Origin of the sequence: Lujinxingia vulgaris, assembly GCF_007997015.1 — a bacterium.
Classification (GTDB): Bacteria; Myxococcota_A; Bradymonadia; order Bradymonadales; family Bradymonadaceae; genus Lujinxingia; species Lujinxingia vulgaris.
In genome coordinates this window covers 1-57671 of sequence record NZ_VOSM01000015.1, presented here as the reverse complement: position 1 = coordinate 57671, position 57671 = coordinate 1, and the positions used below count along the sequence as shown (strand labels likewise).

Sequence of the window (57671 nt, the reverse complement as noted above, 5' to 3'; positions counted from 1 at the left end):
CGCCCCCTACTTTGAGTTCGCGATCTTCGACGAAAACACCTCCACCGAGCACATCCAGGCCGCCATGGAAGCCCTGGCCCGCGTCAAAGGCAAAGACGCCACCGAGACCTACCAGAAGATCATCACCGAGCGCCCCGGCCTGATGCGCTGGGTCGCCGCCAACTACATCATCGACACCCGGAAGCGCGAGAGCCTCCCGCTCATCGCCTCCGCCCTGCCCACCACCACCGAGGGCTGGGACATCCCCCGCGAAGACAGCTTTGAGGCCGCCACCTCCCAGGTCTGCAACCTCTACAAGGGCACCATGGAGCGCGAAAAAATCACCGACTTCCAGCCCGTCATCAAAGAGCTCCTCGCCATGGAAAGCTGGCCCGCTCAGACCCTGGGCGTCGTCTGCGCCGGCGTCACCAACGCCACCTCCCTCCAGGCCGATGTCGCCGCCCTGAGCCGTGAGCGCCAGCGCCTCCCCGGCTGGAGCAGCCGCACCACCCTCGGCCAGCTCGCCAGCCAGACGGCCTCCGCGCTTGAGGCCGAATAAGCCTCACCCGATAGCTCCGATCATCACGAAGGCCTGGCACCCACCGCGGTGCCAGGCCTTCGATCTTCTTGAACATTCAACCGCAGTGCCAGGCACCCGCACATCTTCATCTACCTGCACGACTGCCTGGCACCCGCACATCTTCATCTACTTCATCACCACGCACGACTGCCTGGCACCCGCACATCTTCATCCTCGTGCACGACTGCCTGGCACCCGCACATCTTCATCTACTTCATCACCACGCACGACTGCCTGGCACCCGCACATTTTCATCTCCACGCACGACTGCCTGGCACCCGCACATCTTCATCCTCGTGCACGACTGCCTGGCACCCGCACATCTTCATCACCACGCACGACTGCCTGGCCCCCGCACATCTCCATCCCCGTGCACGACTGCCTGGCACCACGGCGTCCCGTTGCCCCCTGACCCCCTCCTCCGATAAACTCGCCATCGCACCGCCCCTACCCCCCTCGCCACGCGAGCATCATGCTCTTCGCCGTCATCAAATCTTTGCTCGGTCGCCGCAACCGCGCCGACGCCGACGCTCCCGCTCTCGACGAGCTGAGTGACGAAGAGCTGATGATCCGCTACGCCGGCGGCAACCAGCAGGCTTTCGCCCTGCTCGTCACACGCCACCAGGGCCCCCTCTACAACTTCATCCTGCGCAGCTGCCGCCAGCCTCCCCTGGCCGACGAACTCCTCCAGGAGACCTTCCTGCGCATCGTCAAGAGCGCCGGCTCCTATTCACCCGACGCAAAATTCACCACCTGGGCCTACACCATCGCCCGCAACCTCTGCATCGACCACGCCAGAAAACACAGCCGCGCCCACACCCTCTCCTTACAAAACGCCCTGGGTGACGATGAGGGCGCCACCCACCAGGACGCCCTGATCGACGAAAACGCCCGCTCGGCCTCCGTCGACCACGACCGCCTCGTCTTCCGCGACCGCCTCGATCGGGCCCTGGCCAACCTCCCCGAAGATCAGCGCGAGGTCTTTATCCTGCGCGAGATCTCCGGACTGAAGTTTCGCGAGATCGCCGACATGCTCGACTGCCCCGAACCCACCATCAAAAGCCGCATGCGTTATGCCCTTCAAACCCTGCGCGGCGAACTTGCCGACTTCGCCTCCCGCAGCTTTGACGCCGACGAAGCCTCCGAGATGTTGCCCTGACCCCTGGGCAGACGCGGCGAAGAGGGAATTAGATCCTTTTCGCCCGCTTTGCGTTTACAGACATGCGACCCGATGCGACCTGCCTTCGAGCCGCATAAAACTAACCTTTCCCGCAAACGGAACCTTTAGCGATGAGCGCGCACGCCCCCCACGATAAACTCCTCGACCTCCTCTACGGCGAACTTCCGCCCGAGGAAGCGAGCGCGTTGCGCGCCGACATCGACGCCGACCCCGAGCTTCGTGCGGCCTTTGAGGAGCTGCGCGCAGCACGCGAACTCATCGCCCAACACACCTCCCCGCCAGCCCGCGTCTCCTCCACGCTGACCGATCTCATCCTGGAAGACGCCCGCACCCACGCGCCCTCCCCCACCCGATCCGCTCCCGACCCCCGGCAGTCCCTCTGGCGCCGCGCCTGGCAGAGCCCCGGCTTCCGCCACAGCCTCGTCGCCGCCGCCCTGCTCGTCGGCGTGGCCGGCATCCTGCGCACCCTGCAACTCGACTCCGCCCCTCGACACCACGCCCCCCTGGCCGAACACGGCATGGCCGCCCCCGTCTCATTTGAATCATCTTCCCCGACTACCGACCAGGAAGATGAGCGTTCACACACGCCCGCAGCCGACGAAGCACCTGTCGAAGAAGCCGCAACAGTCGAAAAGGCCGAACAAGCCGAAATAGCCGAAATAGCCGAAGACACCCTGGCCGAAAATGTCGGCACGATCGGCGACGCACCACCCGCCTCCACCCGCACACAAAACGCCCGGCCCTCGCGCGCCTCGGGGCGCTCCGCACCCGTCGTCACCACCGACCAGGCCCCGGCACGCGAAGCCGAACCTCAGCCTCGTCAGCGACGCACCACTCGAGCCGAAGCCGACCGCACCGCCGCATCTTCAGGCGCCGCCCTGGCCGATACCCCCACCGGCGGCGCGCGCAGCGCCCCCCAACCCGCGGTCTCCCCCCGGCCTCTCGACCGCAGCTACGGCAGCGGCGGACTGGGGGCCTCCGCCGCACCTCAAGAACGCGCAGATGCCTTCGCCGAAACCGAAGATCGCATCTTCAACGCCCCCACGCGCGACAGCGCACCCGCACCTCAAGCCGAGCCCGCCCCTCTGACCCAACCCGAAGGCGCCTCCCCCAAACGGCGCTCCGCCGCACCTTCCACCAGCAACGAGCTCGCCGACTCCGAAGCCGCAGCCGAGGCCGACATCTCCGCCTCCGACGAAATCGCCGAACCCGCTCCCTCCCCCCTTCAACGCGCCCGCCAGGCCCGCGCCGAAGACGACCCGGCCACCACCCTGGTCCACGCCACACAAGCCCTCTCGACCGCGAGCAGCCCCCGCGCCCGCGCCGAAGCCTACACCCTCATCGCCTGGGCCCACGAAGAGCTCGGCAACGACGACGCCGCACAACAGGCCCGCCAGCAAGCCGCCACGATCCTACGCGAGTTCGACGCCACTTCCCCTTGATCGATCGCCTGGCACCACGGCAATTCCATCCTGCACGACTGCCTGGCACCCGATCTTCTCGAACTTGCTCGAAGGCCTGGCACCACGGCGATTCCATCCTGCACGACTGCCTGGCACCACGGCGATTCCATCCTGCACGACTGCCTGGCACCACGGCGATTCCATCCTGCACGACTGCCTGGCACCACGGCGATTCCATCCTGCGCGACTGCCTGGCACCACGGCGATTCCATCCTGCACGACTGCCTGGCACCACGGCGATTCCATCCTGCACGACTGCCTGGCACCACGGCGATTCCATCCTGCGCGACTGCCTGGCACCACGGCGATTCCATCCTGCACGATGGCCTGGCACCACGGCGATTCCATCCTGCACGATGGCCTGGCACCCGATCTTCTCGAACCTGAACGACTGCCTGGCACCCGATCTTCTCGAACTTGCACGAAGGCCTGGCACCACGGCGATTCCATCCTGCACGACTGCCTGGCACCCGATCTTCTCGAACCTGCACGAAGGCCTGGCACCCGATCTTTTTGAACCTGCTCGACTGCCTGGCACCCGATCTTCTCGAACCTGCTCGACTGCCTGGCACCCGATCTTCTTAAACTAGCACGAGTGCCTGGCACCCGATCTTCTCGAACTTGCACGAGTGCCTGGCACCACGGCGATTCCATCTGCACGAAGGCCTGGCACCCTCGCCACCAAACAAAAAACCCCGACGCCTCTACAGGCATCGGGGTTATTTGCACTTCCATAACCGCGCTCCCTCACAGGAGCATGCGATTACTTGAGTTCGACGGTCGCGCCGACTTCTTCAAGGGCAGCCTTGAACTTCTCGGCTTCGTCCTTGTCCGCGCCTTCCTTGACGGTCGAGGGGGCACCTTCGACCAGATCCTTGGCGTCCTTAAGACCCAGACCGGTGAGCTCGCGGACGGCCTTGATGACCTTGATCTTCTGGTCGCCGAAGCTGGCCAGAACGACGTCGAATTCGGTCTTCTCGGCGGCGGCTTCGCCGGCACCCGGGCCAGCAGCCATCATCACCGGAGCAGCAGCGGCGGCGCTCACGCCCCACTTCTCTTCCAGCTCTTCGACAAGACCGGCAAGGTCCATCACGCTCATGTTGCTAAGAAACTCAACGACTTGCTCTTTGGTGACATCAGCCATGGTGTTCTCTCCTTAAGCGCTCGCCAGCACGCGAGCTTTTCTGGTGTTTTTCGTAATGAGTGAAGAGGTCGTCCCTCTCCGATCAGGCGCTCTGCTCGATATCCTGCTTGCGGGCCGTAAGAACCTGCAAAAAGGACGTCGGCGCGGCGTTGAGCGTGCGAACAAACTTGGTGGGAACCGCCGTGAACAGGCTGAGCACTTTCGCGCGCAGCTCGTCTTTGGTCGGCATATCGGCCAGACGCTTGACGCCGGCTACATCCAGCGCCGTCCCGTCCAGGTAGCCACCACGCACCTCATAGGCATCGTGATCCTTGGCGAAGTCTTTCATCACTCGGGCAGGGCTGACGGCATCTTCTTCGCTAAACGCGATTGCCACCGGACCCACAAACATGTCCGAGATCACTTCCATGTCGGTGCCCGAGATCGCCAGCTTCGCCAGCGTATTCTTGACCACCCGGTACTGAACGCCCTCGGCGCGGAACTTCGAGCGAAGTTCGTTGACCGTGTTCACGTCCATGCCCACATGACTCGCCAGGATGACGGATTTCGCCTGCTCGAGATCGGAGCGGATCGACGCGACTTCTTGTTCTTTTTCCGCGCGATTCATCGCATCTCCTTAAAGTCTCGCTTCGAGCTCTCCTGTCGCTTCCGCGACCTGAAAACTCGACGCCATCCAACAACAAAACCCTCGGCACCGAAGGTGCGGAGGGTCTCAGTCAACGTCATCCAGTCCGCCGGCAAACACACCGGCACTGCAATCGGTCGCATCTGATCATCTCCGCGGGACATTAAGAGCGCCTTATGCGCTCACCTGCTTCTTCGATGTCGAAAGCAACTCTATGTCTTCGCTCCGCACAGACTCGCCGCGCGGGGCGTTATCGCCGGGGTCACCCGACTGACGGCGCTCTTCGTAGTCGAGCCCGAAGGCCCCGTCAAGCACCGTGTCCTGCTTTTTGCGAAAAAGACGTCGGCCCCGTCGGGGCCGACGTCTTTCTCACACAATCTTAGAGCATGTCGCGGGCAAACGAGGTGTCCAGCTTGACCGACGGGCTCATCGTCGAGCTCAGCGCGATGCTCTTGAAGTACGGCGCCTTCGAGCTGGCCGGCTTCAGAGATGCAAGCATCTTGAGCAGCGCCACGACGTTCTCCTCGAGCTTCTGCGGCTCAAAGCTGGTGCGGCCCACACCGATGTGGATGATGCCGCCCTTGTCCACGCGGAACTCCACGCGACCGGCCTTAAGCTCTTTGACGATCTTGGCCACGTCGAAGGTCACCGTACCGGCCTTCGGGTTGGGCATAAGACCACGCGGTCCGAGCACACGACCGATGCGACCGACCTGGCCCATCATGTCCGGCGTCGCCACGGTGACGTCCCAGTCGGTCCAGCCGCCGTTAATCTTCTCGATGATCTCATCGCTACCCACAAAATCCGCGCCGGCCTCTTCGGCCTCTTTGGCCTTCTCGCCCTTGGCGAAGACCAGCACGCGGGTGTCTTTACCGATGCCGTGCGGCAGCGAGACAGCACCACGCACCATCTGATCGGCGTGACGGGGGTTAACGTTGAGGTTGATCGCCGCATCGACCGACTCGTCGAACTTCGCGAACGACATCTCTTTGACCAGCGCAACGGCTTCTTCAAGCTCGTAACGCTTCAGGTTGTCGACCTTCGCCGACGCCGCTGCGTACTTCTTTCCGCGCTTAGCCATTGTCCACCTCCATACCGATCACATCCACACCCATCGAACGACACGTCCCGGCCACCGTACGCGCAGCCGCGTCGATGTCATCGGTGGTGAGGTCGGGGAGCTTGATCTCCGCGATCTTCTTGACCTGCTCATAGGTGAGCTGACCGACTTTGTCGCGGTTGGGCACACCGGAGCCCGAGGGAATCCCCAGCTCCTTGAGCACCAGCACCGCCGCCGGCGGGGTCTTGGTGATGAAGTCGAACGAGCGGTCGCCGTACACCGTGATCACGACCGGGATGATCATCCCGGGCTGATCCTGAGTCCGCGCGTTAAACGCCTTGCAGAACTCCATGATGTTGACGCCGTGCTGGCCCAACGCCGGACCGACGGGCGGCGAGGGGTTCGCCTTGCCCGCAGGTACCTGCAGCTTGATCTGTCCTACGACTTTCTTAGCCATGATTCTCCTCTTCTCCGCCCGTCATATGCGGACGTGCAGTCAGCGTCTGCCTCCTGGCCCGGTGACCTCACCCGACCGGCAGACTCCTGCCATAAAAAATCCCCGGATGTTCGACCTGGCCACAACGGCCACAGGCGGTGCGGGGAGCGCTCAACTACAATAAAAAAAGCGCCGGATCAAGGACCCGACGCTTCTTTCTTCTATCTTTTCGCGACTCACTCGTCGGCGACCGATTCGACCTGGTTGAAGTCGAACTCCACCGCGGTCGGACGACCGAAGATCTCCACGAAGACCCGCAACTTCTCCTTCTCCTCCATCACCTCTTCGATGTTGCCGGTGAAGTCCTTGAAGTTGCCCTCGATCACGCGGATCTTATCGCCCTTCTGGAAGTTGTAGGACGGGCCGGTCGACATCTTGCCTTCTTCGATGCGCTCGGTGATCTTGCGGAACTCCGCCTCCGGCACCGGCGTGGGCTTGCGCTGGTTGCCGCCCACAAAGCCGACGATCTTCGGCGTGTTTTTGACCACGTGCCAGGCCCGGTCGCTGAGCACCATCTTCACGAAGATGTAGCCCGCGTAGAACTTCTTGGTACGCTCGCGACGCTTACCGTTTTTGACCTCCACGACCGTCTCGGTCGGAATGAAGATCTCACCGATATCGTCCTCGACCCCTTCCGAGCGAATGCGCTCTTCGAGGGCGAGCTTCGCCTTATTCTCGTACCCGGAGTAGGTCTGGACGATGTACCACTCTTTGGTGTCCGAAGATGCCATGCGTGTTCGTCCTTAAATGCCGATCGTGAGGATGTAGTCGGTAACGCGCTTCCAGATCTGGTCCGATCCCCAGAGGAAGAAGCTCAGGATGATGCTGAAGATAATCACCACCACCGTCGAACGCTGGGTGTCCTTCCAGCTCGGCCAGGTGACCTTCTTAAGCTCGATGATCACTTCGGTCAGGAAGGGATCGACCTTCGGGTGACGCTTCATCCACATGATCAGACCGATCACCGACGCGATCGCCAGCGTCGTGGTCAGCGTCAGAATCGGCGGAATCACCGTGAACTCGGACAGCGCGTCAAACGACGCCCAGATCCATTTGAAGGTCTTGTCGAAAATGACGAACGCCACCACCGCAGTGGAGATATACGTCAGCGTGACCAGGCGCGAAACGTCCATAATTGCTCTCGTTTGGCGCTCTCTCTTAGCCAGCTCATCGTGATCGCGAGCTGCCGGCGCCGGGAACAAAGACGGGGCTCTCGTAATGAGGCCCCGCGCGTAAAATCCCGATTCCTTCGGGAAGCAGGCCAGGAGGGACTCGAACCCCCGACCGTCGGATTTGGAATCCGATGCTCTACCAACTGAGCTACTGGCCTAAACCGCGCTACAGGGTAGAACAGGGCGCATGGGGCGCCCTGTCCTTCATCGTTAGTGGCAACGATGGCCCATTGCGGGTCTATATCGCGCCTCCTGAAGATTCTCCGGGAGGCGCGTTATCATCTTATTCGATGATCTTGGTGACGACGCCGGCGCCGACGGTACGGCTACCTTCGCGAACCGCGAAGCGCAGACCTTCTTCCATGGCGATCGGGGTGATCAGGTTGGCGGTAACCGTGATGCGGTCGCCAGGCATGACCATCTCAACGCCTTCTTCCAGGATGATCTCACCGGTGACGTCGGTGGTGCGGAAGTAGAACTGCGGGCGGTAACCGGCGAAGAAGGGAGTGTGACGTCCACCTTCTTCCTTGGTCAGCACGTAGATCTCGGCGGCGAACTTGGTGTGCGGGGTCACGCTGCCCGGCTTGGCCAGAACCTGGCCACGCTTGACATCTTCCTTCTTGATACCGCGAAGGAGGCAACCGACGTTGTCGCCAGCCTGACCGGCGTCGAGGAACTTGCGGAACATTTCGACGGCGGTAACAACCGTCTTCTCCGGCTTCTCCTGAAGACCGACGATTTCAGCTTCGTCGCCAGGCTTGACCACACCACGCTCGATGCGACCGGTGACGACCGTACCGCGACCCGAGATCGAGAACACGTCTTCGATCGGCATCAGGAAGGTCTTGTCGGTGTCGCGCTCGGGCAGCGGAATGTAACGGTCGACTTCTTCCATCAGCTTCAGGATGGCGTCGGCACCGTAGGGGCCCGACTCGCCTTCAAGCGCCTGAAGCGCCGAACCGATCACGATGGGGATGTCGTCGCCGGGGAAGTCGTACTTGCTCAGAAGCTCGCGAACTTCCATTTCGACCAGCTCAAGCAGGTCCTCATCGTCGACCATGTCGGCCTTGTTGAGGAACACCACCATCGCCGGCACACCGACCTGACCGGCCAGAAGGATGTGCTCGCGGGTCTGCGGCATGGGGCCGTCAGCGGCCGAAACCACCAGGATGGCGCCGTCCATCTGCGCCGCACCGGTGATCATGTTCTTGACGTAGTCAGCGTGACCCGGGCAGTCGACGTGAGCGTAGTGACGGTTGGCCGTCTCGTACTCAACGTGAGCGGTCGAGATCGTGATACCACGCTCGCGCTCTTCCGGGGCCTTATCGATTTCGTCGAACGCCATACCTTTACCGCCAGACGCCTCGGAGAGCACTCGGGTGATCGCCGCGGTCAAGGTGGTTTTCCCGTGATCGACGTGACCGATGGTCCCGACGTTCACGTGGGGTTTCGTGCGCTCGAATTTCTCCTTGGCCATGATTCTCAACTCCTCTGGCGGTTTGGACGCCAAATGTACGTTTGGACAAATGCTTGGGTTGGACGGGCAGCGCCTGGTCACTTTTGGACCGCACGACGTTGCCACCTGACAACATCGCTGAGCCCCTGTCTCCAGGGGCTCATGCGTCCAGTGGCTTTGCCGTAAGCCCTCGATCGGATTCGAACCGATGACCCCTTCCTTACCATGGAAGTGCTCTACCTGCTGAGCTACGAGGGCATGAACGCTCATCAACGTCGCTGCATCGTTGACTCGCTATGTTTGAGAGCGGGAGACGGGACTCGAACCCGCAACCCTCAGCTTGGAAGGCTGATGCTCTACCAATTGAGCTACTCCCGCGCTGACTGACCCGGTTTTTCGTTTCGGTCAGAACGTCTCTCATGGTGGGGGCAGGATTCGAACCTGCGAAGGCTGAGCCGCCAGATTTACAGTCTGGTCCCTTTGACCGCTCGGGAACCCCACCGGGCGCGATTCCTACTATGTGACTTCGAGAGCCGAGTCAACCTCATTTCTCGAAAAAAGCTGGCGACGGGACTCGAACCTGCAACCTACTGCTTACAAGGCAGTTGCTCTACCAATTGAGCTACGCCAGCAAACGCTGTCGGTTACTTCGATGACCGCGTCTTGCGTTGTGCGGCCCCGTCAGCAGGGGCAGATAGATATAGTCCCCTCGAAAGAGTGTCAAGCGAAAAGCGACCGCTTTTTTCACTCCACGTCATTTCCTTCATTTCGGCGTCATTCCTAGCGATCGTGCGCGATCGTAGAGCGCTACAGCCGCCGCTACCGACACATTTAAGCTCTCAACGCCCTCACGAAGGGGAATCGTCACCCTGAAATCGCACTCTTTGGCCACGTTCGGGCGGATCCCACGATGCTCTCCGCCCATCACCAGCGCCGCACGCATCGACCAGTCCTGCTCCCAGAGCGCGCTTCCTCCCTCGGCCAGGGTGCCAACCACCCAGAAGTTTGCCTCCTTAAGCTCACGCAACGCACGAGCGATGTTGGTGACCTGCACCACCGGCACATGAAACGCCATGCCCGCAGACGCACGCACCACCGCCGCACTGACGCCTGCGGCGCGATCTTTGGCCACGATCACCGCGTCCACGCCAAACGCGGCCGCGCTGCGCAGGATCGCGCCCAGGTTCCCTGCGTCCTGCACCTGCTCGAGCACCAGCACACACGCCGGGCTGCGATCGCCCACACGCTCGATCACCTCCCCCAGGCTCGCGTAGGGAAAGGAGCCCACCCTCGCGGCGATGCGTTGATGGTTTCCCTCACAGAGCTCATCCATCTCTTCTGCGCTCACAGAGCGCACGCTCAGACGTCGATCCTCAGCTACCTGTGCGATCTTCTCGAACTTCGGATCGCCCAGCTGGCCGACCACGTAGAGCTCTTCGACCGAACGAGGTGCCCTCGCGAGGACCTCCTCGACCGGGTGCACACCAAAAACGATCATCGGATCTCCTCCAACCAGCTCACCACCGAGTCGCACACCGCGTCGACCGCTGCGCCCGGATCGGGCGCCTGATAGATCGGGCGGCCGATCACAAGATACGTGCTCCCCGAGGCCATCGCGCGCCCGGGCGTCATCGTGCGTGCCTGATCGTCGCCGGCGATGTGCACATCTTCCAGACGGATGCCCGGGGTCACCAGCACAGGCTTCGCGCCAACGCGGGCGCGCAGCCCCTCGGCCTCATGCGCCGAACAGACCACACCATCAACCCCCGACTTCAGCGCCAGCGCGCCGAGCTTCTCCGCCCAGTCGGTCACCCCCATGCCCACCCCCACCGAGGGGAGCTCCCGAGACTTGAGGCTGGTCAGCGCGCTGACCGCCACCACAAGCGGCGGATCATCGGGGCGCCCCCGCTCCGCTCCCCGCACTGCCTGCCGCAGCATCGCCTCGCCGCCACTGGCGTGGACCGTCAGCATAAAGACGCTGGGATGCTCCGCAGCCGCCGCGCACGCGTCACTGACCACGCTGGGGATGTCGTGGAACTTCAAGTCCAGAAAGACCTTCGCTCCCCGCGCTTCCAGCGCTTGCAGGATCGACGGGCCATAGCGCGTAAACAGTCGCATCCCGACCTTATAACGCGCCACCCGCTCGCCAAGCGTGTCCACAAGCTGGAGTGCTTCCTCCAGGGTGTCGAAGTCCAGCGCCACGACAACCCGTTCGCGCACCAGCTCCGCGGCGCGAGCTCCCAGATCGCTCATCGTTCCCCTCGCGCGTCCTCAATCAACGCTTTGATGCGGTCCACAACCTCGCTCAAGGGCACCATCTCGTTTTCGGATTGATGCCGCATCTTCAGCTCCGCCTCCCCATTCTCCACGCCCCGTCCACCCAGGGTCAGACGCACCGGGATCCCGATGAGATCGGCGTCCTTGAACTTATTGCCCGCCCGAAGATCGCGATCATCGAGGATCACCTCCACGCCGGCGGCCTGCAGCTCGTTGTAGATGCGCTCGGCCTCGGAGACCACAAGCTCATTTTTGAGGTGCAGCGGGCAGATCACCACCTGATAGGGCGCCACAGCCATCGGGAAGATGATGCCGTCATCATCGTGGTTCTGCTCGATCACCGCCGCCAGAATTCGCGTCACGCCGATCCCGTAACACCCCATCTGCATCGGGCGATGCTCACCGTTCTCGTCGAGCACGTTGGCGTTCATCGCTTTGGAGTACTTGTCGCCCAGGAAGAAGACGTGGCCCACCTCGATGCCGCGATGCGCCTCCAGCGTGCCGCCGCAACGCCCGCAGATATCGCCGGCGCCGGCCTGGCGAAGATCCACAAACGCGCTGACCTCAAAGTCGCGCCCGTGATTGACGTTGACGTGGTGCTTGTCTTTGAGGTTCGCGCCGACGATGAAATCGACCATCGGCTCCACCGCAAGATCCGCGATGATCTCAACGCCTTCTACGCCCACCGGGCCGGCAAAACCCACCGGCGCTTTGGTCAACGCCTCGACCTCCGCGTCGCTGGCCATGCGAAGTTCCTGAACATCGCGCCCCAGCTCTCCGTTGAGGTACGCCTTGAGCTTGAGCTCATTGACCTGGTGATCGCCGCGCGTCAGGACGATCAGCGCCTTCTCGTCGGCCATATACACGAGCGTCTTCACGATCAGCTGCGCCGGGCGCTTCAGGTACGCCGAAACCTCCTCGATCGTACGCGCCTTCGGGGTGCGCAGCGTCGCAAGCTCCGAGCCGCTGGGCTCGCCGGCTTCGGCAACCTCCAGGCGAATCTCGGCCTTCTCCACGTTGGCCGCATAGCCGCACTCGGTGCAGCTGACGATCTCGTCTTCGCCCGTCTCCGCAAGCACCTGGAACTCATGGGAGCGGCTCCCGCCGATGTTACCGGTGTCGGCCTCCACCGCCCGATACTCCAGCCCCAGCCGCTTGAAGATGCGGTGGTAGGCCTCAAACATCACGTCATAGCTTTGCAGCGCGCCCTCCTCATCCACATCAAAGGAGTACGCGTCCTTCATGATGAACTCGCGCCCGCGCATCAGCCCGAAGCGGGGGCGCGTCTCGTCGCGAAACTTCGTCTGGATCTGATAGACGTTGAGCGGGAGCTGTTTGTAGCTCTTCACGTCACCGCGGATCATGTCGGTCACGACCTCTTCGTGGGTCGGACCGAAACAGAACTCCGCGCCCTTACGATCGCGAAAGCGCAGAAGCTCCGCGCCGTAATGCGTCCAACGTCCCGACTCCTGCCACAACTCGGCAGGTTGCACCGCCGGAAGATGCACCTCCTGGGCGCCGGCGCGGTCCATCTCCTCGCGCACGATCTGCTCGATCTTGCGTACGCTGCGCCAGCCCAGCGGCAGAAAATCATAGATCCCGCGCGCCAGCATGCGGATAAATCCGCCGCGAACCAGGAGCTGATGGCTGACGACCTCGGCCTCCGCCGGATCTTCTTTTCGAGTGGGGACAAACATCGTGGAGAGTCGCATAGGCTCCGTTCCATCTTCTGCAGTTATGTTGGGCCAGTTCGGGCGCACCGGTGGCGCGAGCAGGCGCATATAAACGCCTGCCGCCGCGTCGTGTCAATCACGCCCGCCCTGCTTCACTGCGATCGCACGCCTCCCACTTCAGGCGCGCCCTCTTAGAGAACTGCGATCCCCAGCGCCATCAACCCGAAGATGACGACCATCGCAAAAATCCCCAGCGCGACGAGCCCCAGCTGGATGTACCCCAGGATCATCCCCACCGTGGCCACGGTCAGCCCCGCCGAGGGAGACTCCCCTCGACGGATATGCCCCCGCTCGATATGCCCGCAGATCACCGCTGCGATCGCGGCCACCGCCGGCAACAGCGTCCACGCCCCTACCCCGCAGAAAAGCGCCGCCCAGGCCATCTGCGAGGGCTTATTCTCCGGCATGCTCTGCGACGGATGGTGCGGGCGGTGAGGGGGCGGCGAGTGATGAGGTGTGTGCGTCATAGGATAGCATCTCGCGGGTGACAGCTGTGGTATGCGTCTCGGACGGCGACCATGCGCCCGATCGTTGAAGTAAACGCCGGGCACCACCTTAACGGATAGCGCACGGACTTTCATTCTCGCACTTCCATGACATCGCTCAGAAAGTTTGGACACCCCTGCTCAAACGTCTAGTCAGATTCTTTTCCGTGCTAAATATTTAACGCTCCGATGACGTTCAACCGATCCGATCGTTTCGCCGAACTCCTCTATTTTCGGTGCCTATGACCTCCTCTGAGACCAGCCCCCCACAGCACGCGGCCGCCGAGACGTCCGTGAAGTCGCCGCCCGACGCGCCCCGAGTTCGCGTGACGCTGGTGCGCACGCTGCTGCTCAGCCTTCTCCTGCACGCGCTGGGCGCGCTGCCGGTGATCTTCGCTGACGCCGCTCCCGAGGTGGGTCTGGACAGTGAGTGGATCGGGCGATTCGCCGAGCTTGAGGGCATCGGCCACGGCAGCGAAGACTTCGACCCGCAGCGCGAGACCGACTGGGAGGAGCCGCTGATGCACAGCGCGTTGCTCGCGGAGGAGGAGCCTCCCGAGCCTGAGGTCCCGGATGAAGAGCCTCCGAGCGAGCCCGCAAACGAGGAGCCTGCGGCCGACGAAGCTCCCGAGCCTCAAGCCCGGGAAGAAGAGGCGGCCGGAGCGCCGGAGCCCCAACCTCAAAACGATCTTCCCGCGACCGCTTCCGCTGCGCCCGAAGAGGCACTTCCCCCTGACGAGGATCGCAACGCGGCGAGTGAAGAGTCGACGTCTCCCGAGGTCGCGGAGGATCCGCCCTCGCCGGCCAGCGCAGACGCGCCGGCGGTGCCCGCCATCGATCGCTCCAGCCCGAGCAACCTCCCCGATATGCGTCACTATGGACCGGGCAACGCGCGCATGACCGCGCTGGTGCGCCTCGACCGACTGCGTGGCGCGCCCTACCAGCAGCAGGCCTCCCGGCTGATTCAGGCCGTCCCCGACTACCGCATCCTTTTGGAAACTACCGGCCTCGATCCGATCACCGAGCTCGACGCCATCTTCATGGCTTCGGCCAACCCCAACCACCTCCACGAGACCTTTCTGGCGGTGCGCCACCGCTACGACAACAGCGAGCTTCGCGAACTTCTCGACGGTCGTTTCGCCGAGCCGCCCCCCTGGAGCGAAGGCGGCCGTCCCGCGCGCGCGCTCGTTCCCGACACCGGTCGCTACCGCGATCCCCGCCAGGTTGTGCTCGCCGCCCGAGGCCTGGCGCTGGTCGGAAAGCCCGGCTGGTTTGGCCACTTCGACCGGCGTATCGCGTCCGACTCCGAGATCGCCGACGGCGCCCAACTCCCCGAGAACTTCCGCCTCCTTGACGGCCTGCGCCGCATCGAAGAGGTCGCCGAAGAACAAAACACCATCGCGTTGATCAGCGCGTCGGGCCTCGTCTACTACGCCCCGGGCATCGGAACCCTCCCGCGCTTTGAGGCAGTTCGCCTGAGCCTCACTCACCCGGCCAACCCGCGCCTGACCATCGATCTTCGCTTCCGCTCCGAGTCCCAGGCCGCCTCATTCGCCGAGAGCTGCCCCTCGCTCCAACGACGCATCATCGGCGGCATTCCCGCCGCCCGCATGCTCGGCATCGCCGCGCTGATCGAGCGTCTGGAATGCTCCCACTCCGAAGACTACGTCACCGTCACCGGCCAGTACTCCGCTCGCGAGCTCACCTCCATCCTGCAATTCGCCACCCCCTTCGTCCCTCGCCCCCCCTCTCTCACGGGCCTCCCGGAGCCGCCGCCCCCTCCCGCCCCCCCCCAGGCTCCCACCGGTACCTCCGAGACCAGCCCTCCCGACGCCGGGGACACCACCGACGACTCAGCGCCCTCACCGTCGGCAGACACCGAATAGATCGAAACCTGGCGTGCGAGTGCCTGGCACCCGGTCTTTTCAATCTTGTACGAGTGCCTGGCACCCGATCTTCTCTAACCTGCACGAGTGCCTGGCACCCGGTCTTTTCAATCCTGCACGAGTGCCTGGCACCCGATCTTCTCTAACCTGCACGAGTGCCTGGCACCCGATCTTCTCTGACCTGCACGAGTGCCTGGCACCCGATCTTCTCTAACCTGTACGAATGCCTGGCACCCGGTCTTTTCAATCCTGTACGAATGCCTGGCACCCGATCTTCTCTAACCTGTACGAGTGCCTGACACCCGATCTTCTCTAACCTGCACGAGTGCCTGGCACCCGGTCTTTTCAATCCTGTACGAATGCCTGGCACCCGATCTTCTCTAACCTGCACGAGTGCCTGGCCCCCCGACGCACCTTTGCCACCACCCTCTCCGACGCGGTATAGGCTCAGGCACGAACACCTCATCCCTCGATCTTCTGGAGTGACCATGCCCACCCCCGGCCTCACTGACCACGATCGCGCCGACGCGCGCCGCGTCGCCGACCACCTCCGAGAGCGCTGGAAACTGGATGCCGAGCTGCAACCTTTCCGCCACCTCGCCATCGACTCCCATGCCGCCGAATGGCCGCACCTGCACCTCGAAGACGTCACCGGCATCCCCTTCTTAGACGGCATCGTGGGCATTGAGCAGTACCAGCACCGCGCCCGTGTGCGCGCTCAAGACGGCGACCTCTTCGCCGCCGGCACTGCCCCGGCAGAGGGCTACGAAGAGTACTGCCAGCAACGCCTGGCGCTCGGTGCCCCCGATCTTGTCCTGGCCACCGACGAAGATCCCCGCGCCATCGCGCGGGCCTGCAACACCCCCGAGGTCCTCGACCGCCTGGCCAGCCACGCCCGCGAGGCCGGCGGCCTGGTCATTCACCCCTACATGGCCATCGCGTCGGTCTGGGAGCTGGCCGAGGCGCTGCGCGCCCGCACCGATCTTCCCTGCGCGGTGCTCGGCCCGCCGCCTCCCACCCTCTGGATCGCCAACGATAAGAGCCACCTCTCCACGCTCGTCGAAGAGCTGCTGGGCCCGGAATGGATCGTTGAGACCGCGCGCGCAAAAGACGCCCGCGCCATCGCATCCTCCCTCTCTGAGCTGGCGTCGCGCTGCGACTGGGTCGGCTTAAAGCGCACCCGCTGCGCCTCGGCGATGGGCAACCTCGTGCTCGATGCCCGCGAGCTTCGCGCCGCCTCGCCAGAGGAGCTGCTCACCCTGGTGGAGACCTTCCTCACCCGCACCCAGTGGTGCGAGGGTGAAGACGTGCTCATCGTCGAGTGGGTTCAAACCGACCTCTCCCCCTCCACCCAGGTCTGGATCCCGCCCGCCTCCCAGGGGCCTCCTCGCCTCGACGGCGTCTATGAACAACTTCTCGAAGGCCCCGAGAAAATGTTTCTGGGAAGCCGCCCCTCCACCCTGCCTGAGGCCCTGAACGCAAAAATGGGCCAGGCCTCGCTTAAGGTCTGCGACGCGCTGCAGCAGCTGGGCTACGTGGGCCGCTGCTCCTTTGACTTCATCGTCTCCGGCGATCCGAGCAGCCCCGATGCCCACCCGCGCATTACCGAATGCAACGGCCGCTGGGGCGGCACCTCCACCCCCATGCACCTGGTCGATCGCCTCTTCCCGGGCAGTCGCCCCCACTACGTGGCCACCGATTTCTACCTGCCTCCCTCGCACCAGGGCATCACCTTCCCCGAGCTCTGCGAGCAGCTCGGCGATGACCTCTACGACGCCTCCACCGGCACCGGCCGCTTCATCCTCTACAACGTGGGTCCCCTGGCCGAGCGCGGGAAGTTCGACATCATCGCCCTGGGCGATACCCCGGCCACCGCACGCCAGAACCTCGAAGAGCGCCTTCCCCAACGCCTCGGTCTCTGAAGTTTGATAACCTGAAGATCGATAACCTGAAGATCGACAGCCGGGCCCCCGGGGATCCCCCCCGGGGGCCCGGCTTTTGAGTGTCGGGCTAAAACTCCCAGGCCACCTCGCGTGGCGTCCCCACCTGGGTGCCGCTCGGCTCGGAGCCCAGACGCCCGTGCTCGGCGTTGCCCCAGCACAACAAGCGCCGGGTCTCATCCTCAATGGCGCAGCTATGCGTGTCGCCGGCGGCGACCTTCTCCCACTCCGTCCCCGGTAAGATGCGCGTCACTGGCGCGACGATCTCGCTGATATGCCCGCTGATCTGGTGGCGATCATTATTGCCCCAGCACCGCAGCACCTTCTGCATATCGATCGCGCACATATGCCCGCGCCCCCCGCTGAGCATCGCCACCTGTGAAACGCCCATCAGCTTAAACGCCTCGGTCGACTGCACCGCTCCTTCAACGGGCACCGCTCCCCAGCAGCGCACATCGCCCGCACCACTTATCCCACAGCTGTAGAGCTCCCCGGCCACAAGTCGCGTCACGCCTTCGGATCCCCCCACCTTGCGAACCTCTCCCGAGTCGCCCTCCCCCTCCAGATAGCCAACCGCGCCGTAGCGTCGATCCCCAAAACACCACACCTCGCCATTGGCAACCGCGCAGCTATGCTGCGCGCCCACCGTCACATCAGCAGCCCAGCTGCCTTCGACCGCCTCGATCTCCACCACCACCCCATCCGCAATGGCGCTGGCCGGCCCGATCTGCCCGAACGCACCCGAACCCCAGCAGTAGAGCTTCCCCTCTCGCCAGCCGCAGCTATGCTGCGCGCCCACCGCCACTCCCTGCCAGTCCGAGCGCTGTCCCACCCGCGTCACCCCGAGCGCGCTGGCCTCCTGCGGTGAGACCTGCTTGGCCTCATTGGCCCCCCAACAATAGAGCTGCCCGCCCGTATTCACCGCGCACGTATGCGCCTCACCGGCGGCCACCTGGGCCCACTGCCCCTCCACTCGCCATGCTCGCCAGGTCCCCTCGGTCTGCGTCACGCCCAGCTGTCGGGAGGTGTTGTCTCCCCAACATAAGAGCGCGCCCGTCTCCAGAATCCCGCAGCTATGCCGCCCCCCGGCGCTGACCTGCTGCCAGCGCGGTGCCTCCACCTCAAACTGCGACGCATAGCGCTCACACGCCCCGCTCTGCGGGTCGCACCCCTCCACCTGCACCAGGTAACGCCCCGGCCCGGGCACCTCCACCGCCACCGTCCCGGCCTCGTCGCAACTCCACGTCAGAGGGCTACCGCAGCTGGCCTGCGCGCAGCCCTCCTCCAACGCCCACATCCCGCAGCTCAGCTCGCAGCCCGCCGCATCACACGCGATCGTCAACTCCCCCACCTGCCGGAAAAAGCGCGACGCCCTGAGAGCGCCTTCAACCGCCAGCCCCACCGGCGGCCCAACATCGAAGCTCCACCGGACCTCCGCGCTGGCCTCATCCCCCTTCCAGGCACGCGCAGCCAGCACGTGGTCCCCCTCCTCCAGATCCTCCCACACATAGGTCGATCCGCAGCTCTCAAACGCCTCCCCATCCCGCGCGCACTGCAGCTCACAGCTCTGAGGCTCGCAGCCCAACTCAAAATACGCCGCGCCACCTGCCGCCGCGACCTCCGGCCCATCGAGGATCATCGCCCGCACCGCCCCGGGCTCCGGCTCCTCGCCGGCGTCGACGCCCAGCTCCAGCGCGGCCTCCCCGTCGACCATCAACACACAGCCCGCCCACAACGAGGCCATCCCCAACAACGCCCACACCCGCAGCACACCACAACCCCACGCAAGACTTCTCCGCATGGCTCACCTCTCTTAAAGCGTGATCCAGCGCGTCTACAGCCTCAACGTCGTCGCGCGCCCTCCAGTTATGTCACTTCAATGCGCCCAAATTAACACAGCCGCAAAGCCCCCGCCAACCCCTCGGGGGCACAGCCGTAGGTTAGCGCTCCGGCGGCTCCTGATTGACCTCCACCAGCGCCCGGTAAAGCTCTTCACCTTCAGCTTCGGCCAGCTCCGCGAGCACTCCGGCAAGCTCAAGCTGATCCTCGATCAGCGGCGCCAGCTCATCGACCTCCCAGGCCCCGGCGAGTTTGATGCCGTTGATGAAAAAGGTCGGAGTGCCCTGAACGCCGGCGTTGTAGCCTGCCTCCACGTCGGCCTGAATCCGCGCGGTGACCGCATCGCTGCGCATCCGCTCGTAAAGATCGTCGCCCTCATAGCCGGCCTGACGCGCCATCGCCTCCAGGCGCGCGTCGCTCAGATCACCATCGGCCTCAAAGAGCAGGTCGTGCATCTTCCAAAAATCGCCGCCATCTTCCACCACCACCGAGGCCGCTGCAGCGTGGGCGGCGCGCGTGTGGCTCGGCAGCGGATAATGCTTGTAGACAAGCCTCAAGCCCTGCTCCCCGTAACGCTCCACCAGCGCATCCCAGGTGTGGCGCGCGCGCTCGCAGAAGCCGCACTGAAAGTCCGAAAACACCACCACCGTCACCCGCGCATCCTCCGCCGACGCCCCCTTCACCGCCGACTCGCCAACCGGAATGTACGCGACCTCAAAGCCCTCCGCGACGGCCTCCTCTTCAACCTCGGCGACCTCCTGCCAGTTCACCGGCTGATAATTCTCCAGAGTGCGACGCCAACTCACCGCCTCGGCCGCCACCCCGGCATCCAGCAACGCTTCGGCCGCCTCCAACTCGCCATCGACCACGGCCATCCACTCCGCAGGCTCCACCGCCCCGACCACCCGCACCCCGTTTACAAAATAGGTCGGCGTGCCCTGCACCCCCACCCGCTCGCCAATGGCGCGATCCCGGGCGATCACCTGCTCGGTGTACGCGCTGTCGCGATCCTCTCGCCAGCGCGCCACATCCAGCCCCACCTCGGTGGCCATCGCCTCGAGCCTGCGCTCTCCGAACTCCCCTTGAGCTTCATAGATCTTCTCCAGGTACTCCCAGAACTTCCCCTGCGCCTGGGCCGACACAAGCGCGCGATGCGCCCCCTCCAGCTCCGCATCGTCGCTCAGGGGCCAGAAGCGGTAGAGCACCCGCACGCCCTCCCGCGCCTCCATCATCGCCTTGAGCGTCTGGTGCCCTCGCGCACAATACCCGCATCGAAGATCGGCAAAGACCTGCACCGTCACCGGGGCATCGGCCTCCCCCCACACCGGCGCCCCTTCGGTCGGCAGCGGAATCATCGCATCGACCGACTCCCCGGCCGCCCGCGCCCGCTCCATCACCTCGTAGCGCCGCGCCTGCTCGGCCGCCTGCGGGGAGGCGCAGTAGGTCAAAAAACGCTGCCCCTCTTCACTGACACACTGCTCCGCACTCAGCGCCTTCGTCGCCTCGCCACCGGACGCGCACCCCACTCCCAGCGCCATCGTCCCTACCACCAGCGCGCCCAGCCCCTGCATCTTCATCCACGTCATCCGCCGCATCCTGCGCTCCCTGCTCACCCGAGCCTGATCGTCATCACCCATCATCACTTCCATCCCACACATCACATCGTCGCCCCATCTTCAGATCGGGCTCGTACCCATCGCCCAGGGCACCACCAGGAGCACCACCACCGCCCCCAGAAAATACAAACCGCGGATCGCCCGAAGCCGCCGGTCGAGCCGCGCGCGCTCGGCCTGAAGCTGCTCCGCCCCGGCAACCTCTTCATCGATTTTATAATAACGCGGCAGCGCCCGCTGCGGCCACGCCAGAAAGGAGCCCACCAGCAACACCACCGCCGGCGTCGGGTTCTCCTGCAACCACCCCGCCCAGCTCCCCGCCAGCCCCACCGCCACAAAGAGCGCGTAGCCCACCGCGCTCAGACGCACCCTCCAGCGCATCACCCGATCGAATGAATCAAGCTCGTCGTTCACACCTTCTCCCTTCTGCCAGAACCTCGATCGCCCAGACACCGCGCGATCTTCTCGCTGACCTCAACCACTCGACCAACGTTCGCCTTCCCTACCACCCGCGCTTGGCCCACCGCCACCAATACGGTAAAAACCTGTACGTCTTCGCCCCTCCCCCACTGCTCTTGTTTGAGGACTTTATGGGCGCCCCCGCTTCGATGAAATCACTCCTCGCTCTTCCTATCGTCGCCGCACTCGCCATCAGCTCCGGCTGCAGCCTCACCCTGGACCTGGACCAGTGCACCTCAGACACCGACTGCGCCGGCGACCAGATCTGCTCGGCCGACGGCTTGTGCGCCGCCCCGGGTGAAGACCAGGGCCGCCAGCTCACCGGCGGCCCCTGCCAGCGCCTCGAAGGCGACACCGAACACGACGATCCCTTCCTGATGGGCGTCGTCCTGCAACTCTCCGGCAGCGGCGCGGGCTTTGGCACCCCGATGCTCGAGTCGATCCTGCTGGCGACCAACAACATCAACGGCTTTGGCGGCATCGCCGGCCGCCCCATCGGGCTGGTCGTCTGCGACACCGCCGGCAGCAACGCCACCGCGCGCCAGGCTGCCGAGCACCTTGTCGACAACGCCGAGGTCAGCGCCATCATCGGCTTTAACTCCAGCCAGACCATCAGCATCAGCCAGGACATCACCGTCCCCAACGATGTGCTGATCATGAGCCCGTCGGCCACCGCCCAGACCATCAGCGGTCTGGCCGACAACGATCTGGTCTTCCGCACCGCCCCCAACGACGAGTTTCAGGCCGAGGCCTTCGCCGAGCTCCTCTCCCACACCCTGGAGACGACGCTCCCCGACGCCGGCATCACCGAGCCCAAACTCGCCATCATGGTCCGCCGCGACGACAGCTACGCTGAGGGGTTGAGTGAGACCATCATCCCCATGCTGCCCACCGCCATCACCTCCGGCGGCGAAGATCGTTTCACCGTCGACAACTACACCAACTCCGGCGTCGGCGAGCCCGTCGATTACACCGGCGATGTCGCCGCAGTCGCCAGCCAGAGCACCCCGCCCGATGTCGTCGCCATCTTCGGCAGCGCCGAGGCCTGGGAGCTGATCTCCTACTTTGAGATCGCGCTGGAGAACCAACCCCTCTACTTCGGCGTCGACGCCATGAAGAACGCCCAGCTCGCCGGCCAGGCTGACCCCTCGCTTGAAGGTCGCATCTGGGGCACCGGCCCGCGCAACGTCGGGGATGCCGGCTACCAGCCTTACCTGAACTTCAGGCTTCAGTTCGAACCTCTGCTCGGCGAAAACCCCGACAAATACCAGTTTGTCGCCAACGCCTTCGACGCCGTCTACGCCCTGGCCTTCGCCGCCGCCGCCGAAGGCTTCACCGGCCCCGAGCTCGCTCAAGGTCTGCGCCGCTTAAGCCAGGGCCCCGAGATCACCCCGCGCGCCGCCGAGGCCCAGCAGGCCGTCAACACCCTGCTCGAGGGCGGCTCGGTCACCTACCTGGGCGCCAGCGGTCCGATGTTCTTTGATGAAAATGGCGATCCACAACCCACGCCGATCTCGCTATGGTGTTTCCAAGACGCTTCCGTTCCTGAAGAGGGCGAGATCTACTCGGAATCCCGAGAGTTTACGCCCCTGACCTGCTCCGAACCCGAAGGCTGAGCCTTAATGGCCCGGCCCGCGCCCTGTTGAGGCACCCTCGATGAACCTGCTGCACCGGCTTATAGGATCGTCCGCACTGGCCACCGCGCTGCTCTTCGGCGCGCTCTCCTCCGGCGGGTGCAGCCTGCTCATTGAGACCGAGACCTGCCAGTCCGATGCAGACTGCTCCGTGGGCACCTGCACCGCCGATAACATCTGCACAGATGGCGCCGCAGCGACCTGCTCGGACGACACCCCCTGCCCCGAAGGCCAGCTCTGCGGCGAAGATGACCAGTGCGTCTCCGGCAGCGGACTGCTCGCTCCGCCCTGCGAGCTGAGCTACGGCAACATCGCCGCCGAAAACGCCTTTAACCTCGGCGTGCTCCTGCCCCTCTCCGGCCCCGAAGAGGGCTTTGGCCGCCCGCTGCTCAACGCGATTCGACTGGCGCAAAACGACTTCAACGGCATCGGCGGCGTGCTCAACCGCCCCGTCGGCCTGATCGTCTGCGACACCCAGGGCCTCGACGACGAAGCCCTGGCCGGCGCTCGCCACCTGGTCGAAGAAGCCGGCGTTGAAGCCATCATCGGCCCGGACTACTCCAGCCAGACCATCGACATCGCCACCAGCCTGACCATCGACAACGAAGTCGTGCTCATCAGCCCCTCGGCCACCGCCGCCACCATCAGCGGGCTCAGCGACAACGACCTCGTCTGGCGCACCGCCGCCTCCGACGTCATCCAGGGCATCGCGCTTGGCGAACTTCTCACCTACATGCTCGCAGACGTCGTCGAGGCCGAGGCCCCCAAACTCGCCCTCCTCACCCGCCGCGACGACACCTACGCCGACGGGCTGCAGAGCGCGCTCATCGCGCAACTTCCCGCCGAGATCACCGGCGGCGACAACTCTCGCTTTGCCCCCTACAGCTACGCCAACGCCAGCGCCGGTCAGACCGGCGACGACTACTTCGACACCGTCGGCGAAGTCATCGCCGATGCCGCCTCCACGGGTGAGCCCGATGTGGTCGTGATCCTCGGCTCCTCCGAGGCCTGGGAGATCGCCGCCGCCCTCGACGAAGGCTTAAGCGGCTCGCCCCTCTACGTCTTCGTCGATGCCGCCCGCAACACCGACCAGGCCCAGGCCGCCCCCGAATCCCTGCAGGGACGCATCTGGGGCACCGCCCCGCAAAACATCGGCGCGGCCGACTATGCCCCCTACATCAGCTTCCGCCTCAAGTACCTCTCGGAGTACAACCGCGATCCCAACGACTTCCAGTTTGTCGCCAACGCCTTCGACGCCCTCTACGTGGTGGCGCTGGGCGCGGCCGGCGAAGGTTTCACCGGCCCCGAGATCGCCGAGGGCATGAAACGTCTGAGCTCCGGCAACACCGTCGACCCGGGGCAAAGCCAGGCGCAGAGCGCCATCAACACCCTGCGCGGCGGTGGCTCCATCAACTTCCGCGGCGCCTCCGGCCCGCTGAACTTCGACGAGAAGGGTGATCCTCAGGCCAGCCCCATCGCCCTGTGGTGCTTCGACTCCAACCGCCTCCCGGAGGCCGGCGTCATCCTCAACGAGATGCTCGAGTTTGTCCCCCAACTCTGCGGCCAGGACCCCTTCGACGATGAGCCCATCGATGAGGGCGACACCGACGCCGACGTCGGACCCGACGCCGACATCGACGCCAGCGATGCCGACGAAGACGCCGCCGTTATTGGACCTTCCGACACCGACCTCTCGCGAGACACCGACTAAGCCCGGAGCCCGTGATGACCTCTCAAACCTCTCCCATCCACTTTGTCATCACGGGCTTTGAGCCCTTTGGCGACCACGCCTACAACCCTTCCTGGCATGCCGCCAGAAACCTGGCAGACACCCTCGACTCGCGAAGCGCGCGCGCCCACCTGCTCTCAGTGACCTACACCAGCGCCGCGCAATTTGCCCGCGCCCACCTGGAATCGCGGGCGACCGCCCCCGGCTCACGCGTCATCTTCGTGCACCTGGGCCTGGCCGCGCGCCGCGATCATCTCGCTTTTGAGGAGCGCGCACTCAACCGCCGCGACCACATCCCCGACAACGCCGAGCGCCCCCTCAACCCCGCGCTTCCGCCCGAACAACCGCTCCTCACCGGCGATCTTCCTCACCGCCACACCCACCTGCCTCTGGCCGAACTTCAAACGTGTTACGAGCACCTGCGCACCGACGATCTTCCCCCGAGCAAGCTCAGCCAGGACTGCGGCTCCTACGTCTGCAACGCCCTGCTCTACCACTCCCTGCGCGCCGCCGAGGCCGCCCGCGCCCACGGCATCCACGCCGACGCGATCTTCATCCACCTCCCCCCGCTCACCCCCGATCAGGCCCACCGCACGGGCCGCGCGCTGGCAAAGTCCTTCATCGCGCTCTTCGACGGCGGCATCAGCGCCTAAGCCCCTGCGCCACCGCCACCTCTTCGATCGTGCGCCGCAACCACTTATGCGCCCCACTGCGGTGCGTGCGCGGGTGCCAGGCCATCGACACAGTGCCCCGCTCCAGCTCCACCGGCGGATCGAAGATGCGCAGCGGCAGAAAACTCGCAAAACTCTCCGCCACGCTACGCGAGGTCGTCAGCACATAGTCGGTCGCCGCCACCAGATGCGGCGCCACCATGAAATGCGGCACCACCACCGCCACGCGCCGCGATCGTCCGTGCTCGGCCAGCGTCATATCCACAACGCCCTCATCATCGCCCCGTGGCGAGACGAGGATATGCGAGAGCTTGCAGTAGGTCTCCAGATCGAGCGTCTTCCCCACCCCCGGATGCCCCTGGCGCACCACCGAGACCAGGTCGAGCTGAAAGAGATCTTTGCGATAGAGCGTCTGCGGCACATGCTCCGGCAGCCCCAGCGTCAACACCAGATCGAGCGCTCCGGTGGCCAACCTCTCCACCGGCGAGCTCCCGCCGAGCTCGCGCACCCGCAGGTCAACGCCCGGAGCTTCGCGCTCCAATCGCTCGATCAGGGGCGGCAACACCACAAACTGCGCATAATCATTGGTCGCCAGCCTAAACACCCGCGCGCTGCTCGCCGGATCAAAACGCTCCGGTGGTGAGACCGCCACCTGCAGGGCCTCCAGCGCCTCTTTGAGCGGTCCGGCCAGCTCCTGCGCCCTCTCGGTGGGCACCATCTGGCGGCCCGAGCGCACCAGCAGCTCATCGCCAAAAACCTCTCGCAACCGCCCGAGCGTGTGGCTCATCGCCGACTGGCTCAACCCCACCTGGCGCGCTGCCTCACTGACACTGCCCACCGTCAGCAGCACGTCGAGCGCCACCAGCAGGTTCATGTCCACGTCTTTTAGATGAATGCTATTCATAACTGTAACGTACATTATGCATTTGAAAGATAAAAGCCTGTGCGCAGACTTGGGGATGTCGCAGCGAACCCGCTGCACAACAACCCGACGTTACTTTCCAAAAATGCCCAACAGGAGTCACACCATGGCCAACGCCACCTGGAACTTCGACATCTCCCACTCCGACGTCACCTTCAAAGTGCGCCATATGATGTTTGCCAAGGTCACCGGTCGCTTCACCGACTGGACCGGCACCCTGGAGTTTGATCCGGAGAACCCTTCCACCGCCAAGACCACTGCCTCGATTCAGGCGGCGAGCATCGACACCTCCAACGAAGACCGCGACAACCACCTGCGCTCCGGCGACTTCTTCGACGCCGAGCAGTTCCCCACCCTCGAGTTCGAGAGCACCAATTTTAAGACCGAGGGCAAGAAGATCCTCATCGAGGGCAACCTCACCATCCGCGACGTCACCAAACCGGTGACCCTTGAGGCGGAGTTCCTCGGCAAAGCAGTCGACCCGTGGGGCAACGACCGCATCGGCTTCAACGCCTCGACCTCCATCAACCGCAAAGAGTTCGGCCTGACGTGGAACCAGGCGCTCGAAGCCGGCGGCGTGCTCGTCGGCGAGAACGTCGAGATCGAGATCAACGTCCAGGCGGTCAAAGCCGGCTAAAGGTTGCTTCTGCTCGCCACCGCCGCTTCCGACTCTGCGATCCTACACCGCGCCTCAGGAGGGGCGGTGGCGAGCGAGCACAAAAAAAGACCGCCGGAGCTTTCTCCGGCGGTCTTTTTTTAGCTGATTGCAGCCACTGCGCGATTGCTTAGTCGTCGCTTCCGGGACTCATCGCCCCGGCTCCCTAAAAGTCGACAAAGCTCTCGAGCTGCTTGGCGCGGCTGGGGTGGCGCAGCTTCTTGAGCGCCTTCGCCTCAATCTGGCGAATACGCTCACGGGTGACGTTGAAGTCCTGACCGACCTCTTCGAGGGTGTGGTCAGACTTGCCGCCGATGCCAAAGCGCATGCGCAGCACCTTCTCCTCACGCGGGGTGAGCGTGGAGAGCACCTTGCGGGTCTGGTCGGAGAGGTTGGAGTTGACCACCGCCTCCGAGGGGTTGACCGCTTCTTCATCGGCGATGAAATCACCCAGCGAGCTGTCCTGCTCCTCGCCAATGGGGGTCTCCAGGCTGATGGGCTCCTTGGCGATCTTGAGGACCTTGCGGACCTTCTCCACCGGCATGTCCATCTTGTCGGCGATCTCGTCGGGCGTCGGCGGGCGTCCCAGGTCCTGGACCAGGTAGCGCTCGGTACGCGCGAGCTTGTTGATCGTCTCGATCATATGCACCGGGATACGGATCGTGCGGGCCTGGTCGGCAATGGCACGCGTGATCGCCTGGCGAATCCACCAGGTGGCGTAGGTCGAGAACTTATAGCCACGCTGGTACTCGAACTTATCGACCGCCTTCATCAGGCCGATATTGCCTTCCTGAATCAAGTCCAGGAACTGCAGACCGCGGTTGGTGTATTTTTTGGCGATCGAGACCACCAGACGAAGGTTCGCCTCGACCAGCTCGGCCTTGGCGCGCTCGGCGATCTTCTCGCCAGCGAGCACCGCCTGGTAGGTGATGCGCAGGGAGTTGACCGATTGCCCGGCCTCGATCTCCACGGCACGCACTCGCCGGCGAAGGCTGCGCATCTCCTGGTAAATCTCGTTGAAACGACCGGCGGTCATGCGGCGACGCTCCAGCTGCGCGATGGCATCTTCGTCGTCGGCACGCAGGCCCCTGGCGATCTCGGTGGCCTCCACGAAGCTAAAGCGCGTCAGGCGCTGGGCCCGCGCAAGCTCGCTCTCGGCCTTGTCGATGCGCAGGATCAGGCCCTTGAACTTGGCCACGATCTTGTCGGTGTGCTTCTTGGTCAGGCGCACGTTCTTCATCAACGCGAACATCTCGCGGCGGTTGGCCTTGATCTCCTCGCGAAGCTTCTTGCGGTCGACCAGCGAGATGCCGCGGCGCGTGATCAGCTCTTCGCCCAGCGAACGGTTGCGCTTATGCAGCTGGCGCACCCGGTCGATCTGGTTGAGGAACCAGCGCATGCGCTCATCGAGACTCATCTCGATGACGTTGCCTTCCTCATCCCGAGGCAGATCTTCGGGGTTGGGCGCCTGCAGCACGCTGGTCAGCTTGACCTTGCCGGCCTGCACGCGGTTGCCCAGCAGGATCATCTCGCGCACACCCACCGAGGTGCTCAGCACCACGGTGAGGATGGTCTTCTCGCCCTCCTCAATGCGCTTGGCGATCTCAACTTCGCCCTCACGCGTGAGAAGCGGCACCTGACCCATCTTGCGCAGGTACATGCGCACCGGGTCGGTCCCCTTGACGAACTCATCGCTGCCCTTGGTGGCCTTGGCCTTCTGCGCCTTGGTGTGCGGCACGTCGCTCTCGACCTCAACCGGCGGCTTGTATTGCGCCGGTTTGTCGACCATTTGAATCCCCAGCTCCACGAAGAGCATCATCATATCGTCGAGCTGCTCGCTGGAGAGGGTGCCGGCGGGCAGGGCGTTGTTGACCTCATCGTAGGTCAAAAACCCCTTTTCTTTCCCCATGTCGATGAGCTTTCGAACTTCCAGACTGGTCGCTCGAGGGTTCGATTGGGCTGTGAACATCAAACTTCTCCTTGGTACGTGCCACTTCGACCGACGGATCGGGTCGGCGCTGTCGTCGCGTTTACTCCCCCACCCAACGTCTTAGATGGTCGAGGAGGCCGGGGCAAGAAACTGCGCTTGAGGATGGTTATTCCGGGCGAACTCAAAGGATTTCGCTAAGTTATCAACGCCTTATCCTGATTTGAGGGTGGTTAAGGTGGCCACTGAAGTGCTTCAACCGGAGGCCGAGCTCGGCGAGCTCGCGTCCAGGTCGAGGGCTTTTCGAAACTGGCGAACCTGCTCGAGCTGCTCGTTAATCTGCACAAAGCGCTCCCGCTCACTGCGAAAGTCGACATTGTTGAGCTCCCGTTGCAGATGCTCGTCCATGCGCACCGCCCACGCCTTCTTGAGCGTCCGCACGCAGTCACGGTACCAACGCAGCGCCTCTTCCGGTCCGTACAGGCGTTGACTTTCGACCTCGGCCAGTGCCGCGATCACTGTCTCACGCATCCCGCCCGGCGGGGTGGCCTCTAAGAGCAGCGGCCGGTTGATACCATCATGTGCTTGGTAGTGGTTTTGGACCACGCGCAGAAAGTCGGCAAGTTCTTGACTGGAAAGGAGTTTGTCAAGCTCTTCGCGAAAAAAGTCCGAGAGCCACTTCGGCTGATCGAGCAATACCGCCAGCACACCGTACTCCGCGCTGGGAAGACGCGTGCCCTGGCCGGCCTTGAGCACTGCCTGGCGGGCCTGGTCGCGCCGCTCCGGCGGACGTTTGAGATAATCTTTTAAAAGCGCCGGCTCGATCGCCAGACGCCGGGCGACCTCCCGGGCGTAATGCTCCCAGGCGGCCGGCTCTTTGACCTGCGTGAGGATGGCGCCAACCGCTTCGAGCGCGCCCAGGCGAGCCTCAATGGTGGCGCCTTCCACCGGCTTGATCGCCCGGTCGAGCGCCCAGGCCACAAGAGGCTGGGCAGCCTCCATGCGCGCGCGCAGCGCGTCTGCGCCCTCGCGTCGCACGAAGGTGTCGGGGTCGTCGGCCTCGTCGAATCGCACGACCAACGCCTCCAACCCCGCGCTCTCCAACGCGCCCATGCATCGCAATGTCGCCTCCTCGCCAGCAGAATCGCCGTCAAACGCAATGATCACCCGGCGCGCAAAACGCCGCAGCAGGCGCGCTTGAACCTCGGTCAGCGCGGTGCCCATCGGGGCGACCGTCACCCCGATGCCCGCGCCGTGAAGCGCGATCACGTCGAAGTTGCCCTCGACCACAAGCGCCTGCTCCTCTTTGCCCATGGCCGCTTTGGCCACATCAAGCCCGTAGAGCTGCTCCCCCTTGGTGTAAAAGGGCGTCTCCGGGGAGTTGATGTATTTAGCGCCGCCGCCATCCGAAGCAAGGGCTCGCCCCCCGAAAGCCAGGGTGTTGCCCCAGACATCGACCACCGGGAAGACCACGCGATGGCGAAAACGGTCGTAATGACCGCCGCGATCGTTGGCGATCGCAAGCCCGGCGCGCTCAAGCCAGGCCGGCTTAAAGCCCTTTTTGCCCAGGGCCTCGATTGTGTTCTCCCAGCCATCGGGCGCATAGCCCAGCCCGAAGGTGCGCGCGGTCTCTTCATCGATGCCGCGCTCGGCCAGGTAGCGCCGGGCGACCTCACCGCGCGCTCCCCAGAGCTGCTCCTGATAGAAGTCGCGGGCGGCTTCCATGATCGAGAGGTAGATCTTCTTGCCCTCGCGACGCTTACGCGCCGCCTCGGCCTGCTGCGGGCTCTCCTCCGGGATCTCAATGCCGGCGCGCTCGGCCAACGTACGCACCGTCTCCGGGAAGTTCCACCCCTCGATCGACATCAAGAACTGAATGACGTTGCCGCCCTCGCTGCACCCGAAGCATTTGTAGATGCCCATCCCCGGGTGCACAAAGAAGCTCGGCGAGTTCTCGTCGTGGAAAGGGCAGAGGCCCTTGTAGTTGTTGCCGGCGCGCTTGAGCGAGACGTACTGCTGGACGGTCTGCAAGATGTCCGTGCGAGCGAGCACGTCTTCAATCACGGACTGCGGTATCAATCCCATGAAGTCTCATCGTGCGTGGAGAGGGAGCGGTGGAGGCGCCTTAAGACGGCGTCCTCCAGCCAACGAGAATGGCGGCTGCGGGCAAATCGACGGCGCGTTGAAAAAGCCATCCTCGGGAGTGACCGCTGAGTCAGCGGAAGCACCAACGCCGGTCGACCAGTGTAACAGCCGGCCATCCTCTGTCAAATTTTGTGGAGTATTATCGCTCCACCCCCGCACGCCCGCCACGCGCGGGGGAAAGACGTCGCCCTCACTGCGTCACGCAGTAGGCCCCCGGAGAGAGGGAGGCGATATCGTCGCGGCAACGCTCGCCATCGCCGCAATCATCGCAGGGGCAGTTGAGGCAGTCGCGGGCCGGGCGCACACCCCGACATTCGGCGCCGGTAATGCCCAGCGCGCAGACCTCGCTGGCCTCACAGACCTCCCCGCAGGGCTGCCCGCCCAGGGGCCGTGGCCCGCAGTAGAGCGGGTCGACCTGCTGCAACCCCGGAAGGCAGGAGAGACCTTCGCCCTGGGAGCATTCGATCCAGCCAAAGCCGCACCCGCCGCTTCCGCACGCGCCCTCTTTGCAGTGGCCCAGCCCGCAGCTTGTGCCGCAGCTGCCGCAATGACGAGCGTCGGCCTCAAGGTCCACGCACTCCCCGTCGCAGAGGGTGTAGCCGGGCCGGCAGGAGCACTGGCCCAGGTCGCAGAACGCGCCGGCCGGGCAGACTTCGCCGCAGCCGCCGCAGTTGTCGGCGTCGCGCAACACTTCCTGGCAGGCGTTCTCGCTGCCGCAGGCTTCCATGGTGCCGGTGCAGCCGCACTGGCCGTTGTTGCACACGCCGAACTCCGCGTCGCAGGCGTTACCGCAGCTCCCACAGTGGTTCGGATCATTGGCGAGGTTCACCTCCTGGCCCTCGCAGATCTCAAGGCCCGGGTCGGTGGCGTCGGGCTGGTCTGCGTCTGGAACATCGGCGTCGGGCTGGGCGGCATCGGGCTGGCCGACGTCGGGTTGGTCGGTGTCTGGGACTGCGGCGTCGGGAGTGCCGGAATCGGCATCCGGAGCGCCGGGGTCGGTGTCCCCCGGATCGGAAGAATCGGCGTCATCATCCTCGTCCGGGGCGTCTTGAGAGTCGGCGTCGCCCGGATCTTCGAGGTTCCAGCCGGTGTCTTCCTCCGGCCGAAACTCACCGCCTTGAGGATCAAAGCTGCAAGCCGCAGCACCCAGCCCGAGCGCCAACATCACCACGCCAATCATCCGCCACGTTGCCATCATCGCCTCATTGCAGTGCGCCACCGAAATGCACCCCGGTCGCCCATCGTTTTGCCTCGCCAGCCACGGCCATGACGCGGCCCCGGGCCCCGTAACGTCGGCTGACGTATCCGTGTCTTCGTCTTCTTCCACTTTATGCGATCGCCCGGCGACTCGCCACTTGGCAAGACCAAAGCCCCGGGTGTAGGTCTGCCCTCCCCCGCGACGCCCCGTTCCGAGGCGTCCTCCCCGCTTCACACCTGCGCACCATCGAGGCACCACCTTGAGCGACACATCGACCGAGACCTACCTTCGCAAACCCTGGGGAAGTTCCGTACGCATCGAAGACGACCTGTGGCGTCTGCGACTGAAGAACCCGGTGGGAAGCCTGCTGGTCAACACCTTTGTCTACCGCCACCGCGATACGCTGGCCGTCATCGATCCGGGCTGGCCCTGGGAGGTGCAACTTCTCGAAGACGCCCTGAGCGATCTGGGCTTCGGGGGCATTAAGGCGGTGACGCACTGGCTCTACACGCACAGCCACGTCGATCATATGGGGGCTGCGGTGCTGTTGCAGCGGCGCAGTGAGGCGCCGCATATGATCTGGCCCTGGGTGGAGCCCGAGCTTGAGCGCTGGCACCATTACCAGGACCGCGTCAACGACTGGACGCCCTGGGTGGAGGCGGCCTTTGCGGAGCCGCAGCGCTCCCAGATTCTTAAAGAGCGGACCGGTCGGAGCGCCGGGGGTGCGCGCATGCTCGAGCTCTTCGGGCCCGGCGCGCTCACCCACACTCGCCGCTACGAGGTTGGCGAGACGGTGAAGGTTGGCGCGCTGCGCCTGGAACTCCTCGATGCCCGCGGCCACGACCCCAGCCACCTGGCGCTCTGGGAGCCCTCCCGACGCTGGCTCTTCTCCGGCGATCTTCTGCTGGCGATGCCCAGCCCCTTAAGCCGCGCGATGGGCGACGACCTCACCCTCTACGAAGAGAGCCTGCAACGCATCGCCCGTCTGCCCGCCGAGCTGCTGCTCACCGGCCACGGCACCCACCAGCGCGGCGAAGACATCGCCCGCGCCGTGGCGCGCTCCCGCGATCAGGTGGCCTCACTCGACCTCAACCTCCGCCAGGCGCTGAGCCCCGCCCCCACCGACCTCTACACCCTGGCGCTGAAGATGGCGGGCGGCAAAGCTCTGGAGCCCGTCTCCCGCTGGTGGGTGCAAATCGCCAACACCGACACCCACCTCCAGCGCATGGTCGTACGCGGCGAGGCCGAGCTCGTCGAAGATGCGCGCGGGCCCTTGTATCGAGGCCGGGGGTGATCGGGTGCCTGGCACCCGCGCAATCAGACAACTTCGCCGACATGTCCGAGTGCCTGGCACCCGCGCATTCTGGCAACTTCGGCGACATGTACGAGTGCCTGGCACCCGCGCAATCAGACAACTTCGGCGACATGTCCGAGTGCCTGGCACCCGCGCAATCAGACAACTTCGGCGACATGTACAAGTGCCTGGCACCCGCGCATTCTGGCAACTTCGGCGACATGTACAAGTGCCTGGCACCCGCGCATTCTGGCAACTTCGGCGAGATGTACGAGTGCCTGGCACCCGCGCATTCTGGCAACTTCGGCGACATGTCCGAGTGCCTGGCACCCGTGCACTCTGGCAACTTCGGCGAGATGTACGAGTGCCTGGCACCCGCGCATTCTGGCAACTTCGGCGACATGTCCGAGTGCCTGGCACCCGTGCACTCTGGCAACTTCGGCGAGATGTACGAGTGCCTGGCACCCGCGCATTCTGGCAACTTCGGCGACATGTCCGAGTGCCTGGCACCCGTGCACTCTGGCAACTTCGGCGAGATGTACGAGTGCCTGGCACCCGCGCATTCTGGCAACTTCGGCGACATGTCCGAGTGCCTGGCACCCGCGCATTCTGGCAACTTCGGTGACATGTCCGAGTGCCTGGCACCCGCGCATTCTGGCAACTTCAGCGACATGTACGAAGGCCTGGCACCCGCGCAATCAGCACCCGCGCCTGAATGAAAAAATGAAAAAAGGCGCGGGTGCCAGACGAAAAACCTCACTCCACCGTCACGCTCTTGGCGAGGTTGCGAGGCTGGTCCACGTCGGTGCCTTTGAAGTCGGCGATGTGGTAGGCGATCAGCTGCACGGCGACCACCGAGATCAGCGGCTGCACAAATTCGGCGGCCTCCGGAAGTCGAATGACCACATCGGCAAATTGATCCAGCCGCTCATCGCCCTCATTACCGATGGCGATGATGCGACCACCGCGCGCGCGAACCTCTTCGAGGTTGGAAGCCGTCTTCTCGTAGACCCGGTTTTTGGGGCAGAGCACCACGACCGGAAGCTGCTTGTCGATCAGCGCGATCGGCCCGTGCTTCATCTCGCCGGCGGCATAACCTTCGGCGTGAATGTAGCTGATCTCTTTGAGCTTAAGCGCGCCCTCCGCCGCGATCGGGAACTGGTTGCCACGCCCCAGGTAGAGGAAGGAGTGCGCTTTGGAGAACTGCCGGGCAATCGCCTCATAAGGCGTCATATCGCGCAGCATCACCTCCATCTCGGCGGGCACCTCACGCAGCGCTTCGATGAGCTTGCGGGCGTCTTCGGTGGCGAGCGTGCCGCGCAGCCGGCCCAGACAGATCGCCAGCATCCCCATCGCCGCCAGCTGCGTGGTGAACGCTTTGGTGCTGGCCACGCCAATTTCAGGGCCGGCGTGCGTGTAGAGCACCCCGTCGCTCTCGCGAGCGATCGTGGACTCGATCACGTTGCAGACGCAGAGCGTGCGCGCGCCCAGCGCGCGCGCCTCGCGCAGCGCCGCCAGCGTATCGGCCGTCTCGCCAGACTGGCTCACGCCGATGACCACAGTGTTGGCGCTGACGATCGGATCGCGGTAGCGGAACTCACTGGCCAGCTCCACCTCCACCGGAATGCGGGCGTGCTGCTCGATCATGTAGCGCCCCACCTGCGCGGCAAAGAAGCTGGTGCCGCAGGCCACAAACACGATCTTATCGATGGCTTTGACCGCGTCTTCATCAAGCGCAAGCTCCGGCAGGTTCACCTCCCCGCGCTCCACGCTCACGCGTCCGCGCAGGGTGTCGATGATACGCGCCGGCTGCTCAAAGATCTCCTTGAGCATAAAGTGCTTGTAGCCCTGCTTCTCCGCCGAGATCGGGTCCCAGCTGATCGTCTTGACCGGCCGCTCCACAGGTGCGCACGCCGCATCGAAGATCTCGATGCCCTGGCGGCTGAGCACCGCGGTGTCGCCATCTTCCAGGAAGATAAAGTCGCGGGTGTGGCTGAGCACCGCCGGCACATCCGAAGCCGCAAACGCCCCGGAGCTTCCGCGCGCCACCACCATCGGCGAGGCAAAACGCGCCACCACGAGCTCCTCGGGGTTCTCGCTGCGCATCACCAGCAGCGCGTACGAGCCCTCAATGCGCTCCAGCGCCTGGCAGGTGGCTTGATGCAGACTGGTCGCGCCTTGCTCCAGCGCGTCGTCGATCAGGTGCGCCACCACCTCGGTGTCGGTCTCACTGGAGAACTCCCGACCGCGGGCGCGCAGCTCATCTTTGAGCTCCAGGTAGTTTTCGATGATGCCGTTATGCGCCACCACCACCTGGCCGGCGCGGTGCGGGTGGGCGTTGAGCTCGGTGGGTCGCCCGTGGGTCGCCCAGCGCGTGTGCCCCAGTCCGATGCTGCCGTCAAAAGGCTCGCGATGGTACGCTGCCTCCAGACGCGCCAGCTTGCCCTCGGCGCGGCAGATCTGGACCTGCCCCTCGTCATCGGCGATCGCGATGCCCGCCGAGTCATAGCCGCGATACTCCAACTTTCGAAGTCCGCTGAGCAGAATGTCGCTGCACGTCTGCTCCCCAACATACCCCACGATTCCACACATAGAGTCCTCGCTCTGTGATCCGCTCTCCGGACATCCCTGTCGTCGAACTGGCCGGCACCACTCGCCACAACCTGGCGAGCACCCGACCTCCCCCGCACTGATAACGTACACGACCTAAACAGCACGGGGCGGCCTTACGACCGCCCCGCTTCTAACACAACTTCGAGGCACTTCTCACCTGCCAAGGTGACGCCCCGACAAAACAACCCTCAGGGCAACTCCACAAGCTCGGTGGGCACTGTCTCAAAGCGCACCCCGATGCTGAACGCGCGCCCCTCGTCGGTCTCAATGTCGGCCAACCCCGAGAGCCCGGCCAACCCGCCACAGAGCGTGTTATTGGCCAGGGTACGGCAGGCCTCGGAGGCCGTCTGGCAATTCTCAACATCGGAGGAGGCCAGCGAGCACTGGTAACGATCGTTTATGCCCGTTCCCACATACGTAAAGAGCGGCAGGGTATCCTGAATGCACTCACACTCCAGCGCCGCCTCATTCATCGACTCAAAGAACCGGTCGCGCATCAACACCCCGGAGAGCTCGCCGTCCACCAGCGCAAATCCTCCGCCGGCCTGCAGATTCGCCTGCGGGTCCTCGGCCACCTGCGCGCGAATGCTCACATCGGTCAGCTCCAGGTCGATCGCCTCGATCATCCCGGGAAAACGCGCGTTAAGGCTGCCGCCGCTGGCGCGCAACACCCCGCCCTCATCGACCCGAGCCGAGGTGAAACCAAAGCGCGGCGCGCCATCCTCATCATAGCTCTCCGCGCTCACGTACACCGAGCCCTCCCCCGAGAGGTTGGTCTGCGGCGTCTCTTCCGAGTAGTCCCCTTCGAGAACCTTCAGCTCCAGGCTGGAGTCGTAGGCGGTGTTGCCCCAGCTGCGAGCCTCCATCAAGTACATAAGCAGCCCGTTGTCGATGGCGAGCTGGATGTTTCCATTCACATCGCCACCGAGCAGCGGCCCGAGCGTGCCCACCACATCGTTGCCCAGGTAGTTGTCGATCGACCCGTCGCCATCGATGTCGGCGCAGCAGGTCTTATCGGTCACGATCTCAAACTTCGAAAAATAAGTCCCCGGCCCAAAAGGACCATCGGGGCAGCTCTCATCCTCGGAAGGATAGGCGCACTCGACCGGAGGATAATCATCCTCATCGGGTCCCGGATCGACGTCGGCATCCGGCACTTCGGCATCGGGCACGTCGACATCGCCACCGTCGGGCTCTCCGGCGGTATCGGTGTCTTCGCCGCCATCGGGCGTCGTATCGCCGCCGGCATCGCCTGCGTCATCACCACTGTCGGCCACAACGTCGGTCTCGGGAGTGTCGGTGCCGCCGACGTCATCGCCGGAGCAGGCGCCGGTGAACATCACACCGGCAGCTAAGATCGCCAGCCCGATAAGGTTACGCTGCTTTTTCATCACCCGCTCTCTCATGCCCAAAACCCGTTCATCATGCCGCGGCGCTGCCCGAAGGCGGCCGGTGGCGATCGTGTAAAATCAACTGCTGCGCATCGTCGTCGCGATGCTCGAATGGTAGCCGCGGCCTCAAACACATTGCAAACGCCGCGGCGCGTCATCGCGCCGCGGCGCACATCAGGCTCAGCCAATCTCAACTTCTCCGTGCGTCAACACCGGCTGGCCTTTCTCGTTGAGCGTCTCCAGGCCATATCGCCCCGGCTCCACCTCCCAGATGCGCGTCGTCAGCTGCTGCCCGCGGAACACCGGCCGCGCAAAACGCACCTTCATGCGCTTGAGCCCCTCGACGCGTCCGTCAGCCACGCCCTCCACCGCTGCGCGCGCCGCAAAAGCCATGGTGCAGAGCCCGTGTAAGATCACATCCGGAAGCCCCGCTGCGCGGGCCACCTCCTCATCGACGTGAATGGGGTTATGATCGCCCGAGGCCGCCGCGTAACGCCGGGGCTGATCCTCGGCCACCACCTGCTCCTGGCTAAACACAACCTCCGGCGACTCCCGCTCCTCCTCGCCAGCGCGCGCCTTCTTCGAGTCGTTGTTCTTCTTCGTGTTCGAGCCATCCGAAGGCTTACGCACAAAGAGCGCGCTCGACGCCTCCACCACAACTTCCCCCTCCCGCATCAGGCGCTGACGCACCTCAATGAGCCACCCCGACGACTTCTCCTCCACCGACGCGATCTCCGAACGCGGCGAGACGAGATCCCAGGGGCGCAGCACATCGTGGAAGATCATCTCCTGCTCCCCGTGCACCAGGCGCAGCATATCGGCGTTGAGCTCATCATCACTCATCGCCGCCTCCAGCGCGCCAATGAGCGGCTGCACCGCAAAGAGCGGCGCGGCCACAAGCCCCCCCTCGGCCTCTTCGCTCAAGTAGCGCGCCTGGCGATCATCGACCGCCTCCGCATACGCGATCATCTCGGAAGGCTTGAGGTGACGCGCGGGCATCTTGAACGTTTTGCCCACAACCTCCCCGTTGGGGCCTTCGGCCCCTTCACCGCCCCCCTCCGAAACAGCGCTCCTTGCTTGTGCATCTTCCTTCGACTCGCCACCGGCGATCGCCCCGGCGGCCTGAAGGTCGAAGTAGGATGCGAACTTCATCAACGCCCCCATATTATCGGCTTTGATCTTCCCGGCCATAAAAGCCTTCTGTGCCGAGAGCTGGCCGGCGGCAAGCTCAATGAGCGTCTGCGGGCTGTCGAACTCCACCTTCGCGCTCACTTTATCGGGCTTGCCCTCCACAAACGATGCGCTCCCACCCGCCACGCGCAGCCCGTACGTGCCGGCGCCGCGCACCGCAAAGACCAGCCCGGCGTCCCAGCTGGCGCCGGCCTCGCTGTCGAAGACCTGCGGGAGCGCCTCAAAGATCGCGCGCGCTTTTGCGGCATCTTCGCCGGCGGCCTCCCCGCCGGTGCCGGCCGGCGCGGTGATGGCCTCAAAGTTCTTGCCGACCGCCTCCAACGTCCAGGCCGCCTCCCGCTCCACCCCGGGCGTCGTCTCCACCACATACTCAAAATAGTGGCGACCATGCGCTCCAAACACTCGCCCCGAAACCCCGGCGGCCTCCTCACTCGCGAGCCACATCACCAGCGGCGCGACGTCTTCGGCCGCATAGCTCTCGGGCACCATATCGAGCTCTTCGGTCATGCGGGTCTTGGCCACCGGCGCGATCGCGTTGCAGGTGATCTTGTAGCGAGCACACTCCAGCGCCACCACGCGCGTAAGCCCTGCAATCCCCGCCTTGGCCGCGCCGTAGTTGGTCTGCCCGAAGTTGCCCTTAAGGCCCGCATAGGAGGAGGTGTTGATGATGCGTCCGCCCTGGCCGGCCTTGATCATGGCCTCCACAGCGAACTTCGTGACCAGGAAGGTGCCCTTAAGATGCACATCAATGACCTGATCCCACATCGCCTCATCCATGCGCACCAGCGTCTTGTCGCGCAGAATGCCGGCGTTGTTGATCACAATATCCAAACGCCCAAAGTTCTCGATGGCACGCGCAATCATCGCCTGCGCATCGTCCGCGCTGGAGACCGAACCGCGGTCGGCCACGGCCTTGCCGCCCAGCGCTTTGATCTCGTCGACGACCTTCTCGGCCAGGGCCTGCCCCTCATCCTCACCGTGGCGGCTCACACCCAGATCGTTGACCACCACCGCCGCCCCTTCCTTCGCCAGCGCCAGCGCGTACGCGCGTCCCAACCCGCCGCCGGCGCCGGTGACCAGCGCAACCTTTCCATCAAACGCACCCATCTTCACTCCTCTCGTATCCCTGCCCCAAGAAGGCATCCTCGACGTCGCATCACATCGCACGGAAGTCGCGCTCAGACCCGCTCGATCACCGTAGCCACTGCCTGCCCAAACCCGATGCAAAGCGTCGCCAGCCCCAGCTCCACATCCCGACGCTCCATCTCATGCAGAAGCGTCGTCAGCAGACGCGCCCCCGAACATCCCAGCGGATGCCCCAGCGCCATCGCGCCGCCATTGACGTTGGTGCGCTCCAGGAGCGCCCCCATCCCATCGGAGCCACCCAGCTCTCTGGCCCAGGCCAGCACCACCGAGGCAAAGGCCTCGTTGACCTCGAAAAGATCAATATCTTCCATGCCAAGCCCGGCTTTTTTAAGCGCCTTCTCGGTCGCAGGAATCGGACCGGTGAGCATGATCGTCGGGTCCACGCCGGCCAGCGCCATCGAGCGCACCCGCGCCCGAGGTTTCAGCCCCAGGCGCTCGCCAGCTTCCGCCGAACCGATGAGCACCGCCGCCGCCCCGTCGGAGATCTGGCTGGAGCTTGCCGCCGTGATCACGCCCTCTTTCTGAAAGGCCGGACGCAACTTCGCCACCCGCTCATAGGTCGAGTCGGCCCGCGGCCCCTCATCCTGAGAAAGACCGAAAACCGGGGCGATCTCGCGCTCAAAACGCCCTTCCTCGATCGCTGAGAGGGCGCGGCGGTGGCTCTCCACCGCCAGCTCGTCGAGCATCTTGCGGCTTAAGCCCCAGCGCTCCGCGATCAGATCCGCGCTCACCCCCTGGGAGACGATGTCGAAACGATCGGTGAGAAGATCGCTTAAGGGGCCGCTGTCCGAGCCCATCGCCACCCGGCTCATCGACTCCACGCCGGCACCCACCACAAGATCGTGCGCGCCGCTCATCACCGCCTGTGCCGCGAAGTTGATGGTGGTCAGGCTTGAGCCGCACATCCGGTTGACGGTGGTGCCGCAGACCGTGATCGGAAAGCCCGCCACCAGCGTCGCATTACGCGCGATGTTGAGCCCCTGCTCCCCGAGCTGGGTCACACAGCCCATGATCACATCTTCGATCTCGGCCGCATCCACCCCGGCCCGCTCCACAAGCGCGCGCAACACCGCCGCAGCCAGCTCATCGGGGCGCACCTCCGAAAGCCCGCCCTTTCGACGCCCGATGGGGCTTCGCACCGCTTCATACACATAGGCTTCTGCCATCACCCAACTCCCTTTATATACGTCGCCATCTCAACGCCGCAGACGCGCGCAACTCACCCTCGCACGGCCGGGCCTCATCGCCGCTTTCTCAACGCCACATCGTCTTCCCACGGGCCTGTCAGGCTCAGCCCGGCGGCCAGGAGAAGTCGCGCCCGCCCAGCACATGCACGTGCAGATGAAAGACGGTCTGCCCCACCTCCGCGCCGTTGTTGACCACCAGCCGAAAGCCGCTCTCCTCAAGGCCCTCCAGACGCGCGACCTCTTTTGCAGCGAGCATCAGCTTGCCGAGAAGCAGCGCGTCATCCTCCTCAGCATGACCCACGTTAACGATGGGCTTTTTGGGAATCACCAGCACGTGCACCGGCGCGGCCGGGTTGATATCCCGAAACGCCAGCACCTCGTCGGTCTCATAGACCTTGTCGCAGGGGAGCTCCCCGCGAATGATTTTCGAAAAAATCGTCTCGTCGCTCACATCATCTCCTGACGCAGTTATCAACGCTTTCATCCCCCGATCCTGCACACATGTTCCTCGGTGCCGACAAACCATAGGCTCGCCGCACCACTTTGCCAAACGAGTTCACATCTTGTTTCAAGCGCGCGGATCTGGCCGAATTTCGCCTTCTTCGCCCAGAACCTTCGCGCCACCCTGGTCGCTCTCTGCACCATCATCCTCCGCGGAGACCGTCGGCGCGCGCGGGCCCAGAAAAGAAAGAACTCCCGGAATCACCGAGAACTTGAACTCCTGCCCGGGAAAACTCTCCCCGTCGAGGTTCAGGGGCACCTCTTCTTCAAAACGAAGATGCGCCTCTTTGACCTGACGGTAGATGATGTCATGACAATCGACAGCGTCGGGCTGTTTCACCAGCTCGCGCATCTGCGCGATCATCTCGGTGAGCCCCATCGCCGGCACGATCACCAGATCGAGCAGCCCATCGTCGATCTGGGCCGCCGGGCAGAAGTTCCAGCCACCGCCGGACTGCGGGCCATTTCCCACAAAGATAAACGCCGCCTCCCCCTCCCACTCCAGCCCCGGGGCGCGGGCGTTAAGATGATGCACCGGCATATCAAAGGCCGCGGGAATGGCTTTGACAAAATAGGCCAGACTTCCGGCCACATCTTTAAAGCCACGGGAGGTCTCGGCGGTGACCGTCGCGCCCACCCCCGCGGTGGCCATATTGATAAAGTGGCGATCGTTGATGCGCCCCACATCCACAGGCCAGGGCTCGCCACCAAGCCAGTCAGCAAGCTGCGCAGCGCCACTTTTCGGGTCGACGCCCAGCGCCGTCAAAAAGTCGTTACCCGTGCCATAAGGAAGCCCCGCCATCGCCGGGCGCTGAGCCGCATCGAGTGTCATCAACGCGTTGGCCACCTCGTGCAGAGTGCCGTCGCCGCCGCAGGCCACCACAAGCTGTGCGTTGTCTGCGGCTGCCTCGGCCACCGCGCGCGCGCCGTCACCCTCCTCCCAGGTGCAGCGCGGACACACCCTATACCCCCCCTCGCGAAGTTCGCTCACCAGCTCGCGCAGCGCCTCATCGGCCGCCGAACTCGGGTTGAGCACCATGTAGATCGTCGCGTTTTGTTGAATCATCGCCAACCTCATCGCAAGTGAGCGCGCAACCGGTGCGCAGTTTGAAATGTTGCTCGTATCGCTCTAACCTTCGCGCCACGCGTGCTTTTCAAAATTTTTTCTCGTCGCCCCCTTCTGCGACGGCCCTGGAGAATAAGATGAACGCTGAACTTTTTCGACGTGTTCGTCAGCAGCTGCTGACGAGCCTGATGGTGGTCTCGCTTGGCGCGGCGCTGGCAGCCTGTGGCTCGGGCGATGGCGGGGCCAACACCCCCGACGCCGGTGACCTCACTGATGTCGGCACCGATACTGACGATCCCGGTGATGCCGAAGATCCCGGTGATTCCGAAGATCCAGGCGACACGGGCGATTGCGACGTCTGCACGCCAGGCACCTCGCGCTGCACCGAGGAGGGCGCGCAGAGCTGCGTGAGCCTGCAAGGCTGCGCGCAGTGGGCCGACCCGGTGGCCTGCCAGGACGACGAGGTCTGCACCGGCGGGCGCTGCGCCGCCGGCTGCGACGAGATCTGCGAGTTCGGCAGCAGCGAGTGCTCCGGCGACGGCGTGCGCACCTGCGTCGAAAATGTCGACGGCTGCCCGGAGTGGTCTGAGGTTGAATCCTGCGAAGACGACCTGATCTGCTCCGGCGGCCAGTGCCAGTCGAGCTGTGAGGATGCCTGCACCGAGGGCGAACTTCGCTGCGACGGCGAGGGCGCCTTCCAGGCCTGTGAAACGCAAAACACAGGATGTCTGGACTGGTCGGCCACCGAGAGCTGCGGCGAAAACCTCACCTGCGAAGACGGCATCTGCATCGGCTGCACCGATGGCGAGGAGCGTTGCTCGGCCGACGCCGCAAGCGTCGAGACCTGCCAGAGCGGCCAGTGGGTCGCAAGCCAGTCCTGCCCCTTAAGCTGCTCGGCCGGCCAGTGCGACGATGAGGTCAGCTGCCAGCCCGGCGCCCGCCGCTGCAACGGACAGGTCGCCGAGCTCTGCAACGCCACCGGCACCGCGTATCTGCACGTGGCCACCTGCGCTGTTGGCTGCGACGCGGGCCTGTGCACCGGCGCCTGTGAGCCCGGCCAGCAGCGCTGCAACGGCCAGAACGTCGAAACCTGCAACAGCGCCGGCACCGCATGGGAAGTCGCTGAAACTTGCGCTGGAAGTTGCGACATCACCGCCGCAACCTGCGCGCTTGATGAGCTCGACATCACCGCCGACACCAACCTCGACGGGCTCATCATCGTCAATGGCCCCTTTATCATACGTCCCGGCGTCACCGTCACCAGCCCCACAGGCGATCTGACCATCCGCGCAAGCTCCATTCATGTGGAGTTAGGCGGCTCCATCGTAATGTCCCCCACCGGAGACGATCCCCGCGGGCGCGGTCGTGACGGACGCTACTGCAGCAGTGATTACAGCTACACCGACGGAAGCGGCGGAAGCTACGGGACTCGAGGCACCGGCTTCCTCTGCACGTCCGCAGGTAGCACCTTCGGTAGCGAACCCACCTCCGAGGTCAGCTTCGGCAGCCGCGGAGGCAAGGGCTACAGCGCCAACAGCACCGAACACTTAGGAGGCCTGGGTGGCGGGCGCCTGAGCCTGGAAGCCGGCACTATCCTCATTGAGGGCAGCGTTCAGGCCAACGGTCAGGACGCTCCATATTCCCCTTCCTACGACGGTGGCGGAGGCTCCGGCGGTGGCATCCGCCTGGCTGCAAACGACCTGACGATCTCCGGTACCGTCAGCACCGAAGGTGGGGACTCCGCCGAAGGCGGAATCGGTGGCGACGGCCGCGTCAAACTCTTCTATGGCGAGAGCATCGACGTCACCGGCACCATCACCGGCGTGGTCACGCAAGACATCCTGCCCCCGCTGCAACTTTTCAGCTCCACCCACCCGGTCAGCGGCCGCGTCTACAACGACGACTTCGACACCATCGCGCTCAGCTGGGAGCGCCCCTTCCCCAACCTTCAGGGCTACTACCACCGCCTCGATCGCAGCCCCTACACCCGGGTCACTCCCTCCAACGGCCAGTTCACCGATCAGGATGTGATCACCTACTCCCGCGAGGACGTCTCCGCCGGCGACAACTACCTCCACATCACCTCCGTCGACAGCGGCTTTGAGGTCGGCGAGTCCCCCACGCACTTTACGGTGCGCCTGACCGACGGGCCGCCCACCCTCTCCAGCGACACCCACGCCAACCAGAGGCAGTTCTACAACAACGACGACGCCTTCATCCGCTGGACCGATCGCCACGACGAGAGCAACTTCACCGGCTACCGCTACGTCGTCGACCGTTATGGCGACACCGTCCCCACCCACGACGACTTGGCGCTTCCCGTCGACCAGAAGCAGATCCTGCTGGCCGATCTGGAGCCCGGTATCTGGGCCTTCCACCTGGTCTCGGTCGACACCATGGGCTACCTCAACCGCAGCTCCTCCACCTACGTGCTGCGCATCGGCGACGATCCGGGCCAGGGCTCGGTCAGCGGCATTGTGACCGACAGCAGCGGGCAACCTGTGGCCAACGCCACCATCTCGCTCAACCGCGGGCTCATCAACACCACCGTGCCCGCCGTGCTGACCACCTCCAGCGGTACCTTTAACCTGCAGAATGTCCCGGCCGGGGAGTGGGAAGTCGGCGTCTACATCGAAGGCGCGACCGCCGGAACGTTCCACCTCACCCACACCCACGACATCGTGGTCCATGCCGACCAGACCACCAATGTCACCGTGAACATGCCCTGACCACAGCCACATCACGCGGCGTCTTACTCTCTGAGACGCCGCGCAGAAGCCTCAACAGGCGCGAAAATCACCCTTTGATTTTCGCGCCTGTTTTGCTTAGCGTCACAATCAATTGACGTAACCAGTCGGCGCTCTTCGATGAAGAGCGCCCCGAAGGCGCTTTCGCACGGTGGCCAACGCCGCCATTCAGCGATGCCGCCGCCCGTGCTCTGCTGCCTCTTCTTCATTCCAGCGTGGCGTGTCCGCCCCATTAAGGAGGAGTCTCTATGCGCAATTCTTTCGGCCCGACGCCGGCCTTGCTCGCGCTGCTCTTAAGCGCGTTGCTCATGGCCACCGCCTGCAACACCACCGACCCCACAAGCAGCCAGACCTCGACAGATGAGCAGGTGGGCGAGGACACCGGCAACGACCCCGACGAGGACACCGGCAACGACCCTGACCCGGATCCGGAAGAGGACACCGGCAGCGATCCTGACCCTGATCCGGAGGACGACGCCGGCAACGACCCTGACCCCGATCCCGAAGAAGACACCGGCGGCGATCCCGAGCCGGCCCCGCAAGTCGGCTCCATCGTTCAGCAGAGCGCCGGCGCTCAGAAAGCGAGCTCGGAGAGCTACCAGCTTCGCCTCAACCTCGGCGCTCCGACCGCAGCTCCCGCACAGAGCGCAAGCTACAACGCCCGACCCACCGTGAGCCACGGCAACTGATGTTGACCTGACCATTGCACTCAACCCTGTCTGCACCTTCCAGACAGAACTCAACCCAGGGGAGAACACCATGAACACCTCCAGACTGCTCACCGGCCTCACCGCCGCCCTTGCCGCAACCGCTCTTGCGCTGCCCGCCGCGCTCGCTGACACCCCGGCCCTCTTCCCGGTCCAGGGTTACCTGACCGACGCCGACGGCGCCCCCATCGACGGGCAGGTCGACATGCGTTTTTCCATCTACCAGGAAGGCGATGAGACCGCGCTCTGGAGCGAGATCGTCGAAGTCACCGTCGACCAGGGCGCCTTTACCTACTACCTGGGCAGCGAGCAGGCCCTTTCGCCCGACTTCTTCGCCTCGGCCCCCTCCATGACCCTGGGCATCAAGGTGGGCACCGACAGCGAGATGAGCCCGCGCATGGCCCTGGGCTCGGTGCCCTACGCCGCGCGCGCCAGCAGCGCGGCGGTGGCCGACCTGGCCACCCAGGCTACCAACGCCACCACCGCCGACACCGCGATGGCCCTCGACGGCTTCAACCCCCTCGACTTCGTCCCCCGCAATGAGGCCGGCGCCGTCACTCCCGGCATGCTCGCCGCAGACTCCGTCGATGTCGACGCCGTCGATGGCGCGCTTCCCATCTATCGGGTGACAAACCACTACTGCAATGAGTCGCCCGGCACGCTCTCCTTCACCAGCACCTGCTACGCCTCCCAGCGCAACGTCGATAGCTGCACAAACCTCTGCCTGACGGGTTACCGCCGTGCCCGTGACTGCTCAGGCGGCTGCGTGTGCGCCAGCAACCAGGTCCTCTGCATCCCGCGACCGGGCATCCCCTGCCCGGGCCCCACGCCCTGGACCCACATCGACCGCTGCGACAACACCCTGGTCGGCCACATCCTGCCCCAGTGATGCCTCGCCCATCACTGCTGCAAAATGCCAAGACGCCTTAAGCGCGCCTTAACCCTGCAACCCGCATCCCGAAGCCCGCCCTGGCCTATCCAGTGGCGGGTTTCAGCGTTCTTGGACGTGAGCCTGGGCTTCGCGCCTCCGTCTGATCGCTCGACCCACTTCGCAAAAATCACCCTTTGATTTTCGCGCCTGCTTTGCTTAACGTCACATTCAATTGACGCAACGCAGCAAGCGCTCACCGCAAAGCAGTGTCCTCCAAGCACTCTTGACCGATAAGTCAGCGCCTCTCTTGATCCCGGCGCGCGCTTTTGCTTTGCTGACACTACTTCGTTCCAGAATGTTGATTCCGAACCACCTTCAAGGAGTCTCAATGCGCTACAACTTTGGCCGAAAAGCCGGCTGGCTCGCGCTGCTCTTGAGCGCGTTGCTCATGGCCAGCGCCTGCAACGTCGGCGACACCGCCAACCGTCAGCCCACCCCCGATGACCAGGTTGACGAGGACACCGGCAACGATCCCGACCCGGAAGAAGACACCGGAAACGATCCCGACCCTGATCCTGATCCCGAAGAAGACACCGGCAACGATCCCGACCCGGAAGAAGACACCGGCAGCGACCCCGACCCGGAAGAAGACACCGGCAACGACCCCGACCCGGAAGAAGACACCGGCAGCGATCCCGAGCCGGCTCCGCAGGTCGGCTCCATCGTCCAGCAGAGCGCCGGCGCTCAGAAAGCCAGCTCGGAGAGCTACCAGCTTCGCCTCAACCTCGGCGCTCCGACCGCGGCTCCCGCAGAGGGCGCAAGCTACAAAGCCCGACCGGCCACCGCCGCCGGCAACTGATGTGAATGTTTTAAAACAATGACCTTATCGAGCTTCGCCTGCACCTGGCAGACCTCGAAAGAACCACGGGAGACCCCGATGAACACCTCAAAATTGCTCACCAGCCTGGCCGCTGCGCTGGCCGCCACCGCTCTTGCGCTGCCCTCCGCGCTCGCTGAAACCCCGGCGCACTACCCGGTCCAGGGCTACCTGACCGACGCCGATGGCGAGCCCATCGATGGCGAACTCGACATCCGCTTTCGCCTCTACGATGCGTCCGAAACCGACGTCTTCACCGAGCTCGCCACCGTCACCATCGACAATGGCGCCTTCACCCACTACGTCGGCTCGGTCGAGACCCTCGACGCTGAGCTTTTTGCGCAGTACACCGAGCTCTCTCTCGGCATCAAAGTCGGCACCGACAGCGAGATGAGCCCGCGCATGGCCCTGGGCTCGGTGCCCTACGCCGCGCGCGCCAACAGCGCCGCAGTGGCCGACGTCGCCGCCGAACTCGACGGCTTCAACCCCCTCGACTTCGTCCCCCGCGACGAGGCGGCCTCCATCACCGCCGGCATGCTCGCCGCCGACTCTGTCGATCTCGATGCGATCGACGGCGCGCAGCCCATCTACCGGGTGACCAACGGCTACTGCGATGCGCGTCCCGGGACGCTTTCGTTCAACAGCAAATGCTACGCGAATCAAAAACACGCCGGTACCTGCAACAACACATGCAGCGGGATTAATGAATTTCGCACACGCGACTGTGCCGGAAATTGTTCGTGCACGTGGGCACCAGTCATCTTTAATCCTTGCCCGATTGGACAGGTTTGCCCGCCGCCTCCCCCCAACCCCTGGCCCGTCGCTCCTCAGTGTGACAACACCCTGGTTGGCCACATCCTGCCGCAGTGATCTTGAGCCCCCCAATCCTGCGCCGAGCTAAGGCGTTTTAGGACGCCTGTACCCTGCAGCCCGCACATCAAAACCCGCCCCGGCATCGCCGGCGGCGGGTTTTGATGTTCTTGGTGGGGTGCCAGGCACTCTTACAAAAAATGTTCGGTCGCCTGGCACCCGATCACGCATTCGAGCTTACAAAAAATGATCGGTCGCCTGGCACCCGATCACGCATTCGAGCTTGCAAAAAACGTTCGGTCGCCTGGCACCCGATCACGCGAACTTAACCCTGGGCGCGCATCGCATCTTCAAAAGGACGCACCCGGTTGCCATAGAAATAGATCACTTCGAGCTTCTGCAGCATCACCCCGTCGGCCCAGGATTTGACCACCTCGGGCACGTGGTACATCCGCAGGTACTCCAACCCCTCGTAGACCACGCGGTCGGGGGCAGCCTCGTGCAAAAATGGCGAAAGCTGCACCTTCCCCGCGCGTTCCAACTTCTTGAGGCTCTGAAGCGCCTGCTCCACCCCTCGGTGGACTTCCTCCCAGGGCAGAATCTCCTCAGAGCCAAAGCGCACCAACCGGTACACGTCCCAGCCGGGGAAGCGGCGCTGCAGAAGATCAAAAAGCACCCAGCTCACCACCTGGGTGGGCATAAGCACCGTATGCTCCAGAAAGGCCGCGGCGATGCGCTCACCCGTGTGACGGGTGTACTGACGGTCACGCGCCGCATCCTCCACCACCTCTCCAGTGCGCGCTGAGCGCACATAATCGATGCGGCTCACCCGGCGCCCCCGGCTATCGTAGCTCTCCCCGTCGACCTTCACCCGGTTGCCGAAGGTGTCCAGCGGCTCCCCAAAACGCAGGATCGTGGTGGAGTCCATCTTCATCGTGTTCATCACAAAACGCGTGATCGCCGAGAGCTGGTTGAACTCATCGTTCTCCAGCAGATAGCGCCCCTTACCCTCGCGTTTAAAATGATCCTGGATCAGGCTGTCGGCCTCCAACACCAGGTTGTAGTTGATCGTCAGCGGCACAATATACACCGGCTTCGCCTGCGGATCGCGCATCAAGCTGTGGATGTAGCCGCGGAGCGCCGTGCCCAGAAGCCCCAGCTTTAAGTGCTGCTCCACCGCGTTGGAGCGGCTGCGCGTGCCCCCCGGGAAAAAGAGGCTGTGATACCCACGCTCGATCAAGACCTGCGAGTAAGTCTTGAGCACATCTTTATAAAGTCGATGCTGAAGGCGACGATCGACCTTATACGCCCCCAGATTATGCATGAAGAAGCTCATCAGGGGGTTGGTAAAGAGGTTCTTACCCGCCCCGTACGTCACCGGCGGAAGCCCCGCCTCATAGAGCGCCCACCCCACCAGGATCGAGTCCATGTTGGAGCTATGCGTCGGCACAAAGACCAGCGTCCCCTTCCTGGCGAGCACCCGCAATGTGGCCAGATCCCCCTGCAACACCACCCGCTGCGTCAGGTCACGGACATGCGAGAGGGTCTCCCGCAGCTCCCCGACCCGCGTGGGCATCGTCGCCACCCGCGGCAGGTCCTGAGCCTTGAACAAAAAGCTCAACCCGATGGGCAGCGCCCCGGTGGCCATCTTGTAGACCCAGGGGTTAAAGCGGCCGGCAAGATCGTCGGCGTAGCTCTCGACGAGTTTCCAGAGGATCTCGCGCTTCTTGGGCTCGGGCATCGTCGCCAGACGCCGCGACATGTTGCGCCACCAGGCGATCGAACGCACCTCCTCCTCGGCGCCGCGCTCCCGCTGCAGCCGCGCGATCTCCTGGTAGGCCGCGTCGTTAAGCACGTACTCAATGCCTGCCCCCCGCGCATCGCGCGAGGCGCGCACAAAGTCGTTGAACGCGCGCCGGCTGACCTCGGCCACAAGCTGCGAACGCTCACTCGCCAGGCGAAAGAGCGGCGATTCATCCTGCCTCGTCCATGCATCAAACATCGGGGGCCTCAGGGCGCAATCGGTGAGTTCGGCCGCTCATCCTAGACCTGCTACCGCAGGCTGGCAACGCGGCGCACACGCCAGGCCTCACCTGCATCTTCCCGAAGATCGGTGGCCTGGCACCGCGCTCAGATCCCGGCCTTGCGAATCCACGCGCCCAGCTCGACCATCCCCTCATCGATGGTGCGCTGCGGCACGTAGCCGAAATCCTCGCGCGCCGCCGAGATGTCGAAGTAATGCGCGGTCGAGAGCTGTTTGGCGAGAAATCGCGTCATCAAGGGCTCCTCGCGCTTGCCAAGCGCCTTATACGCCGTCTCCATCGCCCAACCCACCGCGTAGGCCACGCCTGCGGGCACCTGCGCTTTAAGCGGCTCAAGCCCCCCGCTGACCAGGATCTTGTCGATGAGCTCCCCCACCGCCACCGGCTCATCCTGGGTGATGAAGTAGGGCTTACCGGCGGGTTTTCCGTGTGTTGCCAGCGCCTCGGCCGCCAGCAGATGCGCGCGCGCGGCGTCCTCCACATAGACCGAGTCCACCAGGGCTTTGCCGTCGCCCACCCGCTTGAGCTTGCCACGCCGCGCCCGATCGATGATGCGCGGCACAAGATGGTTATCCCCCGGCCCCCAGATCAGATGCGGGCGCAGCGACACCGTCTTGAGCGCGTCGCTGTTGGCCGCAAGCACCGCCTTCTCGGCCATCGCTTTGGTCTCGGGGTACGCCGTCAGATAGCTCGCGGGGTAGGGCACCGACTCATCGACCCCCTCCAGCGGCGCATCGCCGTAGACCACACTTGGCGAGCTCGTGAAGATCAGGCGAGGAATGTTGTGGGCGCGGCAGGCCGCGATGATGTTCTCGGTGCCCACCACATTGGCCTGGTAATACGCCTCATAAGGCCCCCAGACGCCGGCGCGCGCTGCGACGTGGTAGACCTCCTCGCAGCCCTCCACCGCCGCTGACACAACCTCGGCGTCGGCAAGATCGCCGCGCATCACCTCGACGCCCTTCGCCCGCAGGTTGGGATAGTCGCCCCGGGCCAGCGAGCGAACCTCATCGCCACGCGCGAGCAACTGATCGACGATCGCCTCGCCAAGAAATCCGCCGCCACCGGTGACCAGAACCTTCATGCCAGCTGCTCCCGCGCCCACTCGGTGAGCGCCTCTCGAAAGATCTTCGAATTGTGGCGCACATCCACCGGAAAGCCCGAATGAAAGAGCACCTCCTCAATCTCGCGTGTCAGCTCATGCTTTGCGCCCAGGGCCAGAAGTTCCTCGCGCACCTTATCGCGCACCGCCCCCTGGTGCTCCGCCTCAAGCTCCACGCATAAGACCGGCACCACCCTACCCGCACGCTTCACCCCGACCAGCGCCGTGCGAAAGACCGCCGGATGCGTGTTGAAGATCCCCTCCACCGGGATCGTGAACATCGTGCGCGTCTCATTGAGCACCACCCGGTGGGTCTTGCGCCCGCAGAACCACATGCGCCCCTGATCGTCAAAATACCCCACATCGCCCATACGATGGCGCACATCCTGGCCGTCGGCGATCTTCGCGCCGCGCGTAGATGCGTCGCGATTATAATAGGCGCGGGTGACCTGCGGCCCCTTCACCACAAACTCGCCAATCTCACCGGGCTTGAGCACCTGCGCATCTTCCCAGGTCGCAATCGGATCATCGGTGATGGCGATAACCTGCACCTCCACGCCCTCGACCGGATAACCCACACACACGCCCTTCCCATCATCGGTGGCTTGAGCCGTCTCCCCCAGGATCATGTCACTGCCGATCGAGGCCACCGGCAACGACTCCGTCGCACCGTAAGGCGTAAAGATCTGCGCCGACCCATCGAGCATCGCTTTGACGCGCCTCAAGGTCACTGCCGGCACCGGCGCCCCGGCCGAGATCACCCGCTTGAGCCCGGGCAGCCTCACGCCCTCGGCCTCCCCAAAGCGCCCGAGTTTGTTGAGCACCGCCGGCGAGCCAAACATGTTGGTGATGCCCATCTGTCGGATGGGCTCAATGAGGTTGCGCGGATCGACCTTGCCCGGATTCGCAAAATCCATATCCGGCACCACCGTCGTCATGCCCAACGCCGGATCAAAGAGCGCAAAGAGCGGGAAGGTCGGAAGATCGATCTCACCGGGCTCAATCGTATAAGTCGCCTTGATCAGCGCCACCTGCGCCGCAAAGTTGCCGTGCGAGTACACCGCCCCCTTGGGCACCCCGGTGCTCCCGGAGGTAAAGAGGATCGCCGCCATATCATCGGGCTTCACGCGCGGCGGCTCCCAGCCCTCGGCGGCCGCCCCCTTCTGACGCACCTGATCGAGCGTAAACCCGCCCCACAACCAGCGCCGCCCCACCGTCACACAATGCTCAATCGTGCCGCGCCCCCACCCCAGCGCCAGCCGTGCAGCATGGGCCGTGGGGATGCCGATAAAGGCCTGCGGCTCCGCCTCGGCCAGACACACCTTCAGGTTTTTGAGCCCCATCCCCGGGTCCACAATCACCGGCACCACTCCGGCCTTAAAGAGCCCGAAGGTCAGCGCAAAAAAGGGCATCGAGGGCTTGACCATCAGCACCGCGCGGGTGCCTGGCACCACGCCGATGGCGTGCAGCCCGGCGGCGATCTCATCGCTGGCCCGATCCAGCTCGGCATACGAGGTCGTCTCGTAGCGCCAGGTGCCATCGGGCGCGCGCGAGGTCGGAAAATGAATCGCCGGCGCATCGGGCATCGCCTGCGCCATCGCGCTGATCGCCCGGGCGATGTTCGGATCGGGCGCCTCCGCCTTACTCGCATCGCTGGTGCTCGCCGGTGCGCTCATGCGCCCTCCCAGGCGTCGGTGCTCTTAATAAAGTCCATGATCTTCGGGATCAGATCGTCGCGACGATCTTCCAGCACATAATGCCCCGCCTCCGGATACTCGGCGTAGGTCGCCTGCGGGTAGATCTCTTTCCAGCGCGCCAGGAAGTGCCGGTCGAAGACAAAATCCTTATACCCCCAGCCGATGAAGATCGGACGATCGCCCAGCGAAGGCAGCGCCGCCTCGATCTCACTGACCAGCTCATAGCCGGAATCACCTGGCGAAAGCGGGATATCCTGCACAAAACGCAGCGTGGCGATGCGATTCTCCGGCGTATCGTAGGGCGCCTCATACGCCTTCCGCACCTCCGCAGGAAGCGGCGAGGTCACACATACGCGGGAGGCTGTGCGGCTGAAGGCGTTGAGCTTTTTGACGAGCACCGAGCCCACCGCCGTGTCGCGCGCAACTTTGAGCGGCAGCGGAAAACGCTTGGTCTTGGGAAGATGAAACGCCGCCGTATTCAAGAGCACAATGCGCCCGACCAGCTGCGGGTTTCGGGCCGCAAAGGTCATCCCGATCATCCCGCCCCAGTCGTGCAGCACCAGCGTCAGCGGCGCACTGAGATTGAGCGCTTTGACGAGGCTCTCCAGATCTTCGACGCGACGCTCCAGCGTATACGGGTACGCCTCGGCGCTCGGCTTATCGGAGCGCCCACACCCGATGTGATCCGGCGCAATGGTGCGATGCTCCCCACGCAACGCCTCAATGAGGTTGCGATAATAGAAGGACCAGGTCGGGTTACCATGCACCATCAACACCGCCGGCCCCTCACCCTCATCGACATAATGAAGGTTGTGGCCGCCTTCGACCTGATGAAAGTTCGGCGAATACGGGTAAAGCGAGGGGCTCACAGCCTCCTGGCTCGGGTGAAGCTGTGGTTGGGTCAAAACGCAATCTCCATCATCGAACAGTTTAATCCGCTGCCAATCCCCATAAGCCCCACCCTGTCGCCACGCTGCACGCGCCCCTGCCCCACCGCCTTCGCCAGCGCGATAGGAATCGACGCCGGGCCGACGTTTCCGTGGTCGTGGTAAATCTTCAAAAAACGCTCGCGATCGAGCTGAAGCGCCTCGGCCACCCGCGTCATATGCACCGCGCTGACCTGGTGGGCGCACACAAGGTCGAGCACCTCGGGCGACCATCCCAGCTCCTCGGTCGCGCGGGCAAAAGTCTTCTGCCCGAGCTCCACGCCACGAAGGAGCAACATCGCCGCATCGGTCTCCATCCAGTCGCGCTGCCCGCGGCAGAGCTCATTATGCTCGCTCGCTGACTCGGTGACCGCGCCCACCACCCGGGGGGCATCGACGCTGAGAAAATCGCGTCGGCCCAACACCATCGCCGCCGCCCCCGAACCCAGGGTCAGCGTGGCGAGCTGGTCGCGCATCTTCTCCACCGGGAAGTCGGGCTGGTTCAGCCGCGCGATCGTCGCCTCAATCACCTCCAGGCTAGACTCGCCATTGACGACCATCCCGTAGTCAATCGAGCCCCGCTCGATCATATCCCCCACGATCTGAATGCCGTTCAAAAAGCCCAGGCAGGCGTTGCCCACATCGAAGTTCAGACAATGCGATCCCAGCTCCAGGCTGCGATGCACCATCGAGGCAACCGAAGGTTCTACAAAATCGCGGCAAACCGAGGTGCTGATCAACACCCCGATCTTCTCGCGTTCCACCCCGGAGCGCTCCAGCGCGCGCCGCCCGGCCATCGCCGCCGGTACACTCGCCATCACGCCCTCAGGCCACACCCGTCTCTCGGCGATGCCGGTGAGCTGGTAGATAAGCCCCCGCGTCGGCAGGCCGGCCCGCTTAAGCGCTGGCTCAAGCCTCGACTCGATCTCCGCGGAACTTATCGCCCGGGGAGCCCGCATCTCAGCCAACCCCGCCACCGCCACATTCTCAAACTTCACCACACTCATCGAACTCCACCTCGTCTGTGCGCGGGAGTATGCCCGCCGCCCCCCGGCCTATCAAGGCGATCTGCAGGCCGGCCGCCTTGACGCTAAAAGACGCCCGGTGTTAAGACCACGCGTCTTTATGCCCGAATTTGCTCGCTCTTGCGGCCATCAGGGGTCTGAAGATCTGCCGAGCCCATAACCTCCTGGTCGGCGCAGCCGGGGAGGACGTCCCACGTCAGGTGGCTCGTCGCATCGCGCAGGCCTCCTCCTTGTTTACAGCTGGTCCACCGCCGCCTTTACCGACCGCGCCGAACTCGACGAGCGGCGCCACGCAGGGAACGTCATGGAAATTCTCTACATCGCCATCGGGGTCGTCGGCTTCATCGCCGGCATCGTCCTCTTTATGGAAGGCAACCGCACCAAGCGCGCCTACCTCGCCGGCCTGGCCGACCTGGAAGCTCGCGAGAAGAAGCTCGAAAAGAAAGAAGGATCCAAATCCACCAAAAAGATCGAGAGCGACAAGACCGCAAACGCCGCTCCCTCCGCTGACACCAGCCGCCTGGAAAAAGAACTCTCCGAAGCTCAGGCCGAGACCAAATCGCTCAAGTCGCAGGTCTATGAGCTCAAAAACGAGCTGAAAGAATCGCGCCAGAGTGCCCGCAAGGCCCGCGAAGAAGCCGCCGGCGTCGATCAGACCGCGCTCGTGGAAGCCCGCGCCGAGATCGCCGACCTCAAAGCCAAACTCGCCAACGCCGACCAGCGCGTCAGCGCCGTCCGCGCCGAAGCCCAGGCCAAAGTCGCCGAGGCCAAAGCCGCACCCGCTGCCGCCACCCCCGAGAAGGTCGAGTTCGACACCGACGAGCTCGCTCGCCAGCGCGACGAGATCGAACGTCTGCGCGCCCGCATCGAGTCGCAGAACAAGGCCCAGGCCGACGAGGTCCGCGGCGCCGAGCAGGACTTGAAGCGTAAGCTCAACAAGACCGCCCGCGAGGTCGACAAGCAGCGCCGCCGCGCCGACAACAACGACAAAGCGTACAAGGTCACCCAGCGTCAGCTCGACGCGGCCCGCGAGCGCATCGAGCTGCTCGAAGAGGAGCTTAAGCGCGCCGGCTTCGCCGGCGAGCAGGCCGAGAAGGTCGAGAAGGCCAGCAGCGCCGAAGAAGCTCCCGCCCCGGCGGCGGTCGAGGACGTCAAGGAAGCGCCCGCTCCCGCTGAGACGGCCGAAAAAACGCCCGCGGTCGAGTCGACCGACGAGGCTCCGAAGTCCGAAACCGCCCCGAAGGTCGAGACGGCTGAAGACGTCGAGAAGACCGAAGACGCGGAGAAGGTTGAGGGCAGCGAGGCGAAGTCCTGACCCACATCGCGCGTAGAAGCAAGTCACAAGCCGCCCGGGCGACCGGGCGGTTTTTTTTGTGCCCCTTGCCAGGCGAAACTCGGTAGTGACTCAATTCTGTCAGGGTGCCAGGCAGTCGTGCAGGTTGCCTGAGATCGGGTGCCTGGCACCCGGTCTCGTTGCACCCGCACACAGCGTTCAAGATCGGGTGCCTGGCACTCGGGCAGGTTATCTAAGACCCAAGATCGGGTGCCTGCCACTCGTGTAGGTCGTCTACGTCCGAATGCCTGGCACCGGCACACAGGGTTCAGGATCGGGTGCGCGGCGCTTCCCCACACAGCGTTCAAGATCGGGTGCCTGGCACTCGGGCAGGTCGTCTACGTCCGAATGCCTGGAACCCGCACGCAGCGTTCAAGATCGGGGGCCTGGCACTCGGGCAGGTCGTCTACGTCCGAATGCCTGGCACCCGCACGCAGCGTTCAAAGTCACGTGCGCAGCGCCCCACACACAGGGTTAAGAACGGAGGCCTGACACTCGGACTCGTTGCATAAAACCGGATGCCAGGCACCCAAACAGCACCCGGATTCGTTCCGTTAGAGCGGATATCTGGCACGCGCACAGCTATCGCGATCGGGTGGCTGGCACCCGGTACCGCTTGCCCCACATTAAACGCCCGGCCTCAGTACACGCATCACAACACCCTCTCCCCACACTCCACCTCCCAATCCCATCTTCGATTTCCCGCTCTCCCCCCATCCCCACCGCTCTCTCCTGACCAAAAAACAAAAAAAACCCGCCCCGCTCTACTTACGCAGAACGGGGCGGGCTTTTTTAAATAAAGGGTTGGCAGCGACCTACTCTCCCACGACCTCTCGGTCGCAGTACCATCGGCGCTGGAGAGCTTAACTTCCGAGTT

The 57671-nt window shown here is 64.3% G+C and carries 46 protein-coding genes, 5 tRNA genes and 1 rRNA gene (1 of these 52 running past the window's edge); 17 read left to right on the top strand and 35 right to left on the bottom strand.

The window, feature by feature from the left end:
- From FRC98_RS19305 to FRC98_RS19295, 3 genes are all read left to right on the top strand, one after another.
- On the top strand, positions 1 to 538 hold the end of the coding sequence (locus FRC98_RS19305; protein WP_146983107.1) for a hypothetical protein. Its footprint begins 752 nt before the window's first position; only the last 538 of its 1290 coding nucleotides appear in the window; its start codon lies off the left edge, out of view; it ends in the stop codon at positions 536 to 538.
- Between the two features lie 493 nt (positions 539 to 1031).
- Positions 1032 to 1718, top strand: coding sequence for an RNA polymerase sigma factor (locus tag FRC98_RS19300; RefSeq protein ID WP_146983105.1), 687 nt, complete (start codon positions 1032 to 1034; stop codon positions 1716 to 1718).
- 131 nt (positions 1719 to 1849) lie between these two features.
- Entirely contained in the window at positions 1850 to 3181 is a 1332-nt protein-coding gene (locus tag FRC98_RS19295) for an anti-sigma factor family protein (protein WP_146983103.1), read from the top strand.
- 784 nt (positions 3182 to 3965) lie between these two features.
- Here the strand turns inward: FRC98_RS19295 and rplL are convergent.
- The 16 genes from rplL to FRC98_RS21795 form a co-directional block, all read right to left on the bottom strand.
- Entirely contained in the window at positions 3966 to 4346 is a 381-nt protein-coding gene (rplL, locus tag FRC98_RS19290; RefSeq protein WP_146983101.1) for a 50S ribosomal protein L7/L12, read from the bottom strand.
- 82 nt (positions 4347 to 4428) lie between these two features.
- On the bottom strand, positions 4429 to 4953 hold the full coding sequence (gene rplJ, locus FRC98_RS19285; RefSeq protein ID WP_146983100.1) for a 50S ribosomal protein L10: 525 nt from the start codon (positions 4951 to 4953) through the stop codon (positions 4429 to 4431).
- Between the two features lie 397 nt (positions 4954 to 5350).
- Positions 5351 to 6052 (bottom strand): 50S ribosomal protein L1, encoded by a 702-nt coding sequence (rplA, locus tag FRC98_RS19280; RefSeq protein ID WP_146983098.1) that lies wholly within the window; start codon positions 6050 to 6052, stop codon positions 5351 to 5353.
- Complete coding sequence (gene rplK, locus FRC98_RS19275) at positions 6045 to 6488, bottom strand: 50S ribosomal protein L11 (RefSeq protein ID WP_115607580.1); 444 nt, start codon at positions 6486 to 6488, stop codon at positions 6045 to 6047. The genes rplA and rplK overlap by 8 nt, the downstream gene beginning before the upstream one ends.
- A 215-nt stretch (positions 6489 to 6703) precedes the next feature.
- Positions 6704 to 7258, bottom strand: coding sequence for a transcription termination/antitermination protein NusG (nusG, locus tag FRC98_RS19270; protein ID WP_146983096.1), 555 nt, complete (start codon positions 7256 to 7258; stop codon positions 6704 to 6706).
- 12 nt (positions 7259 to 7270) lie between these two features.
- The gene (gene secE / locus FRC98_RS19265) at positions 7271 to 7660 is read right to left on the bottom strand and encodes a preprotein translocase subunit SecE (RefSeq protein WP_146972330.1); all 390 of its coding nucleotides are present in this window, start codon (positions 7658 to 7660) and stop codon (positions 7271 to 7273) included.
- A gap of 124 nt (positions 7661 to 7784) precedes the next feature.
- Positions 7785 to 7857: transfer RNA gene (locus FRC98_RS19260), tRNA-Trp, on the bottom strand.
- Between the two features lie 125 nt (positions 7858 to 7982).
- A complete protein-coding gene (gene tuf / locus FRC98_RS19255; RefSeq protein WP_146983094.1) occupies positions 7983 to 9176 on the bottom strand; it encodes an elongation factor Tu in 1194 nt (397 codons plus the stop codon).
- Positions 9177 to 9340: 164 nt separating this feature from the next.
- A tRNA-Thr gene (locus FRC98_RS19250) sits at positions 9341 to 9413 on the bottom strand.
- A gap of 47 nt (positions 9414 to 9460) precedes the next feature.
- Positions 9461 to 9533, bottom strand: a tRNA-Gly gene (locus FRC98_RS19245).
- A gap of 42 nt (positions 9534 to 9575) precedes the next feature.
- Positions 9576 to 9657, bottom strand: a tRNA-Tyr gene (locus FRC98_RS19240).
- Between the two features lie 57 nt (positions 9658 to 9714).
- A tRNA-Thr gene (locus FRC98_RS19235) sits at positions 9715 to 9787 on the bottom strand.
- Between the two features lie 131 nt (positions 9788 to 9918).
- Entirely contained in the window at positions 9919 to 10653 is a 735-nt protein-coding gene (gene rlmB, locus FRC98_RS19230; protein WP_146983093.1) for a 23S rRNA (guanosine(2251)-2'-O)-methyltransferase RlmB, read from the bottom strand.
- A complete protein-coding gene (pyrF, locus tag FRC98_RS19225; protein WP_146983091.1) occupies positions 10650 to 11408 on the bottom strand; it encodes an orotidine-5'-phosphate decarboxylase in 759 nt (252 codons plus the stop codon). The genes rlmB and pyrF overlap by 4 nt, the downstream gene beginning before the upstream one ends.
- Entirely contained in the window at positions 11405 to 13144 is a 1740-nt protein-coding gene (locus FRC98_RS19220) for a proline--tRNA ligase (RefSeq protein ID WP_146983089.1), read from the bottom strand. Before FRC98_RS19220 ends, pyrF begins: the two co-directional genes overlap by 4 nt.
- Positions 13145 to 13296: 152 nt before the next feature.
- The gene (locus FRC98_RS21795) at positions 13297 to 13572 is read right to left on the bottom strand and encodes a DUF4190 domain-containing protein (protein ID WP_230467813.1); all 276 of its coding nucleotides are present in this window, start codon (positions 13570 to 13572) and stop codon (positions 13297 to 13299) included.
- 371 nt (positions 13573 to 13943) lie between these two features.
- Between FRC98_RS21795 and FRC98_RS19210 the strand changes: the two genes are divergently transcribed.
- Both FRC98_RS19210 and FRC98_RS19205 read left to right on the top strand, forming a co-directional pair.
- Positions 13944 to 15536: a hypothetical protein gene (locus FRC98_RS19210; protein ID WP_146983085.1), complete on the top strand. Its 1593-nt coding sequence runs from the start codon at positions 13944 to 13946 to the stop codon at positions 15534 to 15536.
- Positions 15537 to 16024: 488 nt separating this feature from the next.
- Positions 16025 to 17458: a preATP grasp domain-containing protein gene (locus tag FRC98_RS19205; RefSeq protein ID WP_146983083.1), complete on the top strand. Its 1434-nt coding sequence runs from the start codon at positions 16025 to 16027 to the stop codon at positions 17456 to 17458.
- 88 nt (positions 17459 to 17546) lie between these two features.
- On the opposite strand, the gene FRC98_RS19200 is transcribed toward FRC98_RS19205, so the two are convergent.
- The 3 genes from FRC98_RS19200 to FRC98_RS19190 all read right to left on the bottom strand — a co-directional run bounded on the left by FRC98_RS19200 (position 17547) and on the right by FRC98_RS19190 (position 21342).
- Positions 17547 to 19277, bottom strand: a complete 1731-nt coding sequence (locus tag FRC98_RS19200; RefSeq protein ID WP_146983081.1) for an RCC1 domain-containing protein — start codon at positions 19275 to 19277, stop codon at positions 17547 to 17549.
- 139 nt (positions 19278 to 19416) lie between these two features.
- Positions 19417 to 20901 (bottom strand): DsbA family protein, encoded by a 1485-nt coding sequence (locus FRC98_RS19195; RefSeq protein ID WP_283809662.1) that lies wholly within the window; start codon positions 20899 to 20901, stop codon positions 19417 to 19419.
- 90 nt (positions 20902 to 20991) lie between these two features.
- Positions 20992 to 21342, bottom strand: coding sequence for a hypothetical protein (locus FRC98_RS19190; protein WP_146983077.1), 351 nt, complete (start codon positions 21340 to 21342; stop codon positions 20992 to 20994).
- Between the two features lie 176 nt (positions 21343 to 21518).
- On the opposite strand from FRC98_RS19190, the gene FRC98_RS19185 reads away from it, so the two are divergent.
- Genes FRC98_RS19185 through FRC98_RS19175 form a run of 3 tightly spaced genes read left to right on the top strand, consistent with a single transcriptional unit; the run spans position 21519 to position 25403 of the window.
- Positions 21519 to 23003: an ABC transporter substrate-binding protein gene (locus FRC98_RS19185; RefSeq protein ID WP_230467812.1), complete on the top strand. Its 1485-nt coding sequence runs from the start codon at positions 21519 to 21521 to the stop codon at positions 23001 to 23003.
- 40 nt (positions 23004 to 23043) lie between these two features.
- Entirely contained in the window at positions 23044 to 24732 is a 1689-nt protein-coding gene (locus FRC98_RS19180) for an ABC transporter substrate-binding protein (RefSeq protein WP_146983074.1), read from the top strand.
- 14 nt (positions 24733 to 24746) lie between these two features.
- A complete protein-coding gene (locus FRC98_RS19175) occupies positions 24747 to 25403 on the top strand; it encodes a pyroglutamyl-peptidase I (RefSeq protein WP_146983073.1) in 657 nt (218 codons plus the stop codon).
- Here the strand turns inward: FRC98_RS19175 and FRC98_RS19170 are convergent.
- Entirely contained in the window at positions 25393 to 26325 is a 933-nt protein-coding gene (locus tag FRC98_RS19170) for a LysR family transcriptional regulator (RefSeq protein WP_230467811.1), read from the bottom strand. The two genes, FRC98_RS19175 and FRC98_RS19170, sit on opposite strands and share 11 nt — an antisense overlap.
- Positions 26326 to 26449: 124 nt before the next feature.
- Here FRC98_RS19170 and FRC98_RS19165 point away from each other — a divergent pair, with 124 nt between their 5' ends.
- Positions 26450 to 26980 (top strand): YceI family protein, encoded by a 531-nt coding sequence (locus tag FRC98_RS19165; protein ID WP_146983069.1) that lies wholly within the window; start codon positions 26450 to 26452, stop codon positions 26978 to 26980.
- Positions 26981 to 27164: 184 nt separating this feature from the next.
- Here the strand turns inward: FRC98_RS19165 and rpoD are convergent, their stop codons facing one another.
- From rpoD to FRC98_RS19150, 3 genes are all read right to left on the bottom strand, one after another.
- Positions 27165 to 28967 (bottom strand): RNA polymerase sigma factor RpoD, encoded by a 1803-nt coding sequence (gene rpoD, locus FRC98_RS19160; protein ID WP_146983068.1) that lies wholly within the window; start codon positions 28965 to 28967, stop codon positions 27165 to 27167.
- 213 nt (positions 28968 to 29180) lie between these two features.
- Complete coding sequence (dnaG, locus tag FRC98_RS19155) at positions 29181 to 31010, bottom strand: DNA primase (RefSeq protein WP_146983066.1); 1830 nt, start codon at positions 31008 to 31010, stop codon at positions 29181 to 29183.
- A gap of 250 nt (positions 31011 to 31260) precedes the next feature.
- Positions 31261 to 32265: a hypothetical protein gene (locus FRC98_RS19150; RefSeq protein WP_146983064.1), complete on the bottom strand. Its 1005-nt coding sequence runs from the start codon at positions 32263 to 32265 to the stop codon at positions 31261 to 31263.
- 262 nt (positions 32266 to 32527) lie between these two features.
- On the opposite strand from FRC98_RS19150, the gene FRC98_RS19145 reads away from it, so the two are divergent.
- Both FRC98_RS19145 and FRC98_RS19140 read left to right on the top strand, forming a co-directional pair.
- Positions 32528 to 33562 carry an MBL fold metallo-hydrolase gene (locus FRC98_RS19145; protein WP_146983063.1) on the top strand — a complete coding sequence of 345 codons (1035 nt, stop codon included), beginning with the start codon at positions 32528 to 32530 and terminating at the stop codon, positions 33560 to 33562.
- A complete protein-coding gene (locus tag FRC98_RS19140) occupies positions 33559 to 34281 on the top strand; it encodes a hypothetical protein (RefSeq protein ID WP_146983061.1) in 723 nt (240 codons plus the stop codon). The genes FRC98_RS19145 and FRC98_RS19140 overlap by 4 nt, the downstream gene beginning before the upstream one ends.
- A gap of 37 nt (positions 34282 to 34318) precedes the next feature.
- Here the strand turns inward: FRC98_RS19140 and glmS are convergent, their stop codons facing one another.
- From glmS to FRC98_RS19110, 6 genes are all read right to left on the bottom strand, one after another.
- Positions 34319 to 36154: a glutamine--fructose-6-phosphate transaminase (isomerizing) gene (gene glmS / locus FRC98_RS19135; protein ID WP_146983059.1), complete on the bottom strand. Its 1836-nt coding sequence runs from the start codon at positions 36152 to 36154 to the stop codon at positions 34319 to 34321.
- 209 nt (positions 36155 to 36363) lie between these two features.
- Positions 36364 to 37566, bottom strand: a complete 1203-nt coding sequence (locus FRC98_RS19130) for a hypothetical protein (RefSeq protein ID WP_146983058.1) — start codon at positions 37564 to 37566, stop codon at positions 36364 to 36366.
- 180 nt (positions 37567 to 37746) lie between these two features.
- Positions 37747 to 39864: an SDR family NAD(P)-dependent oxidoreductase gene (locus FRC98_RS19125; RefSeq protein WP_230467810.1), complete on the bottom strand. Its 2118-nt coding sequence runs from the start codon at positions 39862 to 39864 to the stop codon at positions 37747 to 37749.
- Between the two features lie 71 nt (positions 39865 to 39935).
- A complete protein-coding gene (locus tag FRC98_RS19120) occupies positions 39936 to 41069 on the bottom strand; it encodes a thiolase family protein (protein ID WP_146983055.1) in 1134 nt (377 codons plus the stop codon).
- A gap of 124 nt (positions 41070 to 41193) precedes the next feature.
- Positions 41194 to 41541, bottom strand: a complete 348-nt coding sequence (locus FRC98_RS19115; RefSeq protein WP_146983053.1) for a histidine triad nucleotide-binding protein — start codon at positions 41539 to 41541, stop codon at positions 41194 to 41196.
- A gap of 117 nt (positions 41542 to 41658) precedes the next feature.
- Entirely contained in the window at positions 41659 to 42657 is a 999-nt protein-coding gene (locus FRC98_RS19110) for a YegS/Rv2252/BmrU family lipid kinase (RefSeq protein ID WP_230467809.1), read from the bottom strand.
- Between the two features lie 137 nt (positions 42658 to 42794).
- Between FRC98_RS19110 and FRC98_RS19105 the strand changes: the two genes are divergently transcribed.
- The 5 genes from FRC98_RS19105 to FRC98_RS19085 all read left to right on the top strand — a co-directional run bounded on the left by FRC98_RS19105 (position 42795) and on the right by FRC98_RS19085 (position 48729).
- Entirely contained in the window at positions 42795 to 45386 is a 2592-nt protein-coding gene (locus tag FRC98_RS19105; RefSeq protein WP_146983049.1) for a carboxypeptidase regulatory-like domain-containing protein, read from the top strand.
- Positions 45387 to 45652: 266 nt separating this feature from the next.
- Complete coding sequence (locus tag FRC98_RS21790; protein WP_230467808.1) at positions 45653 to 46093, top strand: hypothetical protein; 441 nt, start codon at positions 45653 to 45655, stop codon at positions 46091 to 46093.
- 70 nt (positions 46094 to 46163) lie between these two features.
- Positions 46164 to 47000: a DUF8740 domain-containing protein gene (locus tag FRC98_RS19095; protein WP_146983047.1), complete on the top strand. Its 837-nt coding sequence runs from the start codon at positions 46164 to 46166 to the stop codon at positions 46998 to 47000.
- A gap of 370 nt (positions 47001 to 47370) precedes the next feature.
- The gene (locus FRC98_RS19090) at positions 47371 to 47841 is read left to right on the top strand and encodes a hypothetical protein (protein WP_146983046.1); all 471 of its coding nucleotides are present in this window, start codon (positions 47371 to 47373) and stop codon (positions 47839 to 47841) included.
- 78 nt (positions 47842 to 47919) lie between these two features.
- A complete protein-coding gene (locus FRC98_RS19085; protein WP_146983044.1) occupies positions 47920 to 48729 on the top strand; it encodes a DUF8740 domain-containing protein in 810 nt (269 codons plus the stop codon).
- 265 nt (positions 48730 to 48994) lie between these two features.
- Here FRC98_RS19085 and FRC98_RS19080 read toward each other — a convergent pair whose 3' ends face one another.
- The 5 genes from FRC98_RS19080 to FRC98_RS19060 form a co-directional block, all read right to left on the bottom strand.
- Positions 48995 to 50671 (bottom strand): 1-acyl-sn-glycerol-3-phosphate acyltransferase, encoded by a 1677-nt coding sequence (locus tag FRC98_RS19080; RefSeq protein ID WP_146983042.1) that lies wholly within the window; start codon positions 50669 to 50671, stop codon positions 48995 to 48997.
- A 128-nt stretch (positions 50672 to 50799) separates the two neighbouring features.
- On the bottom strand, positions 50800 to 51795 hold the full coding sequence (locus FRC98_RS19075) for an NAD-dependent epimerase/dehydratase family protein (RefSeq protein WP_146983041.1): 996 nt from the start codon (positions 51793 to 51795) through the stop codon (positions 50800 to 50802).
- Complete coding sequence (locus FRC98_RS19070; RefSeq protein WP_146983039.1) at positions 51792 to 53489, bottom strand: fatty acid CoA ligase family protein; 1698 nt, start codon at positions 53487 to 53489, stop codon at positions 51792 to 51794. Before FRC98_RS19070 ends, FRC98_RS19075 begins: the two co-directional genes overlap by 4 nt.
- A complete protein-coding gene (locus FRC98_RS19065) occupies positions 53486 to 54415 on the bottom strand; it encodes an alpha/beta fold hydrolase (protein ID WP_230467807.1) in 930 nt (309 codons plus the stop codon). Before FRC98_RS19065 ends, FRC98_RS19070 begins: the two co-directional genes overlap by 4 nt.
- Positions 54412 to 55443, bottom strand: coding sequence for a 3-oxoacyl-ACP synthase III (locus FRC98_RS19060; protein ID WP_230467806.1), 1032 nt, complete (start codon positions 55441 to 55443; stop codon positions 54412 to 54414). The genes FRC98_RS19065 and FRC98_RS19060 overlap by 4 nt, the downstream gene beginning before the upstream one ends.
- A gap of 322 nt (positions 55444 to 55765) precedes the next feature.
- Between FRC98_RS19060 and FRC98_RS19055 the strand changes: the two genes are divergently transcribed.
- Entirely contained in the window at positions 55766 to 56776 is a 1011-nt protein-coding gene (locus FRC98_RS19055; RefSeq protein WP_146983038.1) for a coiled-coil domain-containing protein, read from the top strand.
- An 820-nt stretch (positions 56777 to 57596) separates the two neighbouring features.
- On the opposite strand, the gene rrf is transcribed toward FRC98_RS19055, so the two are convergent.
- Positions 57597 to 57671, bottom strand: a 5S ribosomal RNA gene (gene rrf, locus FRC98_RS19050); the annotation flags it as partial.

What these genes read in the sequence shown, in the direction of transcription:
- FRC98_RS19125 (WP_230467810.1), bottom strand. Translation starts at nt 39,864, where the DNA reads ATGGGTGCGTTTGATGGAAAGGTTGCGCTGGTCACCGGCGCCGGCGGC.
- rplA (WP_146983098.1), bottom strand. Translation starts at nt 6,052, where the DNA reads ATGGCTAAGCGCGGAAAGAAGTACGCAGCGGCGTCGGCGAAGGTCGAC.
- FRC98_RS19075 (WP_146983041.1), bottom strand. Translation starts at nt 51,795, where the DNA reads ATGAAGGTTCTGGTCACCGGTGGCGGCGGATTTCTTGGCGAGGCGATC.
- nusG (WP_146983096.1), bottom strand. Translation starts at nt 7,258, where the DNA reads ATGGCATCTTCGGACACCAAAGAGTGGTACATCGTCCAGACCTACTCC.
- FRC98_RS19085 (WP_146983044.1), top strand. Translation starts at nt 47,920, where the DNA reads ATGAACACCTCAAAATTGCTCACCAGCCTGGCCGCTGCGCTGGCCGCC.
- FRC98_RS19105 (WP_146983049.1), top strand. Translation starts at nt 42,795, where the DNA reads ATGAACGCTGAACTTTTTCGACGTGTTCGTCAGCAGCTGCTGACGAGC.
- rpoD (WP_146983068.1), bottom strand. Translation starts at nt 28,967, where the DNA reads ATGTTCACAGCCCAATCGAACCCTCGAGCGACCAGTCTGGAAGTTCGA.
- rplJ (WP_146983100.1), bottom strand. Translation starts at nt 4,953, where the DNA reads ATGAATCGCGCGGAAAAAGAACAAGAAGTCGCGTCGATCCGCTCCGAT.
- rlmB (WP_146983093.1), bottom strand. Translation starts at nt 10,653, where the DNA reads ATGATCGTTTTTGGTGTGCACCCGGTCGAGGAGGTCCTCGCGAGGGCA.
- rplK (WP_115607580.1), bottom strand. Translation starts at nt 6,488, where the DNA reads ATGGCTAAGAAAGTCGTAGGACAGATCAAGCTGCAGGTACCTGCGGGC.
- FRC98_RS21795 (WP_230467813.1), bottom strand. Translation starts at nt 13,572, where the DNA reads ATGCCGGAGAATAAGCCCTCGCAGATGGCCTGGGCGGCGCTTTTCTGC.
- FRC98_RS19165 (WP_146983069.1), top strand. Translation starts at nt 26,450, where the DNA reads ATGGCCAACGCCACCTGGAACTTCGACATCTCCCACTCCGACGTCACC.
- FRC98_RS19130 (WP_146983058.1), bottom strand. Translation starts at nt 37,566, where the DNA reads ATGAAAAAGCAGCGTAACCTTATCGGGCTGGCGATCTTAGCTGCCGGT.
- FRC98_RS19070 (WP_146983039.1), bottom strand. Translation starts at nt 53,489, where the DNA reads ATGAGCGCACCGGCGAGCACCAGCGATGCGAGTAAGGCGGAGGCGCCC.
- FRC98_RS19055 (WP_146983038.1), top strand. Translation starts at nt 55,766, where the DNA reads ATGGAAATTCTCTACATCGCCATCGGGGTCGTCGGCTTCATCGCCGGC.
- FRC98_RS19120 (WP_146983055.1), bottom strand. Translation starts at nt 41,069, where the DNA reads ATGGCAGAAGCCTATGTGTATGAAGCGGTGCGAAGCCCCATCGGGCGT.
- tuf (WP_146983094.1), bottom strand. Translation starts at nt 9,176, where the DNA reads ATGGCCAAGGAGAAATTCGAGCGCACGAAACCCCACGTGAACGTCGGG.
- pyrF (WP_146983091.1), bottom strand. Translation starts at nt 11,408, where the DNA reads ATGAGCGATCTGGGAGCTCGCGCCGCGGAGCTGGTGCGCGAACGGGTT.
- FRC98_RS19060 (WP_230467806.1), bottom strand. Translation starts at nt 55,443, where the DNA reads ATGAGTGTGGTGAAGTTTGAGAATGTGGCGGTGGCGGGGTTGGCTGAG.
- dnaG (WP_146983066.1), bottom strand. Translation starts at nt 31,010, where the DNA reads ATGGGATTGATACCGCAGTCCGTGATTGAAGACGTGCTCGCTCGCACG.
- glmS (WP_146983059.1), bottom strand. Translation starts at nt 36,154, where the DNA reads ATGTGTGGAATCGTGGGGTATGTTGGGGAGCAGACGTGCAGCGACATT.
- FRC98_RS19300 (WP_146983105.1), top strand. Translation starts at nt 1,032, where the DNA reads ATGCTCTTCGCCGTCATCAAATCTTTGCTCGGTCGCCGCAACCGCGCC.
- FRC98_RS19220 (WP_146983089.1), bottom strand. Translation starts at nt 13,144, where the DNA reads ATGCGACTCTCCACGATGTTTGTCCCCACTCGAAAAGAAGATCCGGCG.
- FRC98_RS19080 (WP_146983042.1), bottom strand. Translation starts at nt 50,671, where the DNA reads ATGTTTGATGCATGGACGAGGCAGGATGAATCGCCGCTCTTTCGCCTG.
- FRC98_RS21790 (WP_230467808.1), top strand. Translation starts at nt 45,653, where the DNA reads ATGCGCAATTCTTTCGGCCCGACGCCGGCCTTGCTCGCGCTGCTCTTA.
- secE (WP_146972330.1), bottom strand. Translation starts at nt 7,660, where the DNA reads ATGGACGTTTCGCGCCTGGTCACGCTGACGTATATCTCCACTGCGGTG.
- rplL (WP_146983101.1), bottom strand. Translation starts at nt 4,346, where the DNA reads ATGGCTGATGTCACCAAAGAGCAAGTCGTTGAGTTTCTTAGCAACATG.
- FRC98_RS19095 (WP_146983047.1), top strand. Translation starts at nt 46,164, where the DNA reads ATGAACACCTCCAGACTGCTCACCGGCCTCACCGCCGCCCTTGCCGCA.
- FRC98_RS19200 (WP_146983081.1), bottom strand. Translation starts at nt 19,277, where the DNA reads ATGCGGAGAAGTCTTGCGTGGGGTTGTGGTGTGCTGCGGGTGTGGGCG.
- FRC98_RS19205 (WP_146983083.1), top strand. Translation starts at nt 16,025, where the DNA reads ATGCCCACCCCCGGCCTCACTGACCACGATCGCGCCGACGCGCGCCGC.
- FRC98_RS19195 (WP_283809662.1), bottom strand. Translation starts at nt 20,901, where the DNA reads ATGACGTGGATGAAGATGCAGGGGCTGGGCGCGCTGGTGGTAGGGACG.
- FRC98_RS19185 (WP_230467812.1), top strand. Translation starts at nt 21,519, where the DNA reads ATGGGCGCCCCCGCTTCGATGAAATCACTCCTCGCTCTTCCTATCGTC.
- FRC98_RS19180 (WP_146983074.1), top strand. Translation starts at nt 23,044, where the DNA reads ATGAACCTGCTGCACCGGCTTATAGGATCGTCCGCACTGGCCACCGCG.
- FRC98_RS19175 (WP_146983073.1), top strand. Translation starts at nt 24,747, where the DNA reads ATGACCTCTCAAACCTCTCCCATCCACTTTGTCATCACGGGCTTTGAG.
- FRC98_RS19090 (WP_146983046.1), top strand. Translation starts at nt 47,371, where the DNA reads ATGCGCTACAACTTTGGCCGAAAAGCCGGCTGGCTCGCGCTGCTCTTG.
- FRC98_RS19150 (WP_146983064.1), bottom strand. Translation starts at nt 32,265, where the DNA reads ATGGCAACGTGGCGGATGATTGGCGTGGTGATGTTGGCGCTCGGGCTG.
- FRC98_RS19170 (WP_230467811.1), bottom strand. Translation starts at nt 26,325, where the DNA reads ATGAATAGCATTCATCTAAAAGACGTGGACATGAACCTGCTGGTGGCG.
- FRC98_RS19110 (WP_230467809.1), bottom strand. Translation starts at nt 42,657, where the DNA reads ATGATTCAACAAAACGCGACGATCTACATGGTGCTCAACCCGAGTTCG.
- FRC98_RS19295 (WP_146983103.1), top strand. Translation starts at nt 1,850, where the DNA reads ATGAGCGCGCACGCCCCCCACGATAAACTCCTCGACCTCCTCTACGGC.